This is a genomic window from Nocardia sp. NPDC055002, from assembly GCF_053608825.1.
In genome coordinates this window covers 248,679-305,309 of record NZ_JBSGWE010000006.1, presented here as the reverse complement: position 1 = coordinate 305,309, position 56,631 = coordinate 248,679, and the positions used below count along the sequence as shown (strand labels likewise).

Here is a 56,631-nt window from a genome sequence, read left to right as displayed (position 1 = left end):
GAACCGCTCGAGGTCGAGGCGGTCGAGAGTGACCGTGGCGGGCCGACCGTCCAGTTCGCCACGCAACGTCAGCGTGTCGGCCGAGGGGTGCTCGACGGTGAAGGTGGCGTAGGGCACCGGGGTTCCGTCCGCGCCGGTGGGCGCGGCGACGAGCGTCATCGTGGCGGCCGCCAGGTCGGTCGTGGCCGACACCGGCACCACCGAATCGTCCATCCGCTGGTATCCCGCCGAGCCCACGTCGATCACGAGGCGTTGCCAGCGCACCGGATCGGTGGCCACCGGCGGGATCGGGGTCGCTTCGACGCTGAACTCGCGGACCTCCCAGATGCCGTACAGCTCGGGTTTCGGTGCACCGCCGCCGTATTCGCGCCAGCTCTGCATTCCCGCGTCGATCATGCCCGCCGTGATCCACAGCCCGACCACGACCTGCGCCACCGCCGCCCATCGGTTCGCCCGCGACGAGGAGAACAGCGGTGGCTGCACGGCCGGGCCCGAATCACGCTCCAGCACCAGGAAATTCGCGAGCCTGCGCGCCTGCGGGGCGAGCAGCACCAGCCCCATCAGCAGCAGGTGCCCGGCCAGCATCTTCACCGGCACGTCGAAAGTCAGATTGAGCAGGAACACCTGCGCCATGCTGATCACCGCCAGCATCGCGCCCAGCGTGGCGGTGCGCGGCCAGAACAGCAGCAGACCGGCGAGCACTTCGGCTGTCCCCAAGGCGATCTCGTAGGCGGGAGACGAGCCGACCTGAGTCCAGAGCATCGCCATCGGCGTCAGATCACCGACCCGGGTCAGCAGGGTGACCAGCGCGGGCTCTGGCATCTGCGTCGGGATGAGCTTGGCGAACCCGTAGAACAGCATCTGTCCGCCCACACACAGCCGTAGCGCGGTGAGAAACCAGCTCAGCAGTCGTGGATACGCGGGCCTGCGCCGGTCCAGCACCGACCACACCAGGGTGATCAGCACCGCGACCACCAGCAGCAGGCCGCACTGGATCCAGATCGCGGCCTGGTCGCCGCTGCCGTTCATCGCCAGCTCGGCCTCCACCCCGAACACGTGCTCACCGATCCAGCTACTCACCGGATCGAGGGCCATGATCTGCCAGAGCATGGCCTCCTCGGGCAACCGCAGCGCGAGCACGCCCAGGAAGACGAAGGTGATCTGAGCCATCCACACACAGAAAAGTCCCAGGTAGGCCACACTGAACCGGAAGGCGAGCCGGGTGATCGGATGCCACGTCGGTGGCGGTGACGGCGGGCTCGCGATATCGTCGCGCGCACGCTCCATGGTCCCTGTGGTCACCCACGCCTCCTCATCGAGTTCGGTTGTTACCGAAGCTAATCGGTGCCGCCATCGAGCGCGTCCGGGAAAACCCTGATCTTTACCCTGCCAACCCCGAGCTGGATGCACCGATGCCGCGCCCAGGGACTCATGGCCTGTCCGTTCCGGACACGAATACAAGCTCCCCTATCTGCGGAAATAGTTGCGGCGCTACAAGTTTCGATAGCGGCCTCGACCCGATTTTCGATAGCATCTCCCATCGAGCCGCAGGGTAACGGAACGACAACACACGGACCCGAGAGTTGATACATGAAGACACCTGGAACGAAACCGATTTCCGGGGCGAGGTCACATCATTCAACCCAGAGTTTCTCAACTGAATTGACCGAACTCTCGACTATATATGCACCCGCGTCGACAAATATTTGCGATCGATGCGGAACGGAAGGGCCGGTCATTTCAGTCAACGATGAGACCTGCAGTGATCGGTAACACAATGACAGGAAGAGCAATGAAACTGAAGTCCATAGTGGCAGGTTCGGCAATAGTTGCCGTCACATGCATGGGAATGTCAGGAAATGCCAGCGCTGAAGTTCTGAACTTTACCCCTAAGAGTGAAAAATTCACCACAGGTGATGGCTGGGACGTCACCATCCGACTCGAAAACGAGTCCTGGAGCAGACTGGCGCCACAGAACCTCGCCGGCACCAGCCGCCAGGGTCAAGCCACCGTTCGCGGCGTCATCGACGTCGTCGGTGCGGGCAGGACCGAGCTGAAATCAGCCGTTCTACGCATTGGTTACATCGTTGGCTGCTTCGTCAACCTGAACAGCGTGACTGCCAGCATGGCCATGACCTTGAGCCCCAGCGTCGGCGTCAGCACAGTGGGGCCGACCGCACAGTTCGGCGGAACCGTCGGCCCAACCGTTGGCGTCGCAGTCTCTCCGGGCGAGATCAAGGCGTACTCGATGCAGGAGAAAGTTCTGGCCTCGACGCACTCGTTCGCGGAGATCAACAGCACGAACATGAACATCGATGGATGTCTGGGTCCTGCCCAGGTGCGCAGCTACGCCATCCTGACCATCGAGAGCAACGGCGGGAAGTCCACCAAGGAGATCTACGGAGATATCTTCCCGATCTGAGAAGGGCCTACACGATGAATAACCGAAAGACCGGGCTAGGGCTGCTGGCCGCAACATTCGCAGTACTTTCATGTATGGCGGTCGCCACCGTCAACGCGGCGCCTGGCGGGCTGCACATCAGGCCCGAACCTGGCGCAAGCGAGTTCGAAAACCTCCCGAAACCGACCATCACCGTGCCCACCACTTCGGGCAACGGTGGCGGATCGACGCCGACAGGTGCACCGACGACCACTTCCGTACCAGCGTCGACGAGGCCACCGGCGCAGGAGTTTCCGACCGCGCCGAAGGTGGCTCCAGCCCCGGAATCGTCAACCACAATCAAGAGCAAGGCCAAGCAGACGCCGGGTCAAGAGTTCCCCGATATCGCACGGCAACCCGGCGACCCGGACGCTCCTAACGCAGCGTGGGCGCCCGCGCCTGAGTAGCCCGCGCCCCTGCTGGACGTCCGGGCCGCGGTCGGCCCGTCGAGCGGCGGATTCCACCTACCTCTACGACTTCTCGGCCGGCTCGCTCGATGATCCGGCTGTGCCATCCCTGACCGCTGGTGACGTCGATCGGCTACGGCGGTGCGCACGTGCCCGCACGAGATACATTCCGCCACCACCGATAAAAAGAAGGGCGGCACCAAAAATGATCAGCAGTCGATACGGGTCACGCCAGCTGCCGTCGCCAGCGGTAAATCCTCGTCCCGCCGAGTACGACAGTGCCTGAGACGCAAGGAGTGTGGACGCGGCCGAAGTAATCGACACCATCGGACCGAATACCGCACTGACTCGCCCCATATAGCCCTCTGGCACCGCCTCTTGCAGAATCGGGCCCTGGCACATGATGTATATCGAGAATATCGCCCCACACATCAACATCACCGCACAGGCGGTTATCAACTGCCCAACGCAAGCGTAGGCGACGTAGCCGAGACCGAGGGCCGACAACGCGAGCAAGTAGGACCGGTTCACGCCGATCCGCCTGATCAGCCTGACACCGAGTACGGCGCTGACCAAGTTGCCGAGCGGAAACATCATCGCCAGTAGGCCGTATTGCCCCGGACCCAACCCGAGCGTTTTCAGGCCGAATAGTGCAAGTACCGAACTGTTGATTCCGAGAGATACACCGTAGAAACAAGCGCCGATGAGGACCACGCGCAGCATCGGGGTATGCCACGCAGACCGGGCTCCGTCGGCAAAATCGCGCCAGAAGTGTCCTGCGACCTGCCGTTGAGGCTGATACTCATCGTGGACACGAACCGTCATCACCAAGGAAATCGCATAGGTGGCGATACATACACATATGGCCACCCGAGCGCCCAAAAGGCCGAATACGGCGGGTCCGGCGGCGGTAGCCATGATGGCAACACCGGTGAGCGAGAACATCGACATACTCGCTGCCTCGATCCGCCTGTCCGGCGGGATGACCAATTGCATGACCGCCGCCCTGGACGGGTTGAAGAACTGTGCACTGATTTCGGACAGAACTATGCAGATGATAATCGCCGCGAATACCCGGCCAGGACTCGAATCAGCGAACTGGATGACGGCAAGCAGCGTCGCGAATACCCCGACTCTGATCCAATCGTTGACGATCATCGTCTTGCGAGAATCCCATCGATCGGCGTACACGCCCGCGACCGGACCGAAAATAATCCGCGGCACGGACGCCGCGAGAATCACGACTCCGATCAAGGCCGGCAGACGTGGATCGGTCGGGTAAAGGCGCACTGCCACCCAGACCGTGCTCGTGCTGGCAAAAAGGTACTCACCGAACGATGAGAACGCCTGTGCCAGCCAGAGGCGGCGATAGTCGGCACCGATCGACAGCGCGCCGAATCGGTCGATCAGAACCACCGCATGTCCTCCCATTCGCGTAGCACGGAGTCGGCAGCCCGCACGATTTCCGGGTCGGTACCGAATTGGCTGGCAATTTCCAGACCGACGCGCGCACGGAGGTTCCCTCGCTGCGCTTCCTGCAGCGCCGTGATGTCGCGCCACCGTTCCCAGGAATGATCGAATGGAACACTCGGCGGCTGCCGATGACGCCAATAGTGCGAATACTTATCCCAGCCACGGTAATGCAGGTCCCATGATGTCGAGGTGAATGGTTTCAAGTTCGTTTCCGCGATCGGATCCCCGATCGGCTGAAACCTGCACTCCACACTGAACCGCCATCCGTCGCCACGGTTGACCGACCCCCCATGGGGGGTAAAGGTCGAGAAGATCAGCGCATCGCCACGCGTCAACCGCGGGGTGAAAGAATCGCCGAGGTAGATCGGATCGACCTCCCATCCGGAGGGATTTTCCGCCAGAATCAGAGGCAACAGTCGGCGACGATTGATCGGGTAGATCGGCAGGCCACCACTGTCTCCTGCGACTGGGAACAGCGGAATCCACATGGTCAATTGGCGGGTGCTGCCTTGCAGCTCCGGATAGTCCTGATGAACACCAGCCGGACTGTGCAGGTCCGAAGCCGTCGGTGGGAGTCCGCGGACCAGCTTGATCGGATGGATGAATATGGTGTCGACGGAGGCGAGTCCGAGCAGATGTGCGACGAGGTCGAGCACGTCTCGTGAATGAAACAGGGCCTCCACCTGTTCACTACGATTGATCTCGCACAGGTCCAGGCCGGCAGACGAGTCCCCTTCGGGTACAGGCACGTAGCGCGGCTGGCCATAGACACCGAGAGTGCCGTCGGTGAGACCGTGGCGCATCAGGTCAGCGACCACGATCTGTTCGATTTCGTCGAAGGCTTCGACACTCATCAACTTCCGAGCGACTGCGAAGCCCCTCTCCCGAAGAGATTCCCTCGCTGCCGTGAACGTGCTCAGCATGTGGCTCTCCTACCGAGTCGACACGTGCGGATGAGCGAGCCGCAGGAAGTACAGGCAATCGCGGCTCTGGTGGAGGTCGAACAACTGTTGTGCGGTCGACTCGTGGACCGCGGGAGTCATGCGGGACGAAAGCCCGATATTGAGCCCCTCGAGAACAAGGGCATGACCCACGCGACCACATGCTGCCAGCGCCTCCGCGTACTGATGGTCCGGACCATAGCGACGCGGCCCATCCCAGTCGATCCCGAGAACTATCGCCATTCCGGGCCCGGTCGCCCAGCCTTGTCCTTGTATCAGCCGCCCCACATCGCCCGGCTCCCACTGCGACGATGCGGGGATCAGGGCTCGTGGCGTGTGGTCGAGGATCCAATATCCGTCAGGCCATTCCCCGACCGACTGGGTGATGAGGCAGGCGAACAACGAGGGTTCCCGAAGCAGTGCCTGATACAGGCTACGAATGATGATCCGCGCCGCGGCGTCGGTGAACGGCACACTGGAGTGGCGGGTAAGACTACGACGTGAGAGCACTCGCTTACAGTCGAACCCAGATACGACCTTGTCGAATAGGTAATCATGCTCGACCGCCCGTAAGGTCGCACCCGACACATCCTCGGCGACGGTCCTCAGGAAGCTGTACGGCCGCTCCCAGTTATGACGCTCCCATTCCGCCGGAACATCGCGGGATGCGCGGAAATCATGGACCAACATCATGACCATCCTTCTAGGATTCCCGACATCAACAGCGGAAGTCCATATTTGTCCTCATCCGCCTGGGTGGTGAGAAAGTCCATTTTCGGCGTTACGCAGGAGCGGTAGTTCCAATTGCAATATGCAGCCAGAGCCGCGAGCTGCCCATCAGCGTGACCAGCATCGACGAGGATCGCCCGAAAACTGCGCGGATCGCGATAGCGGAACATGGCGCGGCGGACCGCAGATACCATGTACAGCCGAAGGTGCCAGTCCGCATCCGACCCATCGGTTTCGAGTGACGGTGGCGAGAAGAACGAAGGTGGCAGCCGCTCCAGTGAATTGGTTCGCGCTCGATAGTGGAATTGTCCCGGCATTATGTTCGGCGCCCGGAGGATCTCGACGAACAATTCGGTGGGATGTCTGCCACCGCCGGACGGAATCGACTTCAGGAGGAGCTCGACCTGGTGATATCCGCTGTCCGGGTCATAGTAGGGAGCTTGGCGGCGCCGAACGCCGAAGGTACCGGATACGATCAGGGACAACTGGCACAGCGGCGAGTTGCGAAGTTCGTCGGTAGCCAGGTCGGCAGCATTGTCGAGGGTTATTGTTTCCGAACTGTCGAAATCAAGATATACCGGCGGGTACTCGTCGGATTCGACGTAACCGGCCATGATCTCAGCATCCGTAATTCTCGCGTCGATGCCGGTCGACATGTCGAGGAACGGATGGTCCCTGGTGGCCAGGTGGTATCCAGATCGTGGATCGGCCGTGTTCGGCTCGGCGAGCAGAATCTGCTCGTCTACCAGCTGTGACAGCGTGATGTCATCGAATTCGTTCGAATTCAAGCCAGACCCCGCGGTAGCCGCCGCGATCAGCTTTCCCGTTGCGACATCAACGATCGTGGCATCGCGTCCGGTGCTCGTTTCGATCCACCAATTGTCACCGTCTTGAAAGACGAGACTCGTCGGGTTGCGGTAGTACATGGTCACCTTCTTCGAGAGAGTCGATCCCCGGGCGTAAAGGCCCGGGGATCGGTCACCACTTACTTGACGTCGCCCGCTTGGGCGACATGCGGCTGCTTGCGCTTCCGCAGAACCGGGATCGGCTTGAGCAGGTTGCAAGTGCTTTCCTGCAGCAACGCGGTCTTCACGGTCTTGATCATTTCGACTGCCTCCCTATGAGATTCGAACTTCCGATGTGACCCGAAGGCCACGGGACGAACACTAGAAACAGGTCGGCAGTCGAACAAGGGGCCGAATGCGCCCAAACGTTTTTCATACTGGTCAGCGCGGTGCATGCGCTGTCCGGTCCGGACGCCAGGAGATATTCCTCGATCAGATGTTCCGAACCGATCGAGTGTTCCCCGCCACGACCCGACTGTTGCTGCGGACATCACCGGCATCCCCGACACCTTCCAGTAGCCCTCGGCCTGAGCGAGGCTCGGTCGCTGGTCCTTCGACTGGTTAGACGGCGCGACGTGTCTCTCGGTTCCACTGGATGTCAATCGATGTGGGACACAGTGGAACCGAAGCGGCACGACGCGCGTCCTACAAGTTAGCTGCAGACACGAGTACGGAGCGGCCCTACTGCGAACCAGCCGGCCGGATCGCAGGGGTCCACGAGGGGGAGAAATGAATGTGACCAGTACCGACATATCGGCAGTCGATCGCCTGTACACCCCGCGGGATGAGTTCGCCTCGCGGTTCAGTGATCTGTACGCGGCCGGTGGTAGCCCGCCGCTTCGCCTGCTCGCGTCTGCTGCTCGCACACGCGCCAAGTCCGTGCGGGGCAGCGGCGCCGCCAGGTCGATATCGGCTCAGCGAATCAGTGATTGGAAGGCAGGTCGAAACGCACCGTCACGATTCGAGACGCTGCTACCAGTGCTGCTCGTGCTGATCGACGGAGCGCGACGACGCGGCAGGGCATCCCGAGTCGAGTTGGTGAATCTTCGCGGGTGGAATCAGCTGTGGCGCGAAGCACAGCCACAACGGACCACCCGCTCCGACGCCGGTCCCACCGGCGTCGGCCAATTCCTCGGTGCAGAGCCGTATTCGCGGGCGCACGCTCCCCTGTTCACCGGGCGCAAGTCCGCGATCGAGCACCTCGTCCGATTGCTGAACAGCGCGGCGAACGGGCGGGGCGCCGACCGTATCGTCCTCCTGTCGGGCGCGACCGGGGTCGGCAAGTCCTCGCTGCTAGCAGCGGGACTGACACCCACGCTCGAAGAACTCGGCCCGTGGTCTGTTCGAACGGTCGTGGCCGACTCTGATCCGACACCGTTCATTCGCGCGATACTCCGCGATCTCGAAAGCGGCCCCGGTCCGGCGCATCGTGTGTTCAGTCGCGCTCGCGCCGAAACCGTCGTGGTCATAGACCAATTCGAGCGTGTACTCGCAGATCCCGACACGATCACCGCGCTGTTGCGACGACTGGTCGAGTTCGCTGTCGTGCTGATTTCGGTGCGAAGTCCTCAACTGGCCGAGTGCACGAGCAATACATTCCTTGGCGAAGCGACCCGGCATCGGACGTACTCACTGGAGCCGATGCGCGCCGACGAATTGCGGACGGTGGTCGCTGGACTCGGGCGTTCCCGCGGCATCAAAATCGAAGCGGGCCTGGCCGACGTGCTGACAGCCGAGATCAGCGGAATCAGAGGTGACGCACCTCGCCTCGGCCACGAGCCGGCCGAGCTGACGATTCTTTCGCACACCGTGCAAGCCATGTCAGCGCAGTCGGCAGTGGCACGCTTCTCCATCAGCAGCTATCGCCGAATCAACGGCGTCCAGGGCGTCGTGCACACGATGGCCGACACATTCTGGGACCAGTTGTCCGATGACCAGCGGACGATTGCACAAAGAATCCTGCTCAGCTTGGTCGCGGTGCGTGATGATATCGATGACACGCGACGCAGAGTGAGCTTCGCGGAACTGCGCCGGACGCTGGGCCCCGACCCCACCGCGACCACAGTTCTCGGTGCACTGGTCGACTCCCGACTGATCAGCATGGATCGAAACACGGCATACCTCGGCCACGATCTGATACTGACATGGCGACGTCTCACGGAGTGGATCGAAGCCGAGCGGCCCGCTCTTCTCGCACGCGGGCAGGCGGCGGTACGATGCGGACACATCGACCACTGCCGCGTCGATATGCCTGCAGCCGTCGGCGCGAACCGACAGAATGGCCCCTGTCAACCCTGAGTCTCACTCAGCGATGCCGCTCTTACATTCCGGTCGGCTGTCCGGTACTCAGAAGTGACACACGTTACAGTTTTGCCGACAGGGGTACCCCGTAGATGTCCGAAGATCAGGATCCGGCCGCTCAGATGTCGCTCACCGTCAGCGAGCGTGATCTGGACGAGCTCGCCGGGAAGCTGGCGAGCTGGCTGACCGACAGGGTCGGCGCCGACGTGACGGTCAGCAATCTGAACAAACCGTCCAGCGGCGGCATGTCGAGCACCACCATCCTGTTCGACGCCGAATGGTCGGCGGACGGGGGCGCTGAACAGGGGTCCTTCGTCATCCGGATGGCGCCGGAGGACAGCTCGTTCCCGGTGTTCGAGTCCTACGACCTGGCGATGCAGTACCAGGTGATGGCAGGCGTCGCCGCGGCCTCCGAGATCGCCGTGCCGACGCTGCGCTGGCTCGAACTCGACGATTCGGTGTTCGGCTCCCCCTTCATCGTGATGGAGCGGGTCGAGGGCAGGGCGCCGTCGGACAATCCGCCGTACGTGTTCTTCGGCTGGCTGTTCGACGCGACGGCCGCCGAGCGCGAGCTGGTCGCGGACGCGACGGTCGAGGTGATCGCCCAGGTGCACGCCATCGACAAGGTGGCCGAGCGCTTCCCGCTGCTCGATGGTGCGGGCACCGCGCTGCGCAGGCATTTCGAGGCCCAGCGTGCCTGGTACAAGTGGGCGCTGACCGACCACGGTGTCGAAGTGCCGCTCATCGAGCGGACGTTCGATTGGCTGGAGGCCCACTGGCCCGCCGATCCCGGCCCCGAGGTGCTGAACTGGGGCGACGCCCGCCCGGGCAACATCCTGTTCGAGGGATTCACCCCGGCGGCCGTTCTGGACTGGGAGATGGCGACGTTCGCGCCGCGTGAGCTCGACCTGGGCTGGACCATCTTCATCCACCGGTTCTTCCAGGACATCGCCACCCGCTTCGACCAGCCCGGTCTCGCGGACTTCCTGCGCCGCGACGCGGTGGTGGCGAAATACGAAGAACTGACCGGACATTCGGTCCGGAATCTGGACTTCTACATCGTCTACGCCGCGCTGCGACACGCGATCGTGATGGCCAGGATCAAGTGCCGGATGATCCATTTCGGCGAGGACACCGTGCCCGCCGAACTCGACGACTACGTGATGCACCGTCTCACCCTCGAGGCGTTGCTCGACGGCACCTACGAATGGGACTGACTGTGCGCGCGATCATGCCCGTTCCCCTGGACGAATACCCGGTCCATCAGACCCCGCTGTCGCTGGCCAGGGTGGCCACCAGCGACCGGAACTTCTACGACCGCTATTACTTCAACGCCTTCGACCCGGCCGGCGACGCGATGCTGATCACCGGGTTCGGCGTGTACCCGAATCTCGGTGTGGTCGACGCGTTCGCGACGGTGCGCCACGGTGACGCCCAGCGCAGCGTGCGCTTCTCCGACGCGCTCACCTCCCGCGATCTGACCACCGCCGTCGGCGGCTACCGGATCGAGGTCATCGAGCCGCTCCAGAGGTTGCGATTGGTCTGCGAGCACGACGATCTCGGTTTCGATCTGACCTGGACCGGTGCGCAGCCCGCCGTGCAGGAGCAGCCGCACCTGATCCTGTCCGGCACCAAGCCGATCATCGAGGCCTCGCGCTTCGCCCAATCGGGTTCGTGGGAGGGCACTCTCGCGGTCGACGGCATCGACTACACGGTCGACCCGGCGGTGTGGACCGGCAGCCGCGACCGGTCCTGGGGCATCCGGCCCTCCGGTGAGCCCGAACCCGCGGGCAGGCCGACCGGCATGGACGGTTTCTGGTGGCTGTACGCGCCGCTGCGGTTCCAGGATTTCTCGATCGTGGTGATCGTGCAGGAGGAGCCCGACGGCACCCGTACCCTCAACAACGCGGTGCGGATCTGGAACGACGGCCGCAAGGAACAACTGGGCTGGCCGCGCATGCACTGGACCTACGAGTCCGGCACCCGGCACCCGAAGTCGGTGCGCCTGGACATGACCACCCCCGACGGGAAGCCGCTCGAGGTCGAGATCGAGTCACGCCCGGGAATCGCCTTGCACGTCGGCTGCGGTTACGGCGCCGACCCCGACTGGACCCACGGCCGCTGGATGGGCGAGAACTGGTCGCTGTCGAGCGCCTACGACCTCACCGACCCCGCGATCAAGGGTCGTACCCCCTACGGCGTGATCGACCACATCGGCTACGCCCGCTGTGGTGATCTCGAAGGCTGGGGCCTGTTCGAACACGCCTCCATGGGCCGCCACGACCCCACAGGTTTCGCCGATTGGTCCTCCGTCGCCCCTTGACGGAGCTTTCGCGCGAGAAGAAAAGGCGCCGCCGCGACAACGAGGTCGCGGCGGCTCCGATTTCTTGTGGGGTCGTGTTCTTATGCGGCCGTGGCGAAGTCGGCCAGGAGTGACGGCACGGCGGCGTCGAAGCCCGCGACGTCGAGCATGCCCGCGTCGCCTGGATCGGCGATGCTGAAGTTCGTCGCCGTCATGCCGACCACCACGAGCTTGGCCCGCGGGTTCACCTCGCGGCGGTAGCGGGCCAGCGCCTGGTGCGGGTGCACCGAACCCGCCCATGTCTCGTTGTCGGTGTAGATCGAGAACACATCGACTTCGATGCCCTTGTCCAGCGCGTGCAGGATGGGCAGCGAGCAGTCGGTGCCGCCGAACGGCAAACCCGATACCGCCCGCACCGCGTCGTCGAGACGCTGCCTCGGCGAGATCGACAGCGGGGACAGGCCGCGCGCCCCCTGCCACCCCTGACCGCTGGAGGTGAACCCGACGATCTCGTGCCGCGGTTCGGTGCGTGCGGTGACCAGGGCGAGCGCGGCCGAGGCCTCGCGCGCCGAGATCGGCAGTCCCCCGATCGCACTCGTCATCGAGCCCGAGACGTCCAGCGCCAGCAGGTGACGCAGGCCGGTCGGCCGCACGGACTCGAAGGCCGCGTAGAACGCGGTGTCGAGGGCGTCGACGACCGGAGCCGACGGCGTCCAGGTGCCCGCGCCACGCGCCGACCGCCCGGAAGCGTAGGTGCGCAACGCGATCAGCACCGACACCGGGTGCACCCGAGCTTTGCGCAGCCGTGCCGGGTCGGCGAGCTGCGCGCAGATCGCGGCGGTGCGCGGTCCGAGCGGATCGAGCAGGCCGAGACGAGTCAGCCGCGGCAGCTGACGCAACAGCGCGGTCTGCGGGATACCGTTGTCCAGCAACGTTTCCCACACCGATGCGGTGTTCAGCGCGGCGTCGGGCAGCATCTCCCAGCTGAGCCGGTACTCACGCACCAACTCCGGCACCTGCGCCACCGGCGCGTCCTGTGCTCGCTGGAATCCGTCGAGCAGTACCAAACCGTCGAGGTCCGGTGCGCGACCACAGATCCAGTCGAACAGCCTGCGCCGATCGTCGTCGGTGGTCGCCGGGTGCGACAGTCGCAGCAGATCGCGGTTCGACCAGCCCTCCCGCTGCCGGTACTTGACCACCTGGAACGCCAGGTCGTCGATCGGCTTGTCCAGGTACCAGTTCGCGACGGCGCGCCGCAGACCACGACCCCAGCCACGGAACTGCTCGGCGTAGCCGGCGAACAGGAACAGGTGCGTCCCGGTGCGCGCGACCAGCGGCAGCGCGGCGAAGGCGGCCCGGCGGCCGTCGACGTCACCGAGCGACGCGGCGGCGGCCAGCGCGAACAGGGCCGGGTTCTGGCGCGGCGCGCGCCCGGAGGCGGAGATCTCGACGATCTCGCGAACCAGATCCGCGGTGTGCTCGGCGGCGTATTCGACGATGAATTCAGCGTTGTCCGCGGTCAAAGCCTTCGCGTTGACATAGAAAGTTCCGGATTCCGTGCCGAGCGTGAGGAAGCGACGCACCCGCGCCTGCGGGGTGATCTCGAAAACGTAGCCGCCCGCATTGTTCACGACCTGCCGGTGATCGGCGGGCACAGTCTGCGGCGTGGCGCGACGAGAAAAGCGCGACAAGATATTCATTGTTCCCCCTCCGATACGTGTACCGGCGTTGATGTTTCGGACCCGGGACCCGACCGGGGCATGTGGTGACGTGGTGAGCGGACGGACGTGTGGTGACGGCCGAAAGACGGAAATCGCTTTCCGCCGCGGGATTCGAACCCGCTGGACCCTGAGGTCGTACCAGATAACCGACCGAATCCGGCCCGTCCTGCTCGTTCACGATGGACAGTTGCTCGGCGGACGTGTGTGTCCCGACCGGTATAGGTGCTCTACCAGCTGAGCTACCACCACCTTGCGGTGGCGGGCAGGATTCGAACCTGCGACATCCCCAATCCGAGTGGTAACCGATCAGATCCGGTCCGCCTCGCAACTGCTGACACGAATTTACTGCGCACCAACGATCTTGCCCAGCGAATTAATCTCCGGGCATCGACGATCGCCGCGAAGCCGACGCGGCGGCGACCACGATTCCGTCGACAATCGTTCTGCCGCAGACGAGTTCGCCACTGCCCGCGAGCAATGCCGCGGCTTCCGCGACGCTGGGCGTGCCGACTGCCGCCGTCGCGTGGTCCGAACGGTGCCGCACGTCGACTTCGGCCAGTTGTTCGGCGGTGAATGCCACCACGGACACACCGAGGGTCGCCGCGGCGGTCAGGACACCGGGTTCGGTCGCACGCCGATCGAGGGTCGCCAAGCAGCTGATGGTGGTATCGCCGACTACCGCCCGCATCGCGCGAACGATCCGCCCCGCATCGGTGCCCGGCCGTATGCCGATGCCGACGGCCAGCGCCGGACCCGATGGCGTACCACCGGTCGCCGGTTGCTGCTCACCGTCGGAAGTCGTCATCGTCGCCGTGTGCCGCTGCGCGCCATCAGGGGTCGAATCGTCTTGCGGCGGTGACGAATCGGGCGATCGCATCGGGATTCCCCGCCGGATGGGTGTGCAGGTAGGAGGCGTGGACCTGGCGGACCACAGCGCCCTCGGCGACGGAACCCGTCGCGCGCCAACCCCAGGCGGGGTTCTCCGCGCCGGTGCGGACCAGACGGGTGCGGTGGAACTCGTGGCCGCGCACCCGCGACCCCGCTCGCCACAGCGCCGAATCGTGCAGCGCGACGGCATCGCGGTAGCCGAGGGTCAGGCGCGGGCCGAATTCGGCGTCGGCGTCGATGACGCCTGCCATCCGATGGCCGTCGAGGGAGCGTGTGAGGTAGAGCAGGCCCGCGCACTCGGCGTGGATCGGCAGGCCCCGCGCGGCACCGTCGGCCACTGCGGTGCGCAGGCGCTCGTTGGCCGACAGCTGACCGGCGTGCTCCTCTGGAAAGCCACCGGGAAGGACCAATCCCGCTGTGCCGACCGGGAGTACATCGGACAGCGGATCGAACACCTCCACCCGGGCACCGGCGGCGACCAGTAGTTCCCGATGCTCGGCATAGCCGAACGTGAAGGCCGGACCGCCCGCCATCGCGATCAACGGATCTCTGCCCGAGACGACGCCGGACCCCGCGGCCGAGGACGCGGATTCCGCGGTGGGATCGACCGAGGTCGGCTGCCGACGGACCATCGCCGCGTCCGTTCCGTCGCCATCGGAAATTGTTCCGCCCGTGCCGTGTTCAGCAGCTGAGATCAACTCGACGTGTGGATCCCACGCGGCGCCCAGCACCGACCCGCCTGCCAGGGCCACGATCGCACGCAGGTCCACGTGTGCCGCGACGAGTTCGGTCATGGCGTCGACAGCGGCGGTGGCGGCGGAGCCGTGTTCGACGGCGGGGATGAGGCCGAGATGGCGGGAGGGGACTTCCAGTTCGGCCATGCGGGGCAGCGCGCCGAGAACGGGCAGGCCGACGCGGTCGCAGGCTGCGCGCAGAACCTGTTCGTGGCGCTCGCTGCCGACGCGATTGAGGATCACACCGCCGAGGCGGACCGAGGAGTCGTAGGTGGCGAAACCGTGCAGGAGCGCCGCGAGACTCTGGGAATGACCGCGGGCGTCGACCACCAGGACCACCGGCGCCCCGAGCAGCCCGGCCACCTGCGCGGTGGAACCCTCGGCGATCGCGTCGCTGCGGTTTTCGTCGATCCGGCCGTCGAACAGGCCCATCACGCCTTCGACGATGGCGATGTCGCAGCCCTGCGCGCCGTGCCGATACAGCGGCACCACCCGATCCTCGCCCACCAGAACGGGATCCAGATTGCGCCCCGGCCGTCCCGCGGCAAGTCCGTGATAGCCGGGGTCGATGTAATCGGGCCCCACCTTGAACGGCGCCACCCGGTGACCGGCACGCCGCAACGCACCGATCAGCCCGGTGGCCAGCGTGGTCTTTCCACTACCCGACGCCGGGGCGGCGATCACCACCGCGGGTGCGCTCATCACAGACCGCCCCCGGTCCGGGCGGTCGGCACCGTCACCATTCGATACCGCGCTGTCCCTTTCGGCCCGCGTCCATGGGGTGCTTGACTTTGGTCATCTCGGTGACGAGATCGGCGGCCTCGATCAGGGCCGGGGGCGCGTCACGGCCGGTAATGACGACGTGCTGGTTGCCAGGGCGGTGGGTGAGGGTGTCGACGACCTCGTCGATGTCGACCCAGCCCCATTTGAGCGGGTAGGTGAACTCGTCGAGGACGTAGAAGCGGTGCTGTTCGGCGGCGAGGCGGCGGGCGATCTCCTGCCAGCCGGACAGGGCGGCGGCCGCGTGGTCTTCCTCGGTGCCGTGCTTGCGGGTCCAGGACCAGCCTTCGCCCATCTTGTGCCACTCGACCGCGCCACCCGCGCCGGTCTCCTCGTGCAGGGTGCCGAGGGTCCGGAAGGCGGCTTCCTCGCCGACCTTCCACTTCGCGCTCTTCACGAACTGGAAGACCGCCACGTCGAAGCCCTTGTTCCAGGCCCGCAACGCCATCCCGAACGCCGCGGTGGACTTGCCCTTGCCCGGCCCGGTGTGCACGGCGAGCACCGGCTGATTGCGCCGCTGCCGGGTGGTCAGACCGTCCTCGGGGACGGTCTCCGGAACACCTTTGGGCACGGAAACTCCTCTTCTCGACGCACGCGAGGTGCGCGTTCTGCACGACCTCGCGGTCGATATCTGTCGCACGCCGGCGCGCTCGAATGTCGAAGCCCGCCCCGCGACCCGTACCTCTCGGGCCGACCGCGCGTGCCGGTTCGTCACCCTTTCTATCAGGGGGCGCCCGGCGCGCTCACAGGGCTCGACCCCTACGCCGGACGGGCTGCAATCTTTATGCCGCTCGAGCGGGCAGACCTGTGGCCCGGACCACGTCGGCGACTGTCTCGCCGGTGAGTTCGGTCAAGCGCAGGTAGCGGGCGCGCAGGTCGCGAGCGAGTTCGGCGGCGAGGCCGAGACGGATCATGCCGCGCTCGCAGTCGATGACCATGGCGGTGTGCCCTTGGGCGGCCAGCAACCTGGCGGCGGTGCGCGCTCGTGGCAACGGGTCGGTGCCGCCGGTAGCACGGCCGTCGGTGAGCAGGACCAGCATCGGGCGGCGGCGGGGGTCGCGGACGTGTTCGCGGGCGATCACCTCGCGAGCCTTCTGCAAGCCCGCGGCGAGTGGCGTTTTGCCGCCGGTGCGCATCCCGGCCAGGCGGCGGACCGCGATGTCGACCGAGGAGGTGGGCGGCAGAACGAGTTCGGCCGCACTGCCGCGAACGCTGATCACGGCCACCTTGTCGCGGCGCTGATACGCATCGCGCAGCAGCGTGACAATCGCGCCGGTCACGGCGGTGAGCCGGTCGCGCGCGGCCATCGAGCCGGACGCGTCGACCACGAAAACGACCAGATTGCCTTCTCGGCCTTCGCGATACGCCCCGCGCAGGTCTTCGGTCTCCAGGGCGAGTGGACCGCTGATCCTGCCACGCTCGAATTGCTTCGGCGCGGCCGCGAAGACTGTGCCGAGCAGGTGCAGGCCGGTCGACGGGTCGGCGTCGGGGCGGACCGTGCGGCCGGTCCTGGTCCGGGCGCGCGAACGGCGACCGGGGGCGCCTTCGCCGATACCGGGGACCTCCCATCGCGGGGCGGGCTTGCCCGCCGAAGTCGGTGTGCCCGACAGTTTTTCGGGACCGGGTCGCGAACCGTTGCCCGCGTTGTCCTGGTTGGAGCTGTCCGAGCGGTCGCCACCGGAACCGCCGCCGCCCGGTCCGCCATCGTCAGGTCCTCGATCGTCCGGGCCGCCGCCATCGGGGCCCCCGTCATCATCGGGACCATCGTCGGGACCCAGGCCGTCCGGACCGCTTTCGCGACCGCTGCCCCGCGACCGCTCGTCCGCGCGGCCACCGGGGTCGACATCATCCGGGCGCGCGGAGTCACCGCCCTCGGCGTCGAGCTCGTCCCGGTGGCCGTTCCCCTCGTCACCCGGTGCGCGCGAACCGTCGAATTCCTCATCCCCCGAAGCCTTGTCGACCTCAGCGGCCGCGGCATCCATCGCTTCGTCGAGCTGCTGCTCGCTGATCCCCGGCTCGTCGAACGGATCCCGTCGACGACGGTGCGGCAGCGCGAGTTCCGCCGCGATCCGCACGTCGTCCTCGGTGACCCGATCCCGTCCACGCCACGCGGCATGCGCGGTCGCGGTCCGGGCGACGACGAGGTCGGCGCGCATCCCGTCGACATCGAACGACGCGCACAGCGCCGCGATCCGGCGCAGCTCCGCATTGTCCAGCGCGACCTCGGGCAACCGGTCGCGTGCGGTCAGAATGCGTTCGGCCACCACCTGATCGGCGTCGACGTAGCGGGCGGCGAACGCGGCCGGGTCGGCCTCGTAGTCGAGACGACGGCGCACCACCGCCATCCGGACGTCGACCTCGCGCGAGGCCGCCACGTCGACAGTGAGCCCGAACCGGTCGAGCAGCTGCGGGCGCAACTCGCCTTCCTCGGGGTTCATCGTGCCGACCAGCACGAACCGCGCCGGATGCGAGTGCGAGACACCGTCGCGCTCGACGTGCACGCGCCCCATCGCCGCCGCGTCGAGCAGCACGTCCACCAAGTGGTCGTGCAGCAGGTTCACTTCGTCCACGTAGAGCACGCCGTGGTGGGCCGCGGCCAGCAGCCCGGGACGGAACGCCTGTTCCCCGTCGCGCAGTACCCGCTCGAGATCGAGCGAGCCGACAACGCGGTCCTCGGTGGCGCCGACCGGCAACTCCACCAGCCGAGCGGGCCGCGCTCCGGTCTCGTCGACCACGGGCGGCAGCAACTGCGCGAGCGCGCGCACCACGGTCGACTTCGCCGTGCCCTTCTCGCCACGCACCAGCACCCCGCCGATCCCGGGATGCACGGCCGACAAGATCAACGCCAGCTGCAGCCGCTCCTGCCCCACCACAGCGGAGAACGGGAACCCCGCCTCACCCCCCACCCGCGCGGCGGTGTGCGGACCAGCGGCAACATCAGCAAAACCAGGCACGCCCCAACTCTATGCGCGGCCCGATCCCGGCAGCCCCCCGGGCATCGACAGGCCGGCAACCGAAGTCTGACGCCACCGTCGACCTGCTCGAACCCGCGCCGTCACGTCGGCGAAGCCCGAGGCTTCCCGGTGTACCGCGTCAGCCGCGCCGCATCGGCACGTGCATGATCCCGTCGTCGTTGTACTCGGGTCCGTCGACGGCGAATCCGAACTTCGCGTACATGCCGACCAGGTGCGACTGGGCATCCAATCGCACAGTGGCCGAACCGGTTTCGGCCAGCGCCGCCTGCATCAGCCGGGTGGTGTACCCGTGTTTGCGAGCGGACTGCGCGACGCAGACCCGGCCGATGCGATAGCTGGTGACCCCGTCGGCGGACTCGTCGAGCAGGCGCAACGTGGCGAGCACGGAACCGTCGTCGAGCCACAGGTGCCGCGTCGTCGCCAGCAGGTCGCGCCCGTCCAGCTCGGGATAGGCGCATTCCTGCTCGACGACGAACACCTCGACGCGCAGGCACAACAGCCGGTAGAGGGTGGCGGCGTCCAGATCCGCCGCCCACGCCCGTCTCAGTTCGACGCTCACACCTGCGCGTAGCTGGGGACCTGCTCGTTCGCAGGCGCGGTGGCGGCGTCCAGCTTCAGCGACTTGCTGGTCCAGTCCCACACTTCCTGGAACAGGGCCTGGTTCTCCGACAGCTTCTGGCCGAGGGAGGGGATCATCTGCTGCAGCTGCGGCGTCCAGCCGGTGTACTGCTCCGGGAAGCACCGCTGCATCACGTCGAGCATGGCGGTGACGCAGGTCGACGCACCCGGCGACGCACCGAGCAGACCGGCGATGGAGCCGTCCTGCGCGGAGATGACCGCGGTGCCGAACTCGAGCACCCCACCCACACCCTTGCGGCGGATGACCTGCACGCGCTGACCGGCGGTGATGAGCTCCCAGTCGCGGCCCTGCGCGCGCGGCAGGAACTCCCCGAGCACGCCCACCTTGCCGTTCTGCGACTTGAGCAGCTCTTCGACCAGGTACTTGGTCAGGCCGAGCTCGGTGAGGCCGACGCCGACGAGCGAGCCGATGTTGTTGGGCTTGATCGACTTGAACAGGTCGGCGTTGGAGCCATCCTTGAGGAACTTGGGGGTCCAGCCGGCGTAGGGGCCGAACAGCAGGCCCTTCTGGCCGTTGATGACGCGGGTGTCGAGGTGCGGCACCGACATGGGCGGCGCGCCGACGGCGGCCTTGCCGTAGACCTTGGCCTCGTGCGCGGCGATCAGCTCCGGGTTGGTGGAGCGCAGGAACTGGCCGCTGATCGGGAAGCCGCCGAAGCCCTTGGCTTCCTTGATGCCTGCCTTCTGCAACAGCGGCAGCGCGCCACCACCGGCGCCGACGAACACGAATTTCGCGTTGATGGTGCGCGACTGGTAGGTGCGCAGGTTGCGGACGGTGACGTTCCACGACCCGTCGGACTGCTTGTCGAGGTCGCGGACCTCGGTGCCGAAGGCGATCTCGCCGCCGGAGTAGCCGATGTAGGCGAGCAGCTGCTTGGTGAGCGCGCCGAAGTCGATATCGGTGCCGCCGTCGGACCAGTTCAGCGCGATCGGGTCGCTGAAGTCACGGCCCTTGGCCATCAGCGGCAGGCGCGCGGCGAACTCGTCGGGGGTGTCGATGTACTCCATGCCGCGGAACAGCGGGTGCGGCGACAGCGCCTCGTAGCGCTTGCGCAGGTACTCGACATTGTCGGCGCCGTGCACGAAGCTCACATGCGGGATGGGGTTGATGAAGCCGGCGGGGTCGTCCAGCACGCCGGTGTCGACGGCGGAGGCCCAGAACTGGCGCGAGACCTGGAAGCGCTCGTTGATGTCGACGGCCTTGCTCACGTCGACCGAGCCGTCGGCGTTCTGCGGGCTGTAGTTGAGCTCACACAGCGCCGAGTGGCCGGTACCCGCGTTGTTCCACGGGTCGCTGCTCTCCGCGGCGGCGGCGTCGAGCCGCTCGAACACCGAGATCGTCCAATCCGGCTGCAGCTGCCGCAGCAGCGCGCCCAGCGTGGCACTCATGATGCCAGCGCCGATGAGAACTACATCGGTCTTTTCACTCTTCGCAGCGTTCGGCACGGGTAGATCGACTTCCTTGTCCTTCTCAGCTACCCACCGGCGGGTGAGTTCGCTTGGCGCGGGCGCTTTGGCGGTGTTCATGCGACTCGCGGTGAATCGCCGGGAGGTAGGTTACCCGTCGTTCACCTGATGCCAATTGTGCACCTCAGCTGAGCACAGTTCTGCAACGGACCTCCCGAATGTGATGAAAAGCAAGCCTGCACGTCACCATGACCGCGCGATAGATTGAGCAGTGTGACGAAAGAAACCCTCGCTGATCGAACCGACGAGCAGTGGCAACCCGATGTTCTCGGCACCGCCTATCAACAGCGGACCCTCCCGCTCGGTATCGACCCCGACGGTGAGGGTGAGGTGGTGGCCACGCTCGTGCGCTATCTGCCCGATGCCACGGCGTCGGCGATCGAGCCGACCGTGCTCTACGTGCACGGGTTCACCGACTACTTCTTCCAGGAGCACCTGGCCGAGCATTTCGCGGCGCGCGGGCACCGGTTCTACGCGCTCGACCTGCGCAAATGCGGGCGGTCGCGGCGAGAAGGACAGAGCGCGCACTACGTGAGCGACCTGGCGCTCTACGACGACGAGCTGACCGAGGCGCTGCGGATCGCGCGCGAGGAGACCGGCAACGATGTGCTGATCGTCGCGCATTCGACCGGTGGCCTGATCGTGCCGCTGTGGTTGGACCGGCTCGAGGCGGCCGGTGGCAGCGCGGCGGCGGGCGTGGCCGGGGTGGTCCTCAACAGTCCCTGGTTCGACCTGCAGGGACCGTCCTTCTACCGCACCGTCGGCACCCCTGTGATCAACGCGGTGGGCCGGTTCCGCGCCTTCGCCCAGTTGCCCGGCGGCGTCAGCACCGCCTACGGCGACAGCCTGCACACCAGCCGCTCGGGTGAGTGGGACTACAACCTGGACTGGAAGCCGCTCAGCGGTGAACCGGTGCGGCTGGGCTGGCTGCGCGCCATCCGCCAGGGACACGCGCGCCTGCACCAGGGCCTGACCATCGGCGTGCCCGCGCTGATCCTGCGCTCGCGGCTCACCAAGTTCGCCCGTGAGCACTCCCCCGCCGTCGACGTGGCCGATGCCGTGCTCGATGTGAAGCAGATCCAGCGCTGGGCGGGCTGCCTGGGCGAGCGCACCTCGATCGTCCCGATCGACGGCGCCCGCCACGACGTGTTCCTGTCCTCGGAAGCCGTGCGCGCCAACGCGTTCCAGGAAACCGACAACTGGCTCGACTGGTTGGCGACCTACCGCAAGTCCTGATCCGGACACCGCTCACCAGGCTCTGCCGCGAACTTGCGCGAACAGCGATCCGCGTCAGTGCCTGGTGAGCTCGGCCGCGTCTACCAGAGGCTGGTGCGCAGGACGATCTCGGTGGCGAATTCGTGGCCCGCCTCGGTGGCGATGTTGTCGACTTCCAGTGGGACGACCCGGAATTCGCCGTAGACATAGCGGCCGGAGGCATCGGCGGTGGCGCGGGGCAGGCCCTTGGTGACCAGCATCGTGACGGGCAGTTCCAGCGGCGGACAGGTCGCGTCGGGGACTCGGCCGTCGGCGTCGGGAACCGCCGGGTGCCCGTGGTCGGCGACGACCAGGCTCATGAACCGGCCGAACCGGCCCGCGCACACCCGCCACGCCAGCTCTGCGCCCGACCCACGCCCCGCGACGTTGACGTAAGGCAGTTCGAGTTCGTCGAGAATCGCGCGCACGCCCGCCGGATCGAGTCCCTCGACAGACTCCACGACGATGGTCTGTAAGTCGGACTCGTGCAGCCGTGTGCACACCTTGTCGAACACGTCGGCAGGGTCGTCCGCATCGGGAAGCAGCAGCACATTGTGCCGCGAAGAAGGTCCGTCGACCCGCACCGTCCAGGCCTGGTCACCGACCGTGATCTGCCGAGATTTCATGCCGGGTTACGGTACACGTCCAGCCTGAACAACGCGGCCTGTTCCGGCGCGCCCTGCCGATCTCCACACCCCCGTGTACTGGGCATTCACTGCCTGCGATGCCGAAATTGCCAAACCTGTCACAACGCCGACCCGACCGCTGTGAGGAGACCGGCCGCACAGCGGGTGATCCACTGAAGCACGGGTCACGACTCCCACACGGCTCGAACGCCTCACTCCGATGTGCGCTAACCGCGCGCGACCTCGGTCGCCCACCGATAGTCGGCTTTGCCGGCAGGGGTTCGCTTGATCTCGACGACGGTACTCATCGAACGCGGTACTTTGTATCCCGCCAACGACGTTCGGCAGTGCTGCTGGACCTCGTCGAGCGTCAGTGCCGGCGCGTCCGGGTAGGTGGCGATGACAGCGGCCACCTTCTGCCCCATGCGCTCGTCGGGTACCGGGACGACGAGCGCGTCAGCGATCGACGGGTGGGCGTGCAGCACGGCCTCGACCTCTTCGGCGAACACCTTCTCGCCGCCGGTATTGATGCATTGCGAACCACGCCCGAGGAACACGATGGTGCCGTCGGCTTCGACGCGCCCCATGTCACCCAGGATCGACATCCGCGTGCCGTCGACGCGGGTGCGGAAGGTGCGGGCGGACTTGTCCTCGTCCTTGTAGTAGCCGAGCGGAACATTGCCGACGCGGGCGATGTACCCGATCTGGTCGCTGCCCGGCGCAATGTCGGCGAGCTCCTCGTCGACGAGCAGCATCGTCGATGACGACGGCATGCGCAGATTGCCCTGCTCGTCGACGGTGAAGGCGCCGTCGTTGCCGGACTCGGAGGCCCCGAAGTTGTCCCGCAGCAGCAGATCCGGCTTGACCGCCAGCATCCGTTCGCGCACTCCGACCGACCAGATCGCGCCACCGGAGGTGATCGAGAACAGTGAGCTCAGGTCGATCTGGCCCTGACGGCGTTCCAGCTCGTCGACCAGAGGTAGCCCCATGCCATCGCCGACGATGAGGATCACTTGGATCCGCTCCCGCTCGATCGCCTCGACAACGCGTTGCGAGTCGAAGTCGCGCATGAGCACCACGCGGGCGCCGAGAGTGAAGAACGTGAACAGCGAATACAGGGCCGCGCCGTGCATGAGCGGCGCGGCGATCAAGAAGGACAGCTCCGGAAATTCCTTTGCGGCGGCGGCGATCTCGGCGAGGTCGGCGCGTGGGTCGGTACCGTAGGGATTTCCGCCCGAGAGCGGCTTGCGGAAGAAGTCGTCGTGGCGCCACATCACACCCTTCGGGTATCCGGTGGTGCCACCGGTGTAGAGCACGTACAGCTCGTCTCCGGTACGAGGTGCGAACTCCACTGCAGCAGAGTGTGTTTCGGACTCGGCGAAGGAAACCACGGCGACCGATCGAGCGGCCGCGGCGGTGCGCAGCTCGTCGTCGAGCGCACCGATCACGATCACCGTGCGGACCAGCGGGCACGCCGAGAGGAGCTCCGCCAGCGTTCGCTGGTGCTCCGGCAGTTCGACGATGACGGCGACCGAGTCCGAATTCGTGAAGATGTACTCGAGTTCGGCGGGCGTGTAGCGGTAGTTGACGTTGATCGGCACCGCGCGGATCTTGATCAGGCCGAGGAGGGCATGGACGTGTTCGACGCTGTTCTTGAGGAACAACGAGACATGGTCACCCTCCCCGATGCCCGCCTGCGACAGCATCGCCGCCACCTTGTTCGCCTCGCTGTCGAGCTGGGCGTAGGTGACGTTCTCACCCTCATAGGTCAGCGCGACACGGTCGGGAACGGCCGCAGCCACCGATTCGAAGACGTCCGCCAGATTGAACTGCACAATCACTCCTCGTAGACCACCGGCATCGACTACACACCGCCGTGAACACGTTCTACTTCCCGGTCGACACTGACGCAATCAGGCCCTGATGAGCTCGGCCTGAACTCCAGCAATCGGTGCCGCCAATAGTAGAACAGGTTACAAAACAGTGGTGCCGGATCGGCGTACTCGCCACAACGGCGCCGCGTGGACGGTGCGGCCGGACGGGCCGTACACCACCGCATCCGCAGCTGCCGGCGCCAGGATCACCGGGAGGTTCGGATGACGGGGCTATCGGCCGGGGCGCCGTCGCGGATCAGGTGTTCCAGCACCGCGAGGTCGACGTGTTGCTCGACGAGGTCGGCGAGAAGGTCGAGTTGCGCGGATCGGACGGCCGCGACCGAAGTGTCGGGGGCGACGGTGAAGCCGGTGCGCCCGGCTCTGGCGGCTACTTCGGTGAGCCAGGTGCGGCGGAACTCGTCGGATTCGAGCAGTCCGTGGACGTGGGTGCCCCAGACCGCTTCTCGCGCACTGCCTTCCGGGTTGCCCTCGACTGTCAGCCAGGAGGGGTCGTCGGTGCGGGTGACCCTGCCGTGGTGGATCTCGTAGCCGTGCAGGGGATCCGGGCCCGCGATGCCGGATACTTGCCGAGCGATCTTCGGGTTCGCGAATTCGATATCGAGATCGAATAGACCGAGGCCCTCCACCACGCAGGGCCGCGCGGTCACCGATTCGGGGGCATCGGCTCGACCCACCGCCGCTGTGTGCTCGACGCCGTCGACGATGCGGGCGCCGAGCATCTGGTAGCCGCCACAGATGCCGAGAACAGGGCGCCCAGCGGCGGCGCGGGTTCGCAGAGCATCGGCGATTCCGTTGGCGCGCAACCAGTTCAGGTCGGAGATGGTCGCCTTGCTGCCGGGGACGATCACGAGGTCGGCGGTGGCCAGCTGGTGGGGGCTGTCGGCCCAGCGGACCGAGACGCCGGGTTCGCAGGCGAGAGCCTCGATATCGGTGGAGTTGGAGATTCGCGGGAGGCGGACGGCGGCCACGGTGAGCCAGTCGGCGCCGTGCGGCGGGCCGGGGCGACCCACAGGGGCGCCGGAGATGGTGCCGAGGGAGTCTTCGGCATCGAGCCAGAGCTCTTCGGCGAAGGGAAGAACGCCGAGGGTGGGGCGGCCGGTCAGCGCGACCAGCTGGTCGAGGCCGGGTTGCAGCAGCGACACGTCACCGCGGAACTTGTTGACGAGGAAGCCCGCGATGAGCTGCTGATCTTCGGGTTCCAGCACGGCGACGGTGCCGAACAGGTGGGCGAGGACGCCGCCGCGGTCGATGTCGCCCACCACCAGGACCGGAATGTCGGCGGCGCGGGCCAAACCCATGTTCGCGAGATCGGTTGCCCTGAGGTTGATTTCGGCCGGCGAGCCCGCCCCCTCACAGATCACGACGTCGAATTCGTCACGTAACGAGGCCAATTCGGCCGCGACGACCTCGCGCAGCTCCTGCCGACGAGTGAAATAGTCACGCGCGCCGACAGTTCCGACCGCTGTGCCCCGAACGACCAGCTGAGAGCGGCGATCGCTGCCCGGCTTCAACAGCACCGGGTTGAACCGCACGCTCGGCTCCAGCCCACAGGCTCGAGCTTGCAGGGCCTGGGCACGCCCGATCTCCCCGCCGTCGAGGGTGACGACCGAGTTGTTCGACATGTTCTGCGCCTTGAACGGCGCCACCCGCACCCCGCGCCGCGCCAGCATCCGGCAGATACCCGCCACCACGACACTCTTCCCGGCGTCGGAGGTGGTACCCGCGATCAACAGCGCGCCGCGCAGGGGCGCGCTCACGGCAGCGTGAGAATTTCCGCGCCCGTGTCGGTGACGACCCAAAGGCGCGAGCCTCGACCTGCGCCGATTCACGGCAAGGTCAGAACTTCCGCACCCGTGTCGGTGACGACCAGTGTGTGCTCGAACTGCGCGGTCCACTTGCGGTCCTGGGTGACCACGGTCCAGCCGTCGTCCCAGATGTCGTAGTCGATACCGCCGAGGTTGATCATCGGCTCGATCGTGAAGGTCATGCCGGGCTCGATCACCGACTCGATGCTGGGCTGGTCGTAGTGCAGCACCACCAGGCCGCTGTGGAACGTGGGGCCGACGCCGTGGCCGGTGAAGTCGCGCACCACGCCGTAGCCGAAGCGGTTGGCGTAGGCCTCGATGACACGGCCGACCACGTTCAGGGCGCGACCAGGCCTGACCGCCTTGATGGCCCGGTTGGTGGCCTCTTCGGTGCGCTCGACGAGCAGACGCACCTCCTCGTCGACATCGCCGGCGAGGAAGGTCTTGTTGGTGTCGCCGTGCACGCCGTGGATGAAGGCGGTGACGTCGATGTTGACGATGTCACCGTCTTCGACCACCGTCGAGTCGGGGATGCCGTGGCAGATGACCTCGTTGAGCGAGGTGCAGCACGACTTGGGAAAACCCTTGTAGCCCAACGTCGACGGGTAGGCGCCGTGGTCACACATGTACTCGTGGGCGATCCGGTCGAGCTCGTCGGTGGTGACACCGGGAACCACGGCCTTCCCCGCCTCTTCGAGCGCCCGCGCCGCGATCCTGCCCGCGATCCGCATCTTCTCGATGGTCTCGGTGGTCTGTACCCAGGGCTCGTTGCCCTCGTTCGCGGTCTTCTTCCACACGTATTCGGGCCGCTCGATGGAGCGGGGAACTTCCCGGATCGGCGACTGGGTACCGGGAACTAGTGGCTGACGGGTGCGCACGGACATGAGAGCAGTGTATCTATGCGCGCACGTCGCCGTCGGTCCCAGCCCGTCGGACCACCGGCTCCAAACGGACGATGATGCCTTTCGAGGTCGGCGTGTTGCTGATGTCGGCGACGCTGTCGAGCGGAACCAGCACGTTGGTCTCCGGGTAGTACGCGGCGGCCGAACCACGGCTGGCCGGGTACCCGACGGCGACGAACTTCTCCGCCCGCCGCTCGGTGCCGTCGTGCCAGATGCTGACGATGTCGACCACATCCCCGTCGGCGATCCCCCGCTCGGCCAGGTCGTCGGGGTTGACCATCACCACCCGGCGGGCGTGGTGGATGCCGCGGTAGCGGTCGTTGCTCGCGTAGGGAATGGTGTTCCACTGATCGTGGGACCGCAGAGATTGCAGCACAAGGTAGCCCGGCGGCGCGTCGATCATGTCGAAGTCGTTGCGGGTGAACTCGGCCTTCCCGCTCGCGGTGCGGTAGATGCCCTTGTTGACCGGATTCACCAGCAGCATCCCGCCCGGCGCGGTGACCCGTTCGTTGAAGTTCTCGAAGCCGGGCACGACCCGGGAGATCCGGTCGCGCACGGTGCTGTAGTCGGCGACGAATTCCTCCCACGCAATCGTGGACTCCGCCCCCAGCGTGCTGCGCGCCAGCCGGGAGATGATCGCGATCTCGCTGAGCAGCTCGGGCGAGGCCGGGTCGAGGCGCCCCCGCGATGTGCGGACCTGGCTCATCGAATCCTCGACCGTATAGAACTGCTCGCCGGTGGCCTGGATATCGCGATCGCTGCGGCCCAGCGTGGGCAGGATCAGTGCCGTCTCGCCGCAGACCGTGTGGGAGCGGTTGAGTTTGGTGGAGATCTGCACGGTCAGCGAACACTGCCGCAGGGCCGCCTCGGTGACCTCGCTGTCGGGCGTGGCCCGCACGAAATTGCCTGCGACACCGACGAATACCTTCGCCTTGCCGTCGCGCATGGCACGGATGGAACCGACCGCGTCCAGCCCGTGGGCCGCGGGCGGGGTGAAACCGAACTCCTTGCCGAGCGCGTCCAGGAACGACTGCGGCATCCGCTCCCAGATGCCCATGGTGCGGTCGCCCTGGACATTGCTGTGCCCGCGCACCGGGCACACCCCGGCGCCGGGGCGGCCGAGGTTGCCGCGCAGCAGCAGGAAGTCGACGATCTCGCGGATCGTGGGCACGCCGTGCTTGTGCTGGGTCAAACCCATCGCCCAGCACACGATGACCTTCTTGCTGGCCAGCACCTGCTGGTGCACGGCCTCGATCTCCGCGCGCGTCAGCCCGGTGGCGGTGAGCGCGTGCTCCCAGCTCACCGTCCTGGCATGCTCGGCGAAGGCATCGAAACCGCTGGTGTGCGCGGCGATGAACGCGCGGTCGAGCACCGTGCCGGGCGCCGCGTCCTCGGCGTCGAGGAGCAGCTTGTTCAGCATCTGGAACAGGGCCAGGTCGCCGCCGGGGCGGATCTTGAGGAAGATATCGGCGATCTCGGTGCCGCGCCCGATCACGCCGCGCGCCTTCTGCGGGTTCTTGAACCGGATCAGCCCGGCCTCGGGCAGCGGGTTCACCGCCACGATCTTGCCGCCGTTGCGTTTGGTCTCCTCGAGCGCCGACAGCATGCGCGGATGGTTCGTGCCGGGGTTCTGGCCGACGACGAAGACCAGATCGGCTTCGTAGATGTCGTCGAGGGACACACTGCCCTTGCCGACGCCGATGGTCTGCGCCAACGCGGAACCGCTCGACTCGTGGCACAGGTTCGAGCAGTCGGGCAGGTTGTTGGTGCCGTAGGCGCGGGCGAACAGTTGCAGCAGGAACGCGGCCTCGTTGTTGAGCCGCCCCGAGGTGTAGAACAGGGCCTCGTCGGGGGTGGGGAGGCCGCGCAGCTCGCGTGCCATCAGGTCGAAGGCGTCGTCCCAGCCGATAGGCTCGTAGTGCGTGGCGCCGGGCCGCTTCACCATCGGCTCGGTGAGCCTGCCCTGCTGGTTGAGCCAGTAATCCGACATGGTGTCGAGCTCGGCGACCGGATGCTCGGCGAAGAACTGCCGGGTGACGCGGCGGGTGGTGGCCTCGTCGTTGATGTGCTTGGCGCCGTTTTCGCAGTACTCGTTGAGGTGGCGGCGCGTGGGCTCGGGCCATGCGCAGCCGGGGCAGTCGAAGCCCTTGGTCTGATTGATGTTGAGCAAGGTGAGCGCGGTGCGGGCCGGGGAGTTCTGCGAGAGCGAGTACTCGATCGCGTGCGCCACCGCGGGAACGCCGACCGCCCAGGTCTTGGGCGCGGTCACGCTCAGATCATCTTGCGGGTCCTCGATCGAGGTCATGTGTCAGCTTCTCTTCAGTTCTGCGGCACCGCGCGGTCGGCATATCTGACAAAAGGCTTCTCACATTGTCCACCCTTGTCAAAGCGGAAAGCCCGATCACCTGATAGGTGCCGGCTATCGGGCTTTCCGCCGCGCGCGTGACTCAGTCCTGGGCCGGCTCGAAGACGCTGCTGCCGTAGACGTCCTCGGCGGTGAGCGTGATGAGGTCGGACTTGCCCAGTGGCCGGTCGAGCGCGACCAGCCTGCGGGCCTGCCGCAGCCGGCAGCGTTCGATCGCGTTGCGCACGCTGCGCGCGTTGGAGAACCTGGGCTGCTCCATGCGCAGCGTCAGGTACTCGGCGAACGCCTTGTGCGCGTCGTCGTCGAAGGCGAATCCTTCCGACTCCACCATCAGTCCCGCGATCTGGGTCAGTTCCGCATGGTCGTAGTCGGCGAACGTGAGGTGGTGCGGCACCCGGGAACTCAGGCCCGGATTGGCGGCGAAGAAGGTCGCCATCCGGTCGGGGTAGCCGGCGAAGATCACCACCAGATCACCGCGCTCGTTCTCCATCTCGGTGAGCAGGATCTCGATCACCTCCTGCCCGTAGTCCCGCTCGTTCTCCGGCCGGAACAGGTAGTAGGCCTCGTCGATGAACAGCACTCCCCCGGCCGCGCGGGCGATCGCCTCCTTGGTCTTGGGCGCGGTGTGGCCGATGAACTGGCCGACCAGGTCGTCGCGGGTGACGGTGTGCACGCGCGGGGCCCTGATGTAGTCGAGCGCGTGCAGGATGGCCGCCATCCGCAGCGCGACCGTGGTCTTGCCGGTGCCGGGACCGCCGGTGAAGCTCATGTGCAACGTGGGTCGCGTGGTGGTGAGCCCGAACCGGCGCCGCGCCCGGTCGACCTGGAGCAGCGAGGCGATCTCGCGGACCCGGCGCTTGACCGAGGCCAAGCCCACCAGCTCGGCGTCGAGCGCGGCCAGGGTGTCGCTCACCCTGGCCGCGGCCTCGTCGGCCGAGAGATCGAGCACCTCGTCGTCACCCAGAATCGCGGGCTCGGGCGTCTGCTCCTCGACTGCCGTGGTCTGCGCCGTGCCGCCTGCCGACGGGCGGTGGAACCCGAATCCCTTTGGTGTGTCCATCAGTTCACTCGCCCGCGTACCGATCGCCGGTCGGACGGGCGGTGGCGTAGGACTTCACCGAGTACCGCTGGGTACGGTCAGGACCCTCGACGCGTTCGAGCAGGAAGCCGGGCTCGTGCGCGGGTCGCTGGACGAGGAACGACATCGCGGTGGACTGCCTGCCCAGCGCCGCGTCGTAGGCCAGCAGCCGGATGTAGTGCTGTGGGAAGGTGGCCCGGCAATCCGCGAGCTGGGCGAGCACGCCGTCGGGTTCGGCCAGGTCGAACATCGGCAGCCCCCACATCTCCCAGTAGACGTTGCGTGGGTGCGGGTCGTCGGTGTACTCCAGCGAGACCGGCCAGCCGTGATCGAGGGCGAACTTCACCTGGGCCGCGATCTCGTCGTCGGTGAGGTCGGGCAGGTAGGAGAAGGTTCCGTAACGCAGTTTCATCGGGTGCTCCTGGTCAGATCGAGGGCACCGGAGTCGCCACCACATCGGGGGCGTCGGTGCTGGTGTAGTCGAAGGTGATGTCGCCCCAGGTGTCCAGAGCCGCCTGCAGCGGGGTGCAGAGCTTGGCCGCCCTGCGCAGCACGTCGGGTCCTTCGAACAGCAGATCGCGACCTTCGTTGCGCGCCTTGACCATTGCCTCGAGCGCCACCCGGTTGGCCTCGGCGCCCGCGGCGATGCCGTACGGGTGGCCGATGGTGCCGCCGCCGAACTGCAGGATCACGTCGTCGCCGAAAAGGTCGAGGAGCTGGTGCATCTGGCCGGCGTGGATGCCACCGGAGGCCACCGGCATGACGCCGGGCATCGAGATCCAGTCCTGATCGAAGAAGATGCCGTTGCCGAGATTGCGGGGAACATTGTTGTCGCGCAACGTGTCGTAGAAGCCACGGGTGGTGGCCGGGTCACCCTCGAGCTTGCCGACGACGGTGCCCGCGTGCACGTGGTCGACACCCATCAGCCGCGACCACTTCGCGATCACCCGGAAGCTCACGCCGTGCGTCTTCTGCCGCGTGTAGGTGGAATGCCCGGCCCGGTGCAGATGCAGCAGCAGTCCGTTCTCGCGGGCCCAGTGCGCCATCGACTGGATAGCGGTGTAGCCGATGGTGAGGTCGATCATCACCACCACGCTGCCGAGCTCCTTGGCGAAGTTCGCCCGCCGGTACATCTCCTCCATCGTGCCCGCGGTGACATTGAGGTAATGGCCCTTGATCTCGCCGGTTTCGGCCATCGCCCGGTTCACCCCCTCCATCGCGTAGAGGAAGCGGTCGCGCCAGCGCATGAAGGGCTGGGAGTTGATGTTCTCGTCGTCCTTGGTGAAGTCGAGGCCGCCGCGACAGGCCTCGTAGACCACGCGCCCGTAGTTGCGGGCCGACAGGCCGAGCTTGGGCTTGATGGTGGCGCCGAGCAGCGGGCGGCCGTACTTGTTGAGCATCTCCCGTTCCATGACGATGCCGTGGGCGGGGCCCTGGAACGTCTTGGTGTAGGCGACGGGGATGCGCATGTCCTCCAGGCGCAGCGCCTTGAGCGGCTTGAAACCGAAGACGTTGCCGATGATCGAGGAGGTCAGGTTCGCGATGGAACCTTCCTCGAAGAGATCGATGTCGTAGGCGATGTAGGCGAAGTACTCGCCTGGCCTGCCCGGAACCTCGTCGACCTGGTACGCCTTGGCTTGGTAGTGGCTGTTGGCGGTGAGCCGGTCGGTCCACACGACAGTCCAGGTGGCGGTGGACGATTCGCCCGCGACGGCGGCCGCGGCCTCGATCGGGTCGACGCCGTCCTGGGGAGTGACCCGGAAGACGGCGAGCACGTCGGTATCCTTGGGGATGTAATCGGGGTTCCAGTAACCCATTCCGGCATAGCTCTGTACACCCGGATCCCAACGCTCTTTGGTCGCCGCGCCGTCGTTGTCGATCGTCGTCATCGCCGTTCCTTTCGGGTCACGCCTATGAAGCACTTTCAGTGTGTGGGCGCGACAGTTCAGCGACAATGGAATGTTTCCTGTGCACTGTTAAGGCATCATTGAACGATGTTCGCCAGCCCCGACCTGCCCGCGGCCGCTACCTGGGGTCGGCTGCGCACCTTTCTCGCCGTGTACGACACCGGGAGTGTGCGCGCCGCCGCGCAGACGTTGCATGTGACGCCGCCCGCGGTGTCAGCCGCGATCGCCGCGCTCGAAGACGCACTGGGCACAACACTTTTCGGCAAGTCCGGCCGGGGCATCGTGGCGACCGAATCGGGTGAGATCTTCGCCGGCTACGTGCGCAAGCTGCTGGGACTGCTCGCGGAGGCGGCCGGGGCGGTGCACGACGCCGATCGCGGACGGGTGCGCATCGGCGCGGTCGCGACGGCCAGCGAGTACGTGCTTCCGGCGCTGATGGCCACCTTCGCTCGAGCCCATCCGCACGTGGAACTGTCGCTGTCGGTGCTGACCCGTGGCGAGCTGTTCGCCCGCGCCGCCGATCACGTCTTCGATATCGCCCTGGCCGGTCGACCGCCGCGGGGCTCCGGGCTGGTCACCGCCGCCCAGCGGGCCAACCGGCTGCTGCTGGTCGGGCGGCCCGGGCTGGTCGACGATCCGCTCACCACGCCCTGGCTGCTCACCGGGATCGGCTCCGGCACCCGCGACACCACGCTGTCGTTGCTGAGCCGGTTGCAGGCCGCGCCACCACTGCTCACCCTCGGTACCTCGGGCGCCGCCGTAGCCGCCGCACGCGAAGGGCTCGGCGTCACGCTCGTGCACGAGGAGGCCGCGCGCGAGCAACTCGCCTCGGGGGAACTGGTCTCCTACAGCGTGCCGGGAACACCTCTCGACCGGCCGTGGCACGTCTGCGCGACCCAGGAACCGACCGCGGCGACCCGAATGTTCGTGGCGCACCTGTGCGATCCGGACCAGGTGGGCGCGGCCGCATTTCACACCCGGGTTCGCCCGAAGGGGTGAGGACGGCGGCGACGGGATGCTCGCATGCTGGTCGTCATGACGACACTCCCCGCCACCGCCCTCGCCGACATCGCCCAGCAGCTCACCAGCGGCGGCCGCGGCATTCTCGCCGCCGACGAGTCGATCAAGACCATGTCATCGCGCCTGGAACAGGAAGGGGTTCCCGCGAGCGCGACGGCCCGGCGCGACTACCGCGAACTGCTGCTCACCGCCGACGGTCTGCCGGAATGGATCAGCGGAATCATTCTCTGCGACGAGACCTTCGGCCAGGATCTCGCCGACGGGCGCCCGTTCCCGATCGCGGCGCGCGAACTCGGCATCCTGCCCGGCATCAAGGTCGACACCGGCACCACCGCGCTCCCCGGCCAAGGCGGTGCGCTGATCACCGAGGGGCTCGACGGGCTCGGCGCACGGCTGGCCTCCTATGCCGATCGAGGGGCCGCGTTCGCCAAGTGGCGGGCGGTGTTCGACGTGCACACCATCACCCCCTACTCCGCCGCCGCCAACGGGCACGCGCTGGCTCGCTACGCCGCGCTGTGTCAGCAGCACGGCATCGTCCCCATCGTCGAGCCCGAGGTGCTGTGCACCGGCGACCATGACCTCGCGGCCTCGGCGAGGGCGACACGCCTGGCTCTGAGCGCGGTGTTCACCGAACTCGTCGACGCCGCGGTGGATCTCACCGGCATCGTGCTCAAGCCCAACTTCGTCACCCCCGGTCTGGACGCCGCGGCTGTCCCGCCCGCCGACGTCGCGGCCGCGACCTTCGCCGTGCTGCGTGAGCTGGTGCCCGCCGAGGTGGCGGGCATCGCGTTCCTGTCCGGTGGACACCCCACCTCGCGGGCGTGCGCCTTTCTGAGCGAACTCGCCGCCGTCGACGAGCGGCCGTGGCCTGTGACATTCTCCTTCGGGCGCGCGCTCGTGAGCGCGGCCCTGCACACTTGGGGTGGAACGAACTCCGAAGTTCCCGCAGCACACCGTGTTCTGCTCCAGAACTGCCGCAACGCCTCTGCTGCCGCCGAGCGCGCCGCGTAGGCGGGTCCGCTCGGCAGCCGTCCTGAGCGCGGCGGCAACACGCAGCAGCGGCGCTACCCCTCGGGCACCGCTGCTGCGTTCGTTGGCCGGTGCCCGCCGCTATTTCAGCGGTAGTTCCACCAACACGGTGGTTCCGCGTCCCCGCATCGATTCCACGCGCAGCGAGGCTTCGATCAGGGCACAGCGTTCCGCGATCGAGCTCAGGCCGAAATGTTGTTCGCCGTCGGCGTCGGCGGCGCGATGGGCACGCTGCGCCGCCGGGTCGAAACCCGCACCGTCGTCGGAACATCCGAAGATGGCCGAGTCACCGACCCGGCGCAGGGAGAGCACGATCCGTTGCGCATCAGCGTGTTTCACCGCGTTCGCCAGCGCTTCCTGGGCGATCCGGTACAGGGTGGCGGCGGCATGGTCGGGGATGTCGTCGATGGCGGCGGCGTGATCGACGAGGAATTCGATCGTCGGCGGCCCTTCGCCGCTCACCGTGCGCACCAGCGATTCGATCGCGGCGACCAGGCCGAGGTCGTCGAGGACGAGGCTGTGCAGGCCCGAGATCGCCGCCCTGGTCGCGTTGTAGGCGAAATCGGCCAGCTCGCGGGCGCTGACAAGTTCGGCGCGGGCCCTGGCGAGGTCACGCAAGCTGGCCTCGTCGGTGACGTCGACGTGGGCGGCGAGTTCGGAGACGGTGAGGTCGGCGGCGGACAGGTGGAACGACATCGAGGCCAGGGCGGTGGTGACGCCGTCGTGGAGATCGAAGGCGATGCGCCTGCGTTCGGCCTCCTGGGCGGTGATCGCCTGTTCGACCAGGCGGTCGCGCTCGGTGCGCTGCCGGTTCACGGTGCGGAACAGCCGCTGCGCGTGCAACCACAGGCCGAGCACGCCCGCGTACTGCTGTGCGAGGTCGAGGTCGTGCTGCCCGAACGGATCACGGGCGCGGCGATGCACGGCGAGCACGCCGACCACATCGCCTTCCAGCCCCGGCAGCGGCAGACACATCCGCGCGACCGTCTGCTGCGGCTCCAGTCGTAAGAGCCTGCGGTGCAGGGCATTACGCGGCGAGTCGTTGTCGAGGAGCACCGGCGTACGAGTGCGGGCCACCAGCCCGGTCACCCCGAATCCGACCTGCAACCGCAACGACCCCGCCGAGGGATGCGAAGGCCACAGATCGACGATGCTCAGATCCTGGCCGTCGACGGCGTAGAGCAGCACGCCTTCGGCGCCGAGCAGTGGCGCCAGCTCCGCCGCTGTCGGCACCGCGCCGCTCGCGAAGCTCACCGGAACAGCCCCTCCCGCAACGCGACCGCGATCGCCCCGCTGCGATCGGATACCCCCAGCTTGCGATACAGCCCGCGAATATGGGTCTTCACGGTGTCCTCGCTGACCACCAGCTTGCTCGCGACCGCGCGATTGGAGTGGCCGGAGACCAACAGCCCCAGCACTTCCGACTCACGCTGGGTCAGCCCGAGGTGCGCGCCGGACCAGAACTGGCCCGCGCTGAGCCGCGCCGCGGCCAGCGCCACCCGACCGGCCAGTGCGGCGTCGACCACCGTCTCGCCTTCGCGGACGCGGCACAGCTGGGCGACGAGTTCGCGCCCGTCGACCCGCTTGAGAATGTAGCCCGACGCCCCGACGCGCAGCGCCTGGTACAGGTAGTGCTCGTCGTCGTAGACGGTCAGCAACACGACCTTGGTCTCGGGATATTGCAGGGTGATCTGACGGCACAGATCCAAGCCGCTGGCCTTGCCGATGCGAACATCGCACAGGACGATATCGGGCCGATGTTCGGCGACCATCCGCAGCGCGGCGGTGTCGGTGGTGGACTGGCCGACGATCACCACGTCGTCGGGAAAGTGTCCGAGCATGGCGTCGAGCCCGTGCAGCACCATTTCGTGATCGTCGACGAGCACCAGCTTCAACGGGGTCGGAGGTAACTCCGGCATGACTCCACCCTACGGCGAGCGGCAGCGCGGCTACGGGCATTGACGAGATCTCACCCGGGCCGCCACCCCCGAGGGGGAGTGCGGCGGGTACGCCGGTGCGGTCCGATGAACGGACCCGATCAGAAAGGCCGCGCCATGCCGGAGTCCTCAGTTCGTCGGCCGCTCATAGTGCCGTCGGTCTTGCCCGCCGATTTCGCCTGCCTCGGTGAAGAAGTGCGCGATCTGTGCGCGGCGGGCGTCGACCGGATCCAATGGGACGTGATGGACGGCGTGTTCGTCCCCAACCTCACCTTCGGTCCCGATGTCATCGCGTCGGCGCGTTCGCACAGCACCGTGGGGTTCGAGGCGCACCTCATGGTGGTGAATCCCGATGGGCTGCTCGGCACGTACGTCGACGCGGGTTGTGAGCTGATCATCGTGCACGCCGAAGCCTGTACGCATCTGCATCGAACGCTCGCCAGGATCCGCGAACTGGGCGCGCGCAGCGGTGTCGCGCTGAATCCACACACGCCCGCCGAGGTCGTCGCGCACGTGCTGGCCGAGACCGATCTGGTCCTGGCCATGACCGTGAATCCGGGTTTCGGTGGGCAGGCCTACATTCCGGCCGTCGAATCGAAGATCGCGCGGTTGCGCCGGATGATCGACGAGTCCGGGCACTCCATCGAGCTCGAAGTGGACGGCGGGATCACCGGCGACACGATCGGCGGGGCGGCCGCGGCCGGCGCCGACGTGTTCATCTCAGGATCGTGGATGTACGGCTGTCCCGAAGGCAAAGCGGCCGCGGTCAAGCGGCTTCGCGATGCCGCCACCGTTGCGGGAGAGGCAGCCTGATGACCGATATCGCGCCGACGACATTCGCGCCGTCGGTGGAGACCGACCAGCTCGCCGTCGACACCCTGCGCTTGCTCGCGGCCGACATGGTGGAGGCCGCGCAGTCGGGTCACCCCGGCATGCCGATGGGGGCGGCGCCGATGGCGTGGACGCTGTGGAGTCGGCACCTGCGCCATGACCCGGCCGATCCCGAGTGGGCCGATCGGGACCGGTTCGTGCTCTCGGCCGGGCACGGGTCGGCCCTGCTGTACGGGCTGTTGCACCTGTTCGGCTACGACCTGCCCGTCGAGGAACTGCGGCGCTTCCGGCAACTCGGGTCGCGGACGCCGGGGCATCCCGAGTTCGGGGAGACGCCCGGCGTGGAGTGCACCACCGGCCCGTTGGGTCAGGGGCTGGCGATGGCGGTGGGAATGGCCCTCGCCGAGCGGATGACCGCCGCCCGGTATCCGGAGATCACCGGTCATCGCACCTACGCGATCGTCGGCGACGGCTGTCTGATGGAAGGTGTCAGTCACGAAGTGTCCTCGTTCGCAGGGCATTTGGGGCTCGGCGGGTTGATCGTGCTCTGGGACGACAACGAGATCACCATCGACGGCGCGGTCGGGCGCTCGTGCGGTGACGATCAGGTGGCGCGGTTCGCGGCCTATGGGTGGCATACCGAAGTAGTGCCGGACGGGACCGATATCGAGGCGATCGACGCCGCGCTGACCCGGGCGAAGGGTGATCCCCGGCCGAGCTTTCTCGCGGTACGCACGGTGATCGGTCACGGTGCGCCCGACGTGGCCGGAACGCCGAAGGCGCACGGGTCGCCGCTGGGTGCCCAACGACTCGCACAGGCCAAAGAGCTGGTGGGATGGGCTCTTCCACCGTTCACCGTGCCCGAGCAGGTCGAGGCGACATGCGCGGTGCTGGCCGCGCTCGGTGGTGCGGAGCATGCGACCTGGCTCGAGGAGTTCGCGGCGTTCGACGCCGTCGACCCGGTGCGCGCCGCCGAGTTCCGGCGCGCCCGTGCGCGACTGCTGCCCGCGAGTTTGCCGGACGCGCTGGAGGCCGTCGCCGCGCAGGCACCGCGCGCCACCCGCCAGTCCTCGCAGGCGTGTCTACACGCCGCGCTGTCGGTGATGCCGGAACTGGTGGGTGGGTCGGCCGATCTGTCCGGGTCGACCGGCACGGTGTGTGGCGAGGTGGTGCATCGCGACGACTTCAGTTCCGGCGCAGTCGCTTTCGGCATTCGCGAGTTCGGCATGGCGGCGATCCTGAACGGGATGAGCTTGCACGGCGGGTTCCGGGTCTTCGGCAGTACGTTCCTGGTGTTCGCCGACTATCTGCGTCCCGCCCTGCGGCTGTCGGCGTTGATGGGGCAGCCGGTGATCTACGTGCTCACCCACGATTCCATCGCGGTCGGCGAGGACGGGCCGACACATCAACCCGTCGAGCATGTCGAGTCGCTCCGGCTGATTCCGGGGCTGCAGGTGTTGCGACCGGCCGACGACGCGGAGACCGCCCTGGCTTGGGAACTCGCGCTGAGCCGGGTCGACGGACCGACCGCGCTGATCCTGTCCCGCCAGTCACTGCCCCAGCTGGAACCCACGGAGAGCGTTACCCCGCCACGCATTCCGGCCGCCGATTGTGCGCCCTCGACAGCCGACGCGATGGCCGGCAGGTCATCCACAGCAGCGAATCCCAGCATCGACATCGTCGCTACCGGTTCGGAGGTCGCACTGGCGGTCGCCGCCGCCGAGCAGCTACGGGCGGAAGGGTTCGCTGTGCGGGTGGTGTCGGTGATGGATCGGACGCGCTTCGCCCCCGGCGCCGCGGCGCACACCATCAGCATCGAGGCGGGAAGTACGGCGGGCTGGACCGGGCTGGTCGACCTGGCGATCGGTATCGACGAGTTCGGGCACAGCGGCCCCGGCGACGAGGTCATGGCCCGTCACGGATTCACCGTGCGCGCCGTACTCGACCGGATTCGCGATTACCTCGACGGTGCGCCGTGACTCGACTGCGGGCAGTGATCTTCGACGTCGACGGCACCCTGGTCGACAGCGAGCGCGACGGCCATCGGGTGGCCTTCAACGCGGCCTTCGCCGAGACGGGTCTTCCTGATCGCTGGGAGGTCGACGAATACGGGAAGCTGCTGAAGGTGGCCGGGGGCGCGCAACGGCTGGCGTTCTGGTTCGAACAGCAGGGCAGGCCCGTCGAGCAGGCGCGGGCGCTCGCGCATCGGGTGCACCGCACCAAGACCCGCATCATGCGGCAGATGGCAGCCGACGGACACATCCGTGCCCGACCGGGCGCGCGGGAACTGATCGAACGGCTCCGCTCGCACGGCGTCCGGTTGCACGTGGCGACCACCGGTACCCGCGCGTGGGTCGAACCCTTGCTGAAGCACGCTTTCGGTGAGCCGTTCGACACCGTGACCACCGGAACCGAAGTGCCCGTCCTGAAGCCGAGCCCCGCGGTGTATCTGGATGTCCTGATCCAGACCGGATTGTCCCCCGATCAAGCGGTGGCCGTGGAGGACTCGTCCAACGGCGTGCGATCGGCGGTGGCCGCGGGACTGCGGTGCGTGGCCGCCCAGAACGCCTACACGCGCACCGACGACCTCTCGGCGGCAGTGCTGGTCGCCGACGGGCTCGACGACCCGGAGCTGGTGACATGGTTCGACGACCACCTCGGGTGAGGTGGTCGTCGAATCGAGCTCAGCGCGTGCGGCCGCGACGTTCCATGAGCCGCAACAGCATCGGCGTGAAGATCAGCTGCATCGCCAGGTCCATCTTTCCGCCCGGACACACGATCGTGTTCGGGCGGGACATGAACGAGTCGTGCAGCATCGACAGCAGATACGGGAAGTCGATGCCGTGCGGGTCGGCGAACCGGATCACCAGCATCGACTCATCCGGTGTCGGAATAGTGCGGGCGACAAAGGGATTCGACGTATCGACCACGGGAACCCGCTGGAAGTTCACATGGGTGCGGGAGAACTGCGGGCACATGAAATTCACGTAGTCGTGCATGCGGCGCAGGATCGTCTCGGTCACCGCCTCGGTGGAGTAGCCGCGCTTGTCCTTGTCGCGGTGCAGCTTCTGGGTCCACTCGAGGTTGATCACCGGTACCACCCCGATGAGCAGGTCCGCGTACTGTGCCACGTCGACCTGTTCGTTGGCGACCGCCCCGTGCAGACCCTCGTAGAACAGCAGGTCGGTGCCGGGGCGCAGGTCCTCCCACGGTGTGAAGGTGCCGGGTTCCTGGTCGTAGGGCGCGGCTTCCTCCTTGTCGTGCAGGTACTTTCGCACCCGGCCCGTACCGGTCTCGCCGTAGCCACGGAACAGCTTCTCGAGGTCTTCGAACAGGTTGGCCTCGGCACCGAAATGGCTGAAGGTGTGGTCACCGTCCGACAGCGCTCGCGCCAGCTCCTGCTTCATGCCGGCCCGGTCGTACTTGTGGAAGCTGTCGCCCTCGACGTACGCGGCGTCGATGCCTTCCCTGCGGAAGATCGAATCGAACGTGCGCATCACCGACGTTGTTCCGGCACCGGATGACCCGGTGATGGCGACGACAGGGTGCTTGGCGGACATGAATCTCCTCCTCAGGTGGTGGAACGGTAGAGACCGCGGAGACCGAACAGCGGACTCCACTGGCCGTCGGGCTCCTCGGCCGCGTCGGCGTGGTACCTCACGATGCGCGCTACCTCGTCGCGGGAACCGAAAATGAACGCGATCCGCTGGTGCAGTTCGGTGGGGGCGACGTCGAGGATGCGCTCGCGACCGGTCGAGGCGAGGCCGCCGGCCTGCTCGATCAAGAAGGCGATGGGGTTGGCCTCGTAGAGCAGCCGCAGCCTGCCCTCCTTGGCCGGGTCCTTCGAGTCGCGCGGATACAGGAACACCCCGCCCCGGGTCAGGATGCGGTGGGTTTCGACCACCAGCGACGCCACCCAGCGCATGTTGAAGTCCTTCTCGCGCGGACCCGTCGCGCCCGCCAGGCATTCGTCGATGTAGCGGCGCACGGCCGGTTCCCAGAATCGGCGGTTGGAACTGTTCACCGCGTACTCCGAGGTGGACTCCGACAGCCGCAGGTTCTGCCCGGTCAGGAAGAACTCGCCCAGTTCGGGATCGAGGGTGAAGGCGTGCACGCCGGTGCCGACGGTGAGCACGAGCTCGGTCGCGGGGCCGTAGATCGCGTAGCCCGCGGCGACCTGCTCGGTGCCGGGCTGCAAGAAGTCCGCCGTCGTCGCGTCGATGCCGGGATTCGGGGCGCGCAGAATCGAAAAGATACTGCCCACAGCGACATTCACGTCGATATTGGACGAGCCGTCGAGCGGATCGAACGCCAGCAGGTATTTGCCGCGCGGATAATCGGGCGGGATCGTATACGGGTCGTCGAGCTCCTCCGACACCATTCCCGCCAGCTGGCCGCCCCATTCGTTGGCGCGCAGGAACAGGTCGTTGGCGACCACGTCGAGCTTCTGCTGCTGCTCACCCTGCACATTCACCACGCCGGCGCCGCCGAGGACGCCGGTGAGCGCACCGGAGGCGATGCGCTTGGAGATCGCCTTGCAGGCCAGCGCGACGTCGAGGATCAGGGAATTGAGCTCACCGCTGGAACCGGGATGGCGCCTGCGCTCTTCGATGAGGAATTGGGTCAACGTCGTGCGATCGGTCAGCATCCTTCGAGGACACCACCGAACCCCCTGGGCGGACATCCACCCGGGGGGTGAATCGCGGGGGTGGTTACCGCGATTCGCCGCGTCAGAAGGCCGGGACCGCTTGCGCGGCCGTTGCCTCCTCGGACGTGTGCCGCTTGCGCAGCACCAGAACGCTGACGATCATGGCCGCGGCGAGCAGGCCGGCCGCGACCGTGAACGCCAGCCGGTAACCGCTGGTCAGCGCGGCAGCGTCGGACGCTCCGGCCACCAGTTCGGCGCCGGTCCGTGCGGCGGCGAGGGTGGACAACACCGCGACGCCGATCGCCATGCCGACCTGCTGGGTGGTGTTGAACAGCCCCGAGGCCAGGCCGGCGTCGTCGGCGTCGGCGCCCGACATGCCCAGCGCGGTGAGCGCGGGCAGCACCAGCCCGCCACCGGAGACGGCCACCATCACCGGCAGCACGTCGGTGAGATAGCCGGCGTCGACCGGAAGCCGCGTCAGCCACGACATCCCGGCCAGCAACAGGGACAGACCGGCGATGAGCACGGCCCGCTCACCGAAGCGGGTGATCAGGCGGGCCGAGGCGAACAGCGACACTCCGCCGATGGCGACGGCGGCGGGCAGCATGGCCAGGCCGGTCTGCAAGGCGTTGTAGCCCAGCACCTTCTGCAGGTAGAGCGCGACGATGATCTGGAAGGCGAACATGGCCGCGAGAGTGAGCATCTGGACCACATTGGCGCCGGAGACCGTGCGGGAGCGAAAGATTCGCAACGGCAGCAGCGGGTTCGCGGCGGTGGCCTGACGGAGGACGAAGGCTGCGAGCAGTGCGGCGGCGAGCGCGCCGAGGCCGAGAGTGTGCGCCGAGACCCAGCCGTAGCGTTCGACTTCGACGACGGTGTAGATGCCGAGCATCAGACCGACAGTGACCAGGGCGGCACCCAGCACGTCGGCGCCGGCGGACCAGCCGAGGCCGCGGTCGGCGGGCAGCGCCCGCATCGCCACCAGCACGGTCAGCGCGCCGATCGGCACGTTGATCAGGAAGATCCAGTGCCAGTTCAGCGCGTCGGTGAGGACGCCGCCGAGGACCTGTCCGATCGAGGCGCCCGCGGCGCCCGTGAAACTGAAAACGCCGATGGCCGTAGCCCGTTGGCGGGGTTCGGTGAAGATCGTCACCAGGATGCCGAGGACCACCGAGGCGGCGATCGCGCTACCGACGCCCTGCAGGAATCGGGCCCCGACCAGCACGGCGGGGGTGGATGCCACGCCCGCCAGCACCGAGGCCACGGTGAAGACGACGGTGCCGGTGACGAACATCGTCTTGCGGCCGATCAGGTCGCCGAGGCGTCCCGCCAGCAGGAGCAGACCGCCGAAAGCGATCAGGTAGGCGTTCACGGTCCAGCTCAGACCGGCCGGCGAGAAGCCGAGGTCCTCCTGGATCGCCGGCATGGCGACGGTCACGATACTGCCGTCGAGGATGGTCATCAGCATCGCGGCCGACAGCACCGCGAGGGCGGTGCGCTGGGACTTGGTCATGGGTCATCTCCTGCTGGAAGCGAACAAGAGTGACCGTACTAGATAGTTTCGTAATAGACAATCTATAACGGACTATTGCCTCGCGCGACGCGCGGGCGCGGCTTCCACCACAGTCGACAGATGCCCTTCCACCAGGTGATTCAGTGCGCTCAGCAGGGATTCGCGCTCCGCCTTCGGCAGTGAACCGAGCGCCCTCTGATGGACACCATCGACGATCTCGGTACTGCGCGCGGCGATCTCCGCACCGGCCGGAGTCACCGAGATGATGCGAGCGCGACGGTCGGTGCTCGACGGCTTCCGTTCGGCCAGCCCAGCCTTCTCCAGCGCGTCGACGGTGACGACCATGGTCGTCTTGTCCATATCGCCGAGCTCGGCGAGCTGAGCCTGGGTGCGCTCGGCCTCCAGCGCGTGGACCAGCACGCAGTGCATGCGAGCCGTCAGCCCGATGTCGGCCAGCGCCGCCGCCATCTGCGTGCGCAGGACATGACTGGTGCGGTCGAGCAGGAAGGACAGGTCGGGTTCGGTGCGCGTCGTCGCCAGGGCGGTCATACCACTCACTATAGTTTTGTCATAGATAATCCGCATACTTCCATAAGTCGGGAATGTTATCGGACTGCGGTCCGTTTAGACGAGGACCACATCCCGAAGAGAGGTTCACATGGAACTGGGGCTCACCACCTTCGCCGAGCTGTACCCGACCGGCGACCGTCCCGCGCCGACCGCCGCCGAGCGGCTGCGCCAGGTGGTCGACGAGGCCGTCGCGACCGAGGCCGCCGGGCTCGATGTGTACGGCGTGGGTGAGCATCATCGCCGGGATTTCGCCGCATCCTCCCCCGCCGTCGTCCTGGCCGCCGCGGCCGCGCGAACCGAGCGCATCCAGTTGACCAGCGCGGTAACGGTGCTCAGCTCCGACGACCCGGTGCGCGTATTCCAAGACTTCGCGACACTCGACGGGCTGTCGAACGGGCGCGCGGAGTTGATGGCGGGGCGCGGGTCGTTCACGGAGTCGTTCCCGCTGTTCGGCTACGACCTGTCCGATTACGACGCGCTGTTCGAAGAGAAGCTGGCACTGCTGCTGCGGGTGCGCGAAGAAGGACCGGTCACGTGGACGGGCCGATTCCGGGCGCCGCTGCACGACGCCATCGTGTATCCGCGCACCGATGATCGACCGCTGCCGGTGTGGATCGCGGTCGGCGGCAGTCCCGAATCGGTGATCCGCGCCGGGCTGCTCGGCCTGCCGCTCGCCCTCGCGATCATCGGCGGTCAGCCCGCGCGGTTCAAGCCGCTGGTGGAGCTGTATCACCGGGCACTCGCCGAAGGCGGTCACGAGAAGCAACCGGTGGCAGTGCACGCGCACGGCTATGTCGCCGACACCGACGCACGCGCCGTCGCCGATTTCTACGAGCCCTACGCCGGGGCGATGTCGGTCATCGGCCGGGAGCGTGGCTGGGGACCGATGACGCGCGAACAGTTCGACGCGCTGCGCTCGCAGAGCGGTTCCCTGTTCGTCGGCACCCCCGACTACGTGGCCGGCAAGATCGCCGAGGTCCGCGACACCCTCGGCCTCGACCGCTTCATGCTGCACACCAGCGTGGGGACGTTGCCGCCCGAGCAGGTGCTGCACAGCATCGGACTGCTGGGCACGAAGGTGGCCCCGCAGGTGCGGTGAGAAGGGCCTATTCGAGCGCTGGGTCGACGCCGGTGGTCCGGGCGGCCCGGCGTTCCCGCCTTCGTCGGCGGTAACGGCTGATTCGGCTGGCACACAGGTAGACCACCCACAAACCGATGGCCAACAGGGCCGCGGCGATCACGGCGGCCAGCACCGGGAAGAACACCGCGAGGGTGAGGACGCCACCGACCGTGAGGTCCTCGGCAGTGCTCACCGCGATATTGGTGACCGGTTCCGGCGAGGTGTTGATCGCCATCCGGGTACCTGCTTTGACGATATGGCTGAGCAGGGCGGTTGTCCCACCCACCGCCGCGGCGAACATCGTGGGCAGCGAATCGTCCTGCCCCGCGATCAGCGCCGAGACGACCGCGCCCGACGCGGGCCGCACCACCGTGTGCACCGCGTCCCAGAACGAGTCGAGGTACGGGATCTTGTCCGCGACCGCCTCGATCAGGAACAGCACCCCGGCGGCGACGAGCACATCGGTGCGCTGCAGCCCCGGCGGCACATCGCCCGCCCACCCGATCCGACCGAACAGCCCCAGCAGAAACACCACCGCGTACGCGTTGATACCGCTGGCCCAGCCCGCGGTGAAGATCAGAGGGAGCACCGACACCCGCTCAGCCTAAGCCCGCCTGCCGACACCGCGCGGCAAGGACGTACAGCGGCGAAATCTAGCAGCGCTAGACAAGCTAGCGAGCAACTGTTACCTTTGCTCCATCATCTAGCGATGCTAGATATTGAGGAAGGAACCCCGAAATGCTCATCGTCACCGGCCAGATCATCGCCACCGCCGCCGTGCTCGCCAATGCCGTCGTCTACGGCACCGATGTCTGCGCGGCCGTGATCATGCGGTCGGTGTACCGCAAGCTCGACGACGCGACCGTCACCATCAGCGCGGGGTGGGGCCACTACTACGGCGACCGGCGCATGCCGGTGGTCGGTGCGGGCGGCGTGATCACCGCAGTACTCACCCTGCTCATCGCGCTGCTGGCCGGACAGATCGGCGCCGCGGTCGCGGCGGGGATCGCGGTGGCCGCGCTGCTCACCTGGCTCGCCCTTTACGTCCGCATCGCCAAGCCGATCAATGCCAGGCAGACCGCCGCCGCCCAGAGCGGCGTCATTCCGGCCGATGCCCGTGCGCTGCAGGACAAGTGGGACAGCATCCTGAAGTACCGCGTCACCCTCCAGTTCGTCGCCATCGCCGGACTGTGCGCCGCGCTGATCCTGTTCTGATCTCGAATTCACCGAGGAGAATCCGTCATGAGTTTCACCAGCAATGAACAGCAGTTCCTCGCGGAGGCAGGGATCGGCCGGCTGGCCACGGTCTCGCCCGACGGCATTGTGCAGAACAACCCGACCGCTTATCGAGTGAATCCCGACCACACGATCGACATCGGGGGCATGCGGATGCGCGGCAGCCGGAAATACCGCAATATCGAAGCGGGCAGCCGGGTCTCGTTCGTCATCGACCAACAGGTTTCCTGGGAGCCGTACGTGATTCGCGGCATCGAGGTACGCGGCACCGCCGAAGCGCTCGACGACGAGCAGCCACCGTTCGAACACCAGGAACGCGCGATCATCCGAATTCACCCCGAACGGATCATCTCCTGGGGCATCGACGGCGGATCCTTCGACTTCACCAGTCGCGCCGCCGAATAGCCGCGGCTCGGCTCATCATCAGCAACTCACCGCGACAAGTCGAAGCACAGGAAGATCAGCCCGCACGGAAATCATCCGAGTAACGTTTTCGATCACCTGGCGATTTCTCAGACAACATCAATTCAGGAGGTTCGAAATGCTTTCTGTGAAGAGACTCGCCGCCGGCGCCCTCGTTGCCACCGCCACCGCTTCCGCCGTCATCGTCGGTGGCGGTGTGGCCCAGGCCGACGTTCCGGTGTGGCAGGCCAACTGTCACGTGTACAACATCTTCAACACGGGCGGAATGGCCAATTGCGAACTGCCGACCTGGCACCAGGTGAAACTCACCTGTGTCGCGTGGCCGGTCCCGTTCGTCTACTGGAAGTACGGCCCCGCGCAGTACGGACAGAACCAGTCGTGGGCCAGCTGCGACTCGCTCAACGCCCTGGTGGGCATCGAGGTCATTCAGGCGTAGGCCACGCACCGCGATCGAGCAGCACCCCACTCGCCCCGTTGTTACCGTGGATTCATGGTCAGTGCGGCATCAACCCGGCGACGCGAACAGCTCCGTGACTTCCTGCGATCGCGGCGGGAGCGGATCGGACCGGGCGAGGTGGGTCTGCCGGTAGCGGGGCGACGGCGAACCCCCGGCCTACGGCGCGAAGAAGTCGCGATGCTGGCTGGGGTGAGATGTCGGTTACACACTCCTCAAATGTCCGATGTGTGAAACGCTCCTCTGATCGCCGACTGCTCGCTTGAACGGCGTGGAGGAGACGGTCGCGTATATCAATGGCGGGTACTTCCGTCTGGTGTTAGGCTCATGCGTCCGAGTTAGACGTGGTGCGAAAGATTGGGAGGTGAGTTGATGATCGCGGTGAAGACCGCTGCCCTGTGCAGCGCCCGGACCATCCTCACGTCCCGGGCCCCGGTCTGACGGATTTCCATCGCCGATAGCGGCGCGAGCCGTGTCGGCTCGCAGCCGCAGTAAATCGGCGTTCGAGCCGGGGCCCCCTTTCCCAAGGGTCTCACTATGTATTCATCTTCTCCGTCCTCATCCGATCTATCCGCGCTCGGTTGGGACGACTCGTTCGCTGCGCTGTTCGTAGCGCATGCGTCCGCTGGTCTGGTTCCGGCTCGCGTCGTGCGGGTCGACCGCGGCCGCTGTGACACATTGACCGCATCGGGCGCTGTCCGCGCGGCCAGCGCGGCCGTGGCCTCCCTCGACCCCGCCCATAGTGTGTGCACAGGCGACTGGGCAGCGCTGCGGCTGGAGCCGGAGCCGGAACTGTTGGCACTGCTGCCACGGCGCAGCGCGATCACCCGGGCCTCGTCGGATCGAACCTCCCACCAGCAGGTCTTGGCGGCCAACGTAGACACCGTCGCCATCGCCGTCTCGCTCGCGGCACCGCTGAACGCGGGCCGGGTCGAGCGGCTACTGGCGCTGGCGTGGGACAGCGGTGCGAAACCGGTCGTCGTACTCACCAAAGCCGACGTCGTCGACGATCTCGACGCAGCTTTGGCCGTTCTCACCTCGCTGGCACCCGGCGTGGACATCGTCACCACCAGCGCCACGACAGGTGCGGGTCTAGATCTTCTGTCGGAGGTGGTGACCGGGACCACGGTCCTGCTCGGCCCGTCGGGCGCGGGAAAGTCCACCCTTGCCAACGCCCTGCTCGGTCGAGAGCATATGGATACCAGCGAAGTTCGGGTCGGCGACGGCAAAGGTCGGCACACCACCGTGCACCGCGAGTTGCTGCCGCTACCCGGCGGCGGGGTGCTCATCGACACTCCGGGCTTGCGAGGTATCGGCTTGCAAGATGCCGCCGACGGGGTGGAGCGGGTCTTCGCCGAGATCGAGGCCTACGCCCGCGACTGCGCCTTCGGTGATTGCGAACATCGCAGTGAACCAGGCTGCGCGGTACAGCAAGCCGTAGTCGCCGGCATGTTGGATGTGAGCAGGCTCGACCGGTACCGCAAGCTGTTACGCGAAAGCGCACGGGCCGCGGACCGCGGAAACAGCCGCGAGTCGAGCAAGCGCAGCAAAACCAAAAAGGTGATCACGCGGGATCTACGCGCGACCTATCGATTCCGCGACCGCCAGCGCGAACGCTGACACCGATTGTGGCAGGCCGCAGCCAGGGTCCTCCCGGCTGCGGCATCTGCGGCAGGCACTTCAGTCACGCAGACCGGCCACTTACCACACCGCCTGACTCACCACACCGAAACGGAGAAAACTGTTTTGAGCACTCAGAATAACTGGACCGCCCGCGCCGAGACCAACGGCGACATCGCCGCGATCCGCAAGATCAACCTCGCCGCATTCGACACCGCCGAGGAGGCCGACCTCGTCGACGCTCTGCGCGCCGATCCGGCGTGGATAGACAGCTTGTCGATCCTCAGCGCAGGACCCGACGGCGAGCCTGTCGGTTACGCATTGCTGACTCGCTGTCACGTCGACGACACCCCGGCGCTATGCCTGGGACCGTGCGCGGTGCTGCCCGAGTACCACAGGACCGGGGCGGGCTCCGCTGCCATCCGTGCCGCGCTCGAGGCCGCTGAGCGGGCGGGCGAGCACTTCGTGATCGTTCTCGGACATCCGACCTACTACCCGCGGTTCGGGTTCACCCGCGCCTCGGAGTACGGCATCCGCCTCAGTATCGATGTCCCCGACGAGGCATTGATGGCACTGAGTCTCGACTCCGAGCAGTTGCCCAGCGGCACCGTCCGCTACGCAGCACCCTTCGGCATCTAACCGAGCAGAAACACTCCGCTCAGCCCTATCCCGTTGTCCTGGGCCGACCTGCAGACATGCAGGTCGGCCCCAGGGGCGGGCCGATATCCCATGCCTCCGAGAGATTCCCGCATGGCGGGATCCCATTCCAACCCCGTCATCGACGCCCTTTTCGCCCTCCATCACATCATCCGTTCCTTATCGAGCTCGCAAGCATGGCGGCAGCCTCTCCGACACTTGCAATGCCGCCGGCGCGCAGCCTTGATCGCCTGACCGGGTAGGTGGTGGAACTGAGCGAGGAATTCTGACGTGTTCTTTGCGCTGCTCAGGCGACGTGGAGTACGTAGCACGCACGTCTCACCGGGGTGAGATATCGCTTACACACTCCTTGAGGGCACAGCCGAATCTGATCCTGCCAGGCCAAGATTCGGCGAACCAGCTGCTGCGGGTGCGGGAGCGGAGATGACCTTTGTGGAGCAATACCAGGCAGCAGGCATCAGGAAGCGTTCTGCACCAACGGATCTCAGTCCTCAACTAGCGAAGCTGGTAGATCCGCGCGTGACCATCGGTACAGCCGCGTTGGTTTGCAGCTTGAGGACGATCTTCGCGACCGCGAGACTCTCTGGCGCCGCCTGGATCAGCTTCGTGCTTCGGCAGGAAGTATGTGGACTGGCACGGCGAGCTCGTTTCGCTGCGCGAAATGTGGCGGGGCCTGGTCAGCTCCCGTCGTAGGCAACCTGCACTCGTATGGTGCCCTTTGCCGTGTGAAGGAAGGCGTCGCCCTGTCCGGCCAGAGCTTCGGCTCCGGTCTCGTCCAGAATGATGCGGCTGTCTGTCGCGGTCTTGACTCGCAGGGCGAGTTGGGCGGGGAAGTTGGAGCTGATGGTCGTCGAGCAAAGGCTGAGCAGGAGGTCTGGGGCAACAAACGAGGCGGGATCGTCCTCCGCTTGTTCGATCGAAGTGCGCTGACGCAGCCGGTCGACCACTTCCCGCGCCGGCTCAGGCCACAGGGAGTGCAGAGTTGCACACACCGGATCAGGATCGGTGCACTCGGCGCGTGGGGCTGCGGGTGGTGGGGCGTCGGCGGACACCGGGGTTGCGACGGGAGGAGGGGAGCCGAAATCATCGGACCGGCCAATCGGTCTGCTGGCACCTCAGGGAACTCGGCGAGAGCAAGGAATGGCGAATCTCGTATGCGGCCATCACTACCTGACACGGAAACGCCCGACCTGTCCGAGTACTGGCCGGGCGTAATTGCCACTATCGACTCCGGCTGGGCAGTACAGCGGTGAGGGCGAGGAATCCGAAGGCGACTACCGCAGCTGCCGTCCGGACGGCGTGGGCGATCTGCCAGCGGTCCCGCACATCCGACCAATCGGCGGGCGGGGACTGCACGTGCCACTCGCTCTGGTCCGCATTGATCGGAAGGTTGACCACGATCGTGAGGCCGAAGACGAAAACGAGAAGGGCTAGCGCGGCCACGATCAACCACCAGGTGTTCGTTCGGAATGTCCGGTAGACCAGCACCGCCGTGGTGACCAACGCGGGCAGTAACGTGATGACGGCGAGCTTGTCGAGCGAGTCGAGCTCGACAAGCCGGACTTGGGTGTAGATCGAGCCGTCGAAGTTCCGCAGGGACAGCTCCAGAATCAGGACTCCGACGAGGAATCCGGCGAAGAGTCCGGCGAAGAGTAGACCGGCGAAGCGCACGTACTTCGTCATGACCATGCTCCCGCGTGGTCGCCGACCCAGCTGGTGAAGCTACGGGCGGGACGGCCGAGGATCATCTCGACCTCGGCGGTCACCGTCGCGGGTCGCTCCAGCTCGCGCTGGTAGCGCGCCATGAGCGCCTGCACGAACGGCTCGCCGAGGCCGTTCCGGATCATCGCCTGGGCGGCCATCTCGGCGGGGACCTCTTGGAAGTGCAGCGGCCTGCCGATCGCCGCGCCGATGAGCGGAACCATCTCGTCGAGCCTGAGTGCCTCGGGTCCGGTAATGGGGATCCTGCGGCCGAGCAGCGCGTCGTCCAGCAGCGCCCGGACGATCACTTCGGCGACGTCGCGCTCGTGGATCACTGCCTCGGCGAAGCCGCCGTACGGGCTCCGAACGGTGTCTCCGAATGCGAGCTGGCCACGCCACATCCCGAGCGTGTTCATCGCGAATGAGCTGGGCCGCACCGCAACCCACGGCAAACCGCTCTCAGTGACGGCGCGTTCGACCTCGGTATTGCGGTCGCCATTGCATCGGGAGGGCTGGTGCTCGGGGTCGTCGTCCACATTGATCGCCGACATCACGACCACTCTCCGGACGCCCTGTTCGGCGGCGGTTCGGAGGAGCTTGTCGGTGTCGTCCTTGACAGCGCGGGGATGGATGAAGAGGCCACGAACTCCCTGTAGTGCGGACCGGATCGCCTCGGGCGCAAAGATTTCCACTCCAGCGGGGAGGAACGCGTGCTCCGGGTCGCGGGTCACGGCCCGGATCTCGACGCCTTCGGAAAGGAGCGCTTCGACGAGTGGGCGTCCGATGATGCCGGTCGCTCCGGTCACGAGGTACATGATGTGATCCATTCGGTTGTCGTATAGTACGAGAACCGTACCACATTATTTTGGGAGTCGTACTATATGAATTCCGTAACACCTACCCGCCGGAAGGTGATCGTCGAGCTCAAGGGGTCCTTGCGGGAACTGAGCAATCAGCTGTCCCTGCTCAACCGACGGATCGGCAGCCGACTCGAGATGAAGGACGTCGACCTCGACTGCCTCGACGTGATCACCCGGCTGGGCCCGCTCGGCCCGAAGTCGCTGGCACGCGAGGCCGGGCTGCATCCGGCGACCCTTACCGGGATCCTCGACCGGCTCGAAAAAGGGGGCTGGGTATCCCGCGAACGCGACCCTTCTGATCGCCGGGCCACACTGATTCGCGGGCTGCGGGAACGCAATGCCGAACTTCTGGGTCTGTTCTCCGGAATGAACTCGTCGCTGGACGAGATCTGCGCCGACTACAGCGAAGCCGAGCTCGAGCTGGTCACCGGCTTCCTCCGGCGCGCCGTTGCTGCGGGGCGTGGCGCGACGGAGGCGCTGGACTGACTCAGGTCGTTGCGGCGATTAGCCGTCGGACCGGCGATGGATACGTCGAGCTACACGGAGCGCTGCGCAGGTCGGCCCCGGATCGCTTGGATTCGCCACGGCTCCAGCTTCCGGATGTGCAGCGCCGGATCCTCGATGCCGGACCAGAAGCGGCCCAGCGGATATCCCGCACCGGCGGAGCGGCCGGTAGTCACTGACACCCAATCCAGGATCCGTCGGTGCCTTCGAGGTGAGCAATCGAAGCTATCGCTCGAACGTCGTCATTCATGCCACGCTCGTCAGCGGAACGCGCCGCTGACGTACTTCGCCCACGCGGCGTAGCTGGTGGCCGGGCGGCCGAGTACTCGTTCGACATCGGGGCTGACCGTCTGTTCGTCCGGGGTGGGTTCGCCGAGGATCGAAAGTGCTTGATTCACAACGGCTTCCGGCATGCGCTCGAGCAGATTGGTGCGCGCTCGGTCGCGTGTGAGTTCGACGGACCGCAGCGGTTCACCCAATGCCGCGGCGAGTGCTGCCGTCTGTTCGCGCGGGGTGATGACGGCCGGGCCGGTCACCGTGTACGCCTGACCGTGATGGCCGTCCTAGCGCAGTGCGGCCACCGCGATATCGAACGGGGCCACTATCGGCAGCCCGATATCGCCGAAGGGCGCGGGGACCATCTTTGCGGTGCGCACCGGCTCGATCCAGGCGAAGGTGTTACTGGCGAATCCGCCGGGCCGCACCGACGTCCACTCCAAATCGGAAGCCGCCAAATCCTTTTCGAAGTCGATCGTGCGGGCGTACCCGGCACTGTTCGGCCGGGCCACCGCGCCCTGCGATGACAGGAAGACCACCCGTCGAACACCCTGCGCGGCAACGGTTTCGAGCAGTTCCTTCGACTCGGGCCCGGTCATCAGGCAAGCGGGAGCGGCTCGCCGACGCCGCGGCCAAGTTCTTTCACGAGCAGGGCGTGGAGAAGACGACCATTGCGCATATCGCGCAGGCCGCCGATGTCCCTGTCGGCAATGTCTACTACTACTTCAAGACCAAGGATCGGCTGGCCCAGGCCGCGATCAGCGCGCACGCACGCACCTTGCGGGAGATCATCACGGCGCTGGAGCAAATCGAATCCCCTGCCGACCGGTTGAAGGCCCCGATTGGGGGCTGGGTGGCCCAGCGCGTCATGGCCTCCCAATTTGGTTGCCCCTCAAAACCTCTCGCCACCGAACTAGATAGGCGTGCGGATGGCCTCGACCGGGAGCTCGCTGCGGTAATCGGTGAACTGCTCGCCTGGATGGAAGCCAGTTCGCGGCGAGGGGTCGCGCCGACGCCAGGGAACTGGCTGTCGCGTTACTCGCCGCATATCAGGATATCTCGTTGCTCACCAATACTTTTCGTGATCCCGCACTGATGGAGGCGGAGGGTAATCGGCTCGAACGCTGGATCGACTCGCTGGCCTGAGTGGGCTCAGCGATTGCTGTATGTCCGGGCCAGGTGTGGTATCCGCACGCATATCCTTCACGTGGTCGAGCTGGCCAGTTGGCCGACCTTCAATCAACGCCTCCTGCGAGACTATCTGCGCGATCACCCGCAGGACGTCGCCCGATACGCGCAGCTTGAGTATGCGATCGCGGATGCTGGTTTCGCTCCAGGCGATTACGCGCGAGCGAAGACCGTCTTGATCCAGGAACTCACCGATCGTGCGCGTGCCGAGCACCCACTCCCGCCGGTTCCGGTTTGGGAGAAGTAGTTCATCTGCTTCAAATGCCGACAGCCACCAACTCGCGTACCGGTTACGTTGGTGTGCATGGCTAGCGCATCATCGACACACCGCCGCGACCAGCTCCGCGATTTCCTCCGATCACGGCGGGAGCGGCTCAGTCCGGCTGAGTTGGGTTTGCCGGTGGCGGGGCGACGGCGGACACCTGGCCTACGCAGGGAAGAAGTTGCGATGCTGGCCGGGGTCGGGGTGTCTTGGTACACCTGGTTGGAGCAGGGGCGTGACATCACGGTGTCGGGGGAGGTGCTCGACGCGGTCGCGGGGGTGTTGCGGTTGAGTGCGCCGGAGCGAACGCATCTGTATGTGCTGGCCGGGCTCAATCCGCCGGTGGCGCGAGGGTCCGCGGTGGAGGTGACCGCGGAGATTCGGGCGCTCATCGATGGGTGGGTGCGTGGACCCGCAGTAGTGCGGGATCGGTACTGGAACATCTTGGCGTTCAACGTGCTTGCGGGTCGGGTGTTCGGGTGTGACGACGGCGAGCCGCACAATTGCCTGGTCACTTTCTTCACGAGCCCGCGATATCGCGGGCTGCCCGACCTGTGGGCCGATGCCGCACCGGGCGTGGTCGCCGCCTATCGCGCGGACGCGGCCCTCGTCCCACAGGACGACGAATTCCAGCGCGTAGCAGGCGAACTCGCCGCTGCCGAGCCGGAGTTCGCCGAACTCTGGGAGCGACACGATGTCGGTGCGCCGCTGCAAGCTGCGAACGCCCTGCACCACCCGGAAGCCGGGGATCTCTACTTCGACGCCACCACGCTCACCGTCGCCGACCATCCCCACTGGTCACTGGTGCTCTACAACCCGAAACCGAATACCGACACCGCCGACCGCCTGGCTGCCCTCCCCCGACTGCGTCTCTCCGAATCCGCGTAGCGACCCATCGCATGCGGGGAGCCGGATCGGCGCGACAGTTGCCGACCGTCCCGCGGTACCGTCGATCCTGGTGGTGACACACCCCTGATAACCGCGCACTGCCTGCTCGGGCTGTCACCCGCCAGGCTGAATTCATGACGCACAACGGTTCTCGATTCGATGGCAAGACCGCGCTGATCACGGGCGGTAGTAGTGGGATGGGGTTGGCTACCGCGCATCGCCTGATCGCGGAGGGGGCTCGGGTCGTGGTGACCGGCCGGGACAAGAAGCGGCTCGACGCGTCTGTCGCCCAGCTCGGTGGGCAGGCGCACGGAATCGCCGGTGATGCCACCGATCTCGATGATCTCGACAACCTCGCCGCGGCGGTGGCAGACCGCTTCGGACACCTCGATCTGCTGTTCGCCAACGCGGGCATCGGCTCGTTCCAGACGATCGAGCAGGTCACCGGCGAGCTCTTCGATCAGGTGATCGGCAGCAATCTCAAGGGCGCCTTCTTCACCATCCAGAAGATCCTGCCGCTACTCCCCGACCACGCTTCGATCGTCATCAATGCCTCCTTCGGCCTGCACCTCGGTGTCCCGGGCTCTGCCCTCTACTCCGCGAGCAAAGCGGCTGTCCACAACCTGACCCGCGCTCTCGCAGCGGAATTGGCGCCACGGCGAATCCGGGTGAACGCGGTCAGCCCCGGCTACATCGACACCCCGGCCTTCCGCGCGGAGCTCTCCGAATCCGCTCGGCAGGGGGTCGCGGCCCTGTCCCCCGCGGGTCGCGTCGGCACCGCGACAGACGTCGCCGCCGCCGTCGCCTTCTTGGCCTCGGCCGACGCCGCCTTCGTCAACGGCCACGACCTGCGCGTCGACGGCGGCCTCACCGCGGTCGGCGCATCGGCGCTGGTGTAGGCCGGCTCAGCGCAGCGCGGCGCGTCCGCGTATGCGGCCGAGCACCACCAGCACCACCAGCGTGACCACGACCAGGACCGTGGTTCCGGCCGCGGCGTCGAAGACTTCGCCGCGGTCGGTCTGCGCGAAGATGCTGACGGGCAACGTCTTCCAGGTGGCGGGGTAGACCATGATGGTGGCGCCGAGCTCGCCCATGGAGAGGGCGACCGCCAGGCCCGCTGCCGCGCCGAGAGCCGGTAACAGCAGCGGCAGGGTGATCTGGCAGAGGACGCGAACAGGACCCGCGCCAAGGGATTGCGCGGCCTGCCGGTAGGCGGGGTCGAGCCGATCGAGCGCGGCGGAGACCGCGCTGAAGGCGTAGGCCAGAACCAGGACCGCATGGGCGACGATGACGATCCACTTGGTACCGCCGAGGAGCAACGGGCGTTCGTTGAAGGCGATGAGGACGCCGAGACCGACCGCTACCGACGGGACGGCGACCGGGAGGTGGAAGACGGCGTCGGTGAGACGGCGCAACCAGG

At 66.7% G+C, this 56,631-nt stretch carries 55 protein-coding genes, 1 tRNA gene and 1 pseudogene (2 of these 57 running past the window's edge); 22 read left to right on the top strand and 35 right to left on the bottom strand.

Going from position 1 to position 56,631, the window contains the following annotated elements; all coding sequences use genetic code 11:
- A protein-coding gene (locus tag ACWF99_RS25075; protein ID WP_452537606.1) for a DoxX family protein crosses the window boundary here: on the bottom strand, positions 1-1,287 show its 5' portion. The gene continues 54 nt to the left of window position 1, outside the view; 1,287 of the gene's 1,341 nt are visible here — the first part of the coding sequence; its start codon is at positions 1,285-1,287; its stop codon lies beyond the left edge, outside the window.
- Between the two features lie 505 nt (positions 1,288-1,792).
- Here ACWF99_RS25075 and ACWF99_RS25070 point away from each other — a divergent pair.
- Complete coding sequence (locus ACWF99_RS25070) at positions 1,793-2,422, top strand: MspA family porin (RefSeq protein WP_452537554.1); 630 nt, start codon at positions 1,793-1,795, stop codon at positions 2,420-2,422.
- A 488-nt stretch (positions 2,423-2,910) separates the two neighbouring features.
- Here the strand turns inward: ACWF99_RS25070 and ACWF99_RS25065 are convergent, their stop codons facing one another.
- Genes ACWF99_RS25065 through ACWF99_RS25050 form a run of 4 tightly spaced genes read right to left on the bottom strand, consistent with a single transcriptional unit; the run spans position 2,911 to position 6,916 of the window.
- Positions 2,911-4,263 carry an MFS transporter gene (locus ACWF99_RS25065; RefSeq protein WP_452537553.1) on the bottom strand — a complete coding sequence of 451 codons (1,353 nt, stop codon included), beginning with the start codon at positions 4,261-4,263 and terminating at the stop codon, positions 2,911-2,913.
- Positions 4,254-5,243, bottom strand: coding sequence for a phytanoyl-CoA dioxygenase family protein (locus ACWF99_RS25060; RefSeq protein WP_452537552.1), 990 nt, complete (start codon positions 5,241-5,243; stop codon positions 4,254-4,256). Before ACWF99_RS25060 ends, ACWF99_RS25065 begins: the two co-directional genes overlap by 10 nt.
- Before the next feature lie 9 nt (positions 5,244-5,252).
- Positions 5,253-5,954 carry a hypothetical protein gene (locus ACWF99_RS25055; protein WP_452537551.1) on the bottom strand — a complete coding sequence of 234 codons (702 nt, stop codon included), beginning with the start codon at positions 5,952-5,954 and terminating at the stop codon, positions 5,253-5,255.
- The gene (locus ACWF99_RS25050) at positions 5,951-6,916 is read right to left on the bottom strand and encodes a hypothetical protein (protein WP_452537550.1); all 966 of its coding nucleotides are present in this window, start codon (positions 6,914-6,916) and stop codon (positions 5,951-5,953) included. The genes ACWF99_RS25055 and ACWF99_RS25050 overlap by 4 nt, the downstream gene beginning before the upstream one ends.
- A 648-nt stretch (positions 6,917-7,564) precedes the next feature.
- Here ACWF99_RS25050 and ACWF99_RS25045 point away from each other — a divergent pair.
- The 3 genes from ACWF99_RS25045 to ACWF99_RS25035 all read left to right on the top strand — a co-directional run bounded on the left by ACWF99_RS25045 (position 7,565) and on the right by ACWF99_RS25035 (position 11,459).
- The gene (locus tag ACWF99_RS25045; protein WP_452537549.1) at positions 7,565-9,133 is read left to right on the top strand and encodes an ATP-binding protein; all 1,569 of its coding nucleotides are present in this window, start codon (positions 7,565-7,567) and stop codon (positions 9,131-9,133) included.
- 95 nt (positions 9,134-9,228) lie between these two features.
- Positions 9,229-10,353, top strand: coding sequence for a phosphotransferase family protein (locus ACWF99_RS25040; protein ID WP_452537548.1), 1,125 nt, complete (start codon positions 9,229-9,231; stop codon positions 10,351-10,353).
- Entirely contained in the window at positions 10,344-11,459 is a 1,116-nt protein-coding gene (locus ACWF99_RS25035; protein WP_452537547.1) for a hypothetical protein, read from the top strand. The genes ACWF99_RS25040 and ACWF99_RS25035 overlap by 10 nt, the downstream gene beginning before the upstream one ends.
- An 80-nt stretch (positions 11,460-11,539) precedes the next feature.
- On the opposite strand, the gene ACWF99_RS25030 is transcribed toward ACWF99_RS25035, so the two are convergent.
- The 8 genes from ACWF99_RS25030 to mqo form a co-directional block, all read right to left on the bottom strand.
- Positions 11,540-13,138: a TROVE domain-containing protein gene (locus ACWF99_RS25030; protein WP_452537546.1), complete on the bottom strand. Its 1,599-nt coding sequence runs from the start codon at positions 13,136-13,138 to the stop codon at positions 11,540-11,542.
- Between the two features lie 277 nt (positions 13,139-13,415).
- Positions 13,416-13,481, bottom strand: a tRNA-Pro gene (locus tag ACWF99_RS25025).
- Between the two features lie 51 nt (positions 13,482-13,532).
- Positions 13,533-13,964 (bottom strand): cobalamin biosynthesis protein, encoded by a 432-nt coding sequence (locus tag ACWF99_RS25020; protein WP_452537545.1) that lies wholly within the window; start codon positions 13,962-13,964, stop codon positions 13,533-13,535.
- 25 nt (positions 13,965-13,989) lie between these two features.
- Positions 13,990-15,483, bottom strand: coding sequence for a cobyrinate a,c-diamide synthase (locus tag ACWF99_RS25015; protein WP_452537544.1), 1,494 nt, complete (start codon positions 15,481-15,483; stop codon positions 13,990-13,992).
- 34 nt (positions 15,484-15,517) lie between these two features.
- Entirely contained in the window at positions 15,518-16,132 is a 615-nt protein-coding gene (gene cobO, locus ACWF99_RS25010; protein ID WP_452537543.1) for a cob(I)yrinic acid a,c-diamide adenosyltransferase, read from the bottom strand.
- Positions 16,133-16,343: 211 nt separating this feature from the next.
- On the bottom strand, positions 16,344-18,467 hold the full coding sequence (locus tag ACWF99_RS25005; protein ID WP_452537605.1) for a magnesium chelatase subunit D family protein: 2,124 nt from the start codon (positions 18,465-18,467) through the stop codon (positions 16,344-16,346).
- A gap of 187 nt (positions 18,468-18,654) precedes the next feature.
- Complete coding sequence (locus tag ACWF99_RS25000; RefSeq protein WP_452537542.1) at positions 18,655-19,095, bottom strand: GNAT family N-acetyltransferase; 441 nt, start codon at positions 19,093-19,095, stop codon at positions 18,655-18,657.
- Positions 19,092-20,702, bottom strand: a complete 1,611-nt coding sequence (mqo, locus tag ACWF99_RS24995) for a malate dehydrogenase (quinone) (RefSeq protein ID WP_452537541.1) — start codon at positions 20,700-20,702, stop codon at positions 19,092-19,094. The genes ACWF99_RS25000 and mqo overlap by 4 nt, the downstream gene beginning before the upstream one ends.
- A 153-nt stretch (positions 20,703-20,855) precedes the next feature.
- On the opposite strand from mqo, the gene ACWF99_RS24990 reads away from it, so the two are divergent.
- Positions 20,856-21,878 (top strand): alpha/beta hydrolase, encoded by a 1,023-nt coding sequence (locus ACWF99_RS24990; protein WP_378655230.1) that lies wholly within the window; start codon positions 20,856-20,858, stop codon positions 21,876-21,878.
- Positions 21,879-21,958: 80 nt separating this feature from the next.
- Here the strand turns inward: ACWF99_RS24990 and ACWF99_RS24985 are convergent, their stop codons facing one another.
- The 8 genes from ACWF99_RS24985 to ACWF99_RS24950 all read right to left on the bottom strand — a co-directional run bounded on the left by ACWF99_RS24985 (position 21,959) and on the right by ACWF99_RS24950 (position 32,456).
- Positions 21,959-22,522 (bottom strand): glycosyltransferase family protein, encoded by a 564-nt coding sequence (locus ACWF99_RS24985; RefSeq protein ID WP_378626468.1) that lies wholly within the window; start codon positions 22,520-22,522, stop codon positions 21,959-21,961.
- 227 nt (positions 22,523-22,749) lie between these two features.
- Entirely contained in the window at positions 22,750-24,357 is a 1,608-nt protein-coding gene (locus ACWF99_RS24980) for an AMP-binding protein (protein ID WP_378626466.1), read from the bottom strand.
- Between the two features lie 245 nt (positions 24,358-24,602).
- Complete coding sequence (locus ACWF99_RS24975; RefSeq protein WP_452537540.1) at positions 24,603-26,174, bottom strand: cobyric acid synthase; 1,572 nt, start codon at positions 26,172-26,174, stop codon at positions 24,603-24,605.
- Positions 26,175-26,242: 68 nt separating this feature from the next.
- Complete coding sequence (gene map, locus ACWF99_RS24970; protein ID WP_452537539.1) at positions 26,243-27,106, bottom strand: type I methionyl aminopeptidase; 864 nt, start codon at positions 27,104-27,106, stop codon at positions 26,243-26,245.
- A gap of 13 nt (positions 27,107-27,119) precedes the next feature.
- Positions 27,120-29,429: an FdhF/YdeP family oxidoreductase gene (locus tag ACWF99_RS24965; RefSeq protein ID WP_452537538.1), complete on the bottom strand. Its 2,310-nt coding sequence runs from the start codon at positions 29,427-29,429 to the stop codon at positions 27,120-27,122.
- A gap of 142 nt (positions 29,430-29,571) precedes the next feature.
- Positions 29,572-30,549, bottom strand: a complete 978-nt coding sequence (locus tag ACWF99_RS24960) for an AAA family ATPase (protein WP_378626458.1) — start codon at positions 30,547-30,549, stop codon at positions 29,572-29,574.
- Between the two features lie 4 nt (positions 30,550-30,553).
- A complete protein-coding gene (locus ACWF99_RS24955; protein ID WP_378626456.1) occupies positions 30,554-30,979 on the bottom strand; it encodes a ribulose bisphosphate carboxylase small subunit in 426 nt (141 codons plus the stop codon).
- Between the two features lie 13 nt (positions 30,980-30,992).
- Positions 30,993-32,456 carry a form I ribulose bisphosphate carboxylase large subunit gene (locus ACWF99_RS24950; protein ID WP_378626454.1) on the bottom strand — a complete coding sequence of 488 codons (1,464 nt, stop codon included), beginning with the start codon at positions 32,454-32,456 and terminating at the stop codon, positions 30,993-30,995.
- A gap of 105 nt (positions 32,457-32,561) precedes the next feature.
- On the opposite strand from ACWF99_RS24950, the gene ACWF99_RS24945 reads away from it, so the two are divergent.
- Together ACWF99_RS24945 and ACWF99_RS24940 are read left to right on the top strand one after the other, a co-directional pair.
- Positions 32,562-33,473, top strand: a complete 912-nt coding sequence (locus ACWF99_RS24945; protein WP_452537537.1) for a LysR family transcriptional regulator — start codon at positions 32,562-32,564, stop codon at positions 33,471-33,473.
- Between the two features lie 36 nt (positions 33,474-33,509).
- Complete coding sequence (locus ACWF99_RS24940; RefSeq protein WP_452537536.1) at positions 33,510-34,505, top strand: class I fructose-bisphosphate aldolase; 996 nt, start codon at positions 33,510-33,512, stop codon at positions 34,503-34,505.
- A 99-nt stretch (positions 34,506-34,604) separates the two neighbouring features.
- Here the strand turns inward: ACWF99_RS24940 and ACWF99_RS24935 are convergent, their stop codons facing one another.
- Both ACWF99_RS24935 and ACWF99_RS24930 read right to left on the bottom strand, forming a co-directional pair.
- Positions 34,605-35,777, bottom strand: coding sequence for a GAF domain-containing sensor histidine kinase (locus ACWF99_RS24935; RefSeq protein WP_378626448.1), 1,173 nt, complete (start codon positions 35,775-35,777; stop codon positions 34,605-34,607).
- The gene (locus ACWF99_RS24930; protein ID WP_378626446.1) at positions 35,774-36,442 is read right to left on the bottom strand and encodes a response regulator; all 669 of its coding nucleotides are present in this window, start codon (positions 36,440-36,442) and stop codon (positions 35,774-35,776) included. Before ACWF99_RS24930 ends, ACWF99_RS24935 begins: the two co-directional genes overlap by 4 nt.
- Positions 36,443-36,547: 105 nt before the next feature.
- On the opposite strand from ACWF99_RS24930, the gene rpe reads away from it, so the two are divergent.
- From rpe to ACWF99_RS24915, 3 genes are read left to right on the top strand one after another with little or no spacing between them, the layout of a single operon-like run.
- On the top strand, positions 36,548-37,273 hold the full coding sequence (gene rpe, locus ACWF99_RS24925) for a ribulose-phosphate 3-epimerase (RefSeq protein ID WP_452537535.1): 726 nt from the start codon (positions 36,548-36,550) through the stop codon (positions 37,271-37,273).
- Complete coding sequence (gene tkt, locus ACWF99_RS24920) at positions 37,273-39,270, top strand: transketolase (RefSeq protein ID WP_452537534.1); 1,998 nt, start codon at positions 37,273-37,275, stop codon at positions 39,268-39,270. Before rpe ends, tkt begins: the two co-directional genes overlap by 1 nt.
- Complete coding sequence (locus ACWF99_RS24915) at positions 39,267-39,956, top strand: HAD family hydrolase (protein WP_452537533.1); 690 nt, start codon at positions 39,267-39,269, stop codon at positions 39,954-39,956. The genes tkt and ACWF99_RS24915 overlap by 4 nt, the downstream gene beginning before the upstream one ends.
- A gap of 19 nt (positions 39,957-39,975) precedes the next feature.
- Here ACWF99_RS24915 and ACWF99_RS24910 read toward each other — a convergent pair whose 3' ends face one another.
- The 4 genes from ACWF99_RS24910 to ACWF99_RS24895 all read right to left on the bottom strand — a co-directional run bounded on the left by ACWF99_RS24910 (position 39,976) and on the right by ACWF99_RS24895 (position 44,001).
- The gene (locus tag ACWF99_RS24910) at positions 39,976-40,851 is read right to left on the bottom strand and encodes a phosphoribulokinase (RefSeq protein ID WP_378626438.1); all 876 of its coding nucleotides are present in this window, start codon (positions 40,849-40,851) and stop codon (positions 39,976-39,978) included.
- Between the two features lie 11 nt (positions 40,852-40,862).
- The gene (locus tag ACWF99_RS24905) at positions 40,863-41,939 is read right to left on the bottom strand and encodes a class 1 fructose-bisphosphatase (protein ID WP_452537532.1); all 1,077 of its coding nucleotides are present in this window, start codon (positions 41,937-41,939) and stop codon (positions 40,863-40,865) included.
- Between the two features lie 82 nt (positions 41,940-42,021).
- The gene (locus ACWF99_RS24900; protein WP_452537531.1) at positions 42,022-43,452 is read right to left on the bottom strand and encodes a DHA2 family efflux MFS transporter permease subunit; all 1,431 of its coding nucleotides are present in this window, start codon (positions 43,450-43,452) and stop codon (positions 42,022-42,024) included.
- Positions 43,453-43,524: 72 nt separating this feature from the next.
- Positions 43,525-44,001 carry a MarR family winged helix-turn-helix transcriptional regulator gene (locus tag ACWF99_RS24895; RefSeq protein WP_378626433.1) on the bottom strand — a complete coding sequence of 159 codons (477 nt, stop codon included), beginning with the start codon at positions 43,999-44,001 and terminating at the stop codon, positions 43,525-43,527.
- A 109-nt stretch (positions 44,002-44,110) separates the two neighbouring features.
- Here ACWF99_RS24895 and ACWF99_RS24890 point away from each other — a divergent pair, with 109 nt between their 5' ends.
- Positions 44,111-45,121 carry an LLM class flavin-dependent oxidoreductase gene (locus ACWF99_RS24890; protein ID WP_452537530.1) on the top strand — a complete coding sequence of 337 codons (1,011 nt, stop codon included), beginning with the start codon at positions 44,111-44,113 and terminating at the stop codon, positions 45,119-45,121.
- Between the two features lie 7 nt (positions 45,122-45,128).
- On the opposite strand, the gene ACWF99_RS24885 is transcribed toward ACWF99_RS24890, so the two are convergent.
- On the bottom strand, positions 45,129-45,737 hold the full coding sequence (locus ACWF99_RS24885; protein WP_378626430.1) for a DUF4126 domain-containing protein: 609 nt from the start codon (positions 45,735-45,737) through the stop codon (positions 45,129-45,131).
- A 143-nt stretch (positions 45,738-45,880) separates the two neighbouring features.
- Here ACWF99_RS24885 and ACWF99_RS24880 point away from each other — a divergent pair, with 143 nt between their 5' ends.
- The 6 genes and pseudogenes from ACWF99_RS24880 to ACWF99_RS24855 all read left to right on the top strand — a co-directional run bounded on the left by ACWF99_RS24880 (position 45,881) and on the right by ACWF99_RS24855 (position 49,514).
- The gene (locus ACWF99_RS24880; protein ID WP_378626429.1) at positions 45,881-46,357 is read left to right on the top strand and encodes a DUF1772 domain-containing protein; all 477 of its coding nucleotides are present in this window, start codon (positions 45,881-45,883) and stop codon (positions 46,355-46,357) included.
- 27 nt (positions 46,358-46,384) lie between these two features.
- Complete coding sequence (locus ACWF99_RS24875) at positions 46,385-46,783, top strand: PPOX class F420-dependent oxidoreductase (protein WP_452537529.1); 399 nt, start codon at positions 46,385-46,387, stop codon at positions 46,781-46,783.
- A 136-nt stretch (positions 46,784-46,919) separates the two neighbouring features.
- Positions 46,920-47,237 carry a hypothetical protein gene (locus tag ACWF99_RS24870; RefSeq protein WP_378655185.1) on the top strand — a complete coding sequence of 106 codons (318 nt, stop codon included), beginning with the start codon at positions 46,920-46,922 and terminating at the stop codon, positions 47,235-47,237.
- Between the two features lie 54 nt (positions 47,238-47,291).
- Positions 47,292-47,468 (top strand): annotated as a pseudogene (locus ACWF99_RS24865) (transcriptional regulator); the annotation flags it as partial.
- 324 nt (positions 47,469-47,792) lie between these two features.
- Complete coding sequence (gene rsgA, locus ACWF99_RS24860) at positions 47,793-48,875, top strand: ribosome small subunit-dependent GTPase A (RefSeq protein ID WP_452537528.1); 1,083 nt, start codon at positions 47,793-47,795, stop codon at positions 48,873-48,875.
- Positions 48,876-49,001: 126 nt separating this feature from the next.
- Positions 49,002-49,514 (top strand): GNAT family N-acetyltransferase, encoded by a 513-nt coding sequence (locus ACWF99_RS24855; protein WP_452537527.1) that lies wholly within the window; start codon positions 49,002-49,004, stop codon positions 49,512-49,514.
- A gap of 695 nt (positions 49,515-50,209) precedes the next feature.
- Here ACWF99_RS24855 and ACWF99_RS24850 read toward each other — a convergent pair.
- The 3 genes from ACWF99_RS24850 to ACWF99_RS24840 all read right to left on the bottom strand — a co-directional run bounded on the left by ACWF99_RS24850 (position 50,210) and on the right by ACWF99_RS24840 (position 52,039).
- Entirely contained in the window at positions 50,210-50,524 is a 315-nt protein-coding gene (locus ACWF99_RS24850) for a hypothetical protein (protein ID WP_452537526.1), read from the bottom strand.
- 229 nt (positions 50,525-50,753) lie between these two features.
- Positions 50,754-51,215 (bottom strand): anthrone oxygenase family protein, encoded by a 462-nt coding sequence (locus ACWF99_RS24845; RefSeq protein ID WP_452537525.1) that lies wholly within the window; start codon positions 51,213-51,215, stop codon positions 50,754-50,756.
- The gene (locus ACWF99_RS24840) at positions 51,212-52,039 is read right to left on the bottom strand and encodes an SDR family oxidoreductase (protein WP_452537524.1); all 828 of its coding nucleotides are present in this window, start codon (positions 52,037-52,039) and stop codon (positions 51,212-51,214) included. The genes ACWF99_RS24845 and ACWF99_RS24840 overlap by 4 nt, the downstream gene beginning before the upstream one ends.
- Before the next feature lie 105 nt (positions 52,040-52,144).
- Here ACWF99_RS24840 and ACWF99_RS24835 point away from each other — a divergent pair, with 105 nt between their 5' ends.
- Positions 52,145-52,579 (top strand): MarR family transcriptional regulator, encoded by a 435-nt coding sequence (locus ACWF99_RS24835; RefSeq protein ID WP_452537523.1) that lies wholly within the window; start codon positions 52,145-52,147, stop codon positions 52,577-52,579.
- Positions 52,580-52,629: 50 nt separating this feature from the next.
- On the opposite strand, the gene ACWF99_RS24830 is transcribed toward ACWF99_RS24835, so the two are convergent.
- From ACWF99_RS24830 to ACWF99_RS24820, 3 genes are all read right to left on the bottom strand, one after another.
- Positions 52,630-52,779: a hypothetical protein gene (locus ACWF99_RS24830; protein WP_452537522.1), complete on the bottom strand. Its 150-nt coding sequence runs from the start codon at positions 52,777-52,779 to the stop codon at positions 52,630-52,632.
- Positions 52,780-52,857: 78 nt separating this feature from the next.
- Positions 52,858-53,133 carry a hypothetical protein gene (locus ACWF99_RS24825; RefSeq protein WP_452537521.1) on the bottom strand — a complete coding sequence of 92 codons (276 nt, stop codon included), beginning with the start codon at positions 53,131-53,133 and terminating at the stop codon, positions 52,858-52,860.
- A gap of 27 nt (positions 53,134-53,160) precedes the next feature.
- On the bottom strand, positions 53,161-53,472 hold the full coding sequence (locus ACWF99_RS24820; protein WP_452537520.1) for an SDR family oxidoreductase: 312 nt from the start codon (positions 53,470-53,472) through the stop codon (positions 53,161-53,163).
- Between the two features lie 56 nt (positions 53,473-53,528).
- On the opposite strand from ACWF99_RS24820, the gene ACWF99_RS24815 reads away from it, so the two are divergent.
- The 4 genes from ACWF99_RS24815 (at position 53,529) to ACWF99_RS24800 (ending at position 56,110) form a co-directional block, all read left to right on the top strand.
- Positions 53,529-53,969 carry a TetR/AcrR family transcriptional regulator gene (locus ACWF99_RS24815; RefSeq protein ID WP_452537519.1) on the top strand — a complete coding sequence of 147 codons (441 nt, stop codon included), beginning with the start codon at positions 53,529-53,531 and terminating at the stop codon, positions 53,967-53,969.
- A gap of 15 nt (positions 53,970-53,984) precedes the next feature.
- A complete protein-coding gene (locus ACWF99_RS24810) occupies positions 53,985-54,308 on the top strand; it encodes a GrpB family protein (RefSeq protein WP_452537604.1) in 324 nt (107 codons plus the stop codon).
- 57 nt (positions 54,309-54,365) lie between these two features.
- Entirely contained in the window at positions 54,366-55,211 is an 846-nt protein-coding gene (locus ACWF99_RS24805; protein WP_452537518.1) for a helix-turn-helix transcriptional regulator, read from the top strand.
- Between the two features lie 134 nt (positions 55,212-55,345).
- Entirely contained in the window at positions 55,346-56,110 is a 765-nt protein-coding gene (locus tag ACWF99_RS24800) for a glucose 1-dehydrogenase (RefSeq protein WP_452537517.1), read from the top strand.
- A 6-nt stretch (positions 56,111-56,116) separates the two neighbouring features.
- On the opposite strand, the gene ACWF99_RS24795 is transcribed toward ACWF99_RS24800, so the two are convergent.
- Positions 56,117-56,631, bottom strand: the 3' portion of a protein-coding gene (locus ACWF99_RS24795; RefSeq protein ID WP_452537516.1) for an ABC transporter permease. The gene runs 289 nt beyond the window's last position; only the last 515 of its 804 coding nucleotides appear in the window; its start codon lies beyond the right edge, outside the window — the gene reads right to left on this strand; it ends in the stop codon at positions 56,117-56,119.

Excerpts from the sequence above, each read along its gene's own strand:
- ACWF99_RS25060 (WP_452537552.1), bottom strand. The coding sequence starts at position 5,243 with ATGCTGAGCACGTTCACGGCAGCGAGGGAATCTCTTCGGGAGAGGGGC.
- ACWF99_RS25035 (WP_452537547.1), top strand. The coding sequence starts at position 10,344 with ATGGGACTGACTGTGCGCGCGATCATGCCCGTTCCCCTGGACGAATAC.
- ACWF99_RS24940 (WP_452537536.1), top strand. The coding sequence starts at position 33,510 with ATGACGACACTCCCCGCCACCGCCCTCGCCGACATCGCCCAGCAGCTC.
- ACWF99_RS24890 (WP_452537530.1), top strand. The coding sequence starts at position 44,111 with ATGGAACTGGGGCTCACCACCTTCGCCGAGCTGTACCCGACCGGCGAC.
- ACWF99_RS24945 (WP_452537537.1), top strand. The coding sequence starts at position 32,562 with ATGTTCGCCAGCCCCGACCTGCCCGCGGCCGCTACCTGGGGTCGGCTG.
- ACWF99_RS25030 (WP_452537546.1), bottom strand. The coding sequence starts at position 13,138 with ATGAATATCTTGTCGCGCTTTTCTCGTCGCGCCACGCCGCAGACTGTG.
- ACWF99_RS25045 (WP_452537549.1), top strand. The coding sequence starts at position 7,565 with ATGAATGTGACCAGTACCGACATATCGGCAGTCGATCGCCTGTACACC.
- ACWF99_RS24895 (WP_378626433.1), bottom strand. The coding sequence starts at position 44,001 with ATGACCGCCCTGGCGACGACGCGCACCGAACCCGACCTGTCCTTCCTG.
- ACWF99_RS25040 (WP_452537548.1), top strand. The coding sequence starts at position 9,229 with ATGTCCGAAGATCAGGATCCGGCCGCTCAGATGTCGCTCACCGTCAGC.
- ACWF99_RS25070 (WP_452537554.1), top strand. The coding sequence starts at position 1,793 with ATGAAACTGAAGTCCATAGTGGCAGGTTCGGCAATAGTTGCCGTCACA.
- ACWF99_RS24910 (WP_378626438.1), bottom strand. The coding sequence starts at position 40,851 with ATGTCCGCCAAGCACCCTGTCGTCGCCATCACCGGGTCATCCGGTGCC.
- ACWF99_RS24900 (WP_452537531.1), bottom strand. The coding sequence starts at position 43,452 with ATGACCAAGTCCCAGCGCACCGCCCTCGCGGTGCTGTCGGCCGCGATG.
- ACWF99_RS24845 (WP_452537525.1), bottom strand. The coding sequence starts at position 51,215 with ATGACGAAGTACGTGCGCTTCGCCGGTCTACTCTTCGCCGGACTCTTC.
- ACWF99_RS24950 (WP_378626454.1), bottom strand. The coding sequence starts at position 32,456 with ATGACGACGATCGACAACGACGGCGCGGCGACCAAAGAGCGTTGGGAT.
- ACWF99_RS24965 (WP_452537538.1), bottom strand. The coding sequence starts at position 29,429 with ATGACCTCGATCGAGGACCCGCAAGATGATCTGAGCGTGACCGCGCCC.
- ACWF99_RS24930 (WP_378626446.1), bottom strand. The coding sequence starts at position 36,442 with ATGCCGGAGTTACCTCCGACCCCGTTGAAGCTGGTGCTCGTCGACGAT.
- ACWF99_RS24985 (WP_378626468.1), bottom strand. The coding sequence starts at position 22,522 with ATGAAATCTCGGCAGATCACGGTCGGTGACCAGGCCTGGACGGTGCGG.
- ACWF99_RS24905 (WP_452537532.1), bottom strand. The coding sequence starts at position 41,939 with ATGCTGACCGATCGCACGACGTTGACCCAATTCCTCATCGAAGAGCGC.
- ACWF99_RS25055 (WP_452537551.1), bottom strand. The coding sequence starts at position 5,954 with ATGATGTTGGTCCATGATTTCCGCGCATCCCGCGATGTTCCGGCGGAA.
- mqo (WP_452537541.1), bottom strand. The coding sequence starts at position 20,702 with ATGAACACCGCCAAAGCGCCCGCGCCAAGCGAACTCACCCGCCGGTGG.
- ACWF99_RS24800 (WP_452537517.1), top strand. The coding sequence starts at position 55,346 with ATGACGCACAACGGTTCTCGATTCGATGGCAAGACCGCGCTGATCACG.
- rsgA (WP_452537528.1), top strand. The coding sequence starts at position 47,793 with ATGTATTCATCTTCTCCGTCCTCATCCGATCTATCCGCGCTCGGTTGG.
- ACWF99_RS24880 (WP_378626429.1), top strand. The coding sequence starts at position 45,881 with ATGCTCATCGTCACCGGCCAGATCATCGCCACCGCCGCCGTGCTCGCC.
- ACWF99_RS25020 (WP_452537545.1), bottom strand. The coding sequence starts at position 13,964 with ATGACGACTTCCGACGGTGAGCAGCAACCGGCGACCGGTGGTACGCCA.
- map (WP_452537539.1), bottom strand. The coding sequence starts at position 27,106 with ATGTCCGTGCGCACCCGTCAGCCACTAGTTCCCGGTACCCAGTCGCCG.
- ACWF99_RS24875 (WP_452537529.1), top strand. The coding sequence starts at position 46,385 with ATGAGTTTCACCAGCAATGAACAGCAGTTCCTCGCGGAGGCAGGGATC.
- ACWF99_RS24820 (WP_452537520.1), bottom strand. The coding sequence starts at position 53,472 with ATGACCGGGCCCGAGTCGAAGGAACTGCTCGAAACCGTTGCCGCGCAG.
- ACWF99_RS24870 (WP_378655185.1), top strand. The coding sequence starts at position 46,920 with ATGCTTTCTGTGAAGAGACTCGCCGCCGGCGCCCTCGTTGCCACCGCC.
- ACWF99_RS24805 (WP_452537518.1), top strand. The coding sequence starts at position 54,366 with ATGGCTAGCGCATCATCGACACACCGCCGCGACCAGCTCCGCGATTTC.
- ACWF99_RS24955 (WP_378626456.1), bottom strand. The coding sequence starts at position 30,979 with ATGAAACTGCGTTACGGAACCTTCTCCTACCTGCCCGACCTCACCGAC.
- rpe (WP_452537535.1), top strand. The coding sequence starts at position 36,548 with ATGAACGGACCCGATCAGAAAGGCCGCGCCATGCCGGAGTCCTCAGTT.
- tkt (WP_452537534.1), top strand. The coding sequence starts at position 37,273 with ATGACCGATATCGCGCCGACGACATTCGCGCCGTCGGTGGAGACCGAC.
- ACWF99_RS25015 (WP_452537544.1), bottom strand. The coding sequence starts at position 15,483 with ATGAGCGCACCCGCGGTGGTGATCGCCGCCCCGGCGTCGGGTAGTGGA.
- ACWF99_RS24960 (WP_378626458.1), bottom strand. The coding sequence starts at position 30,549 with ATGGACACACCAAAGGGATTCGGGTTCCACCGCCCGTCGGCAGGCGGC.
- ACWF99_RS25050 (WP_452537550.1), bottom strand. The coding sequence starts at position 6,916 with ATGTACTACCGCAACCCGACGAGTCTCGTCTTTCAAGACGGTGACAAT.